The sequence below is a fragment of the Rhodanobacter denitrificans genome, assembly GCF_003335105.1.
Classification (GTDB): Bacteria; Pseudomonadota; Gammaproteobacteria; order Xanthomonadales; family Rhodanobacteraceae; genus Rhodanobacter; species Rhodanobacter denitrificans_A.
Map to the genome: position 1 here is coordinate 110,050 of NZ_QFWQ01000007.1, position 56,904 is coordinate 166,953.

The following is a 56,904-nucleotide window of genomic DNA, read 5'->3' on the forward strand; positions in this document are numbered from 1 at the left end:
GGAACGCCTCCTGCGCCACCGCCACGTGCAAGGGCGCCGACGCGCCCTTCTCGGCCGCCCTCGGGAGGGCGCCCTGGATGGATTGCTTGATCATGACCCGCTTCCGTGAATTCGCTGATGCCTGCCGCCGGGGCGAGTCCGCGGAATCAATCCGCCAACCGCATCGACGCTGGTGCGCCTGGCCGCGCATGCGGCCGGAACGGTTCCGCGCCTGGCGGAGGCCATCCCTTGCATGACGTCACGGCAGCCATCAGCGACTGGATACCAGCGCGAGATGGACGGATGATGGCAGCGCGTCGCCGCGGGCCCGGGTTGTCGCCGATGCACGGCCGCCGGCGTCGGCGCGGCGGTGCAGTTCGATCACATTGCTGCCGGCCGGGCGGTCCAGCGGGGCGGGCACGGTGATGGTGTAGGTAACGCGCACGGCCTCGCGACGGCCGGCCAGAAGCCGGCGCAGCATGCGCAGCAAAACGGAATCGCGAAGGAGCTTCATGGCCCATCTCCTCGTTACGGCGCCCGCGGCGCCGGAGGAGGTGGGCCGGTCTTCCCTAGTCGAGGAAAGCGCCGGCCGACCGCAGGCGGTCGCCGCAGATCATCAGCTTGTTATGCAATGCCGGCATCCGATGCTCGCGGATGTCGACGTTGCGACTAGGGTAAACGTCCATATGCCTTGGTTAGTCAGGACAGGAAGCCCGCCGATGCAGACGCGCCGGTGGGCGCGGGCATTGTCGTGCTGCGTTGCCGCAGTGTCAATCCCGGCAAGCGCTCCACACGAACGAAAGTTGTTGCGCAGGCGGCCAGCATGCTCAGCTCAGCCCAGCACCGCCGACGGGACCGCCGGCTGCAGCAGCGGCGATACCAGCCAGTGGTCGACCAGCAGGAACGCAAACAACGCCATCAGGTACACGATGGAATAGTTGAACACCTTCATCGCGTACAGCTCGTCCGGCGGGTTCAGCAGGCGTACCGCGTAATACAGGAACGCGCCGCCCAGCACCGCGGCGCCGCCCAGGTAGACCAGCCCGCTCATTCCGGTCAGCGCCGGCAGCAGGGTCACCAGCACCAGCAGCACGGTGTAGAACAGGATGTGCCAGCGGGTGAACACCACGCCGTGGGTCACCGGCAGCATCGGCACCTGGGCGCGCGAGTAGTCGTCGCGGCGGAAGATCGCCAGCGCCCAGAAGTGCGGCGGCGTCCACACGAAGATGATCAGGCACAGCTGCAGCGCGTACGGGTGCAGCGAGCCGGTGACCGCGGTCCAGCCCAGCACCGGCGGGATCGCGCCGGCCAGGCCGCCGATCACAATGTTCTGCGGCGAGGCGCGCTTGAGGAACGCGGTGTAGATCACCGCGTAGCCGATCAGCCCGGCGAACGTCAGCACCGCGGTCAGCGTGTTGACCAGCAGCACCAGCACCAGCATCGAGGCAAGGCCCAGCGCCAGCGCGAACACGAACACCTGGCGCGGGTTGAGGTGCCCGGTGGCGAGCGGCCGATGCGCCGTGCGCACCATCAGCTTGTCGATGCGCTGGTCGATCAACTGGTTGAACGCGGCGGCCGAGGACGACGCCAGCCAGATGCCCAGCGTGCCGAACACCAGCGCCTGCCAGTGCGGCAGCCCGGGCACGGCGAGGAACATGCCGATCACCGCGCAGAACACCAGCAGGGCGACGATGCGCGGCTTGGTCAGTTGCAGGTATTCGTGGAAAGCACTCATCGTCAGTGTCGTCCGGGCGGCAGGTAAATCGATTCGTCATGCCGCCGCTGCGTGCGCGCCAGCGTGGCCAGCAGGGTGCACAGCAGCAGCGCGGCCATGCCATTGTGCGCGGTCGCCACCGCCAGCGGCAGGCCGAAGTACACGTTGCTGATGCCCAGCAGCACCTGGCCCGCCAGCGCCAGCGCGATCGCCAGGCCGTAGCCGACCAGGCCGCGCCGGGCGGCCCTGGTGGCCAGCCAGCCGAGGTAGCAGAACACCACCAGCGCACCGAGCCGGTGCGCGATCTGGATCGCGCTGCGCGCGGCCATGTCCAGCACGCCGCCTTCGTAGTTCACGCCGATCCCGCGCCACAGCACGAAGCCCTCGCGGAAATCCGTCGGCGGCGCCCACTGGCCGAGGCACTGGGGGAACGAGCCCGGACCGTAGCCGCAGGCCAGCGCCGCGTAGTTCGCCGAGGTCCAGCCACCGAGCGCGATCTGGCACAGCAGGAGCACGATGCTGATCGCCACCAGCCGGCGCAGGTCGGCAAGGCCATCGTCCGGCGCGGCCACGCCGGCGAAGCGCAGCGCGGCATATGCCAGCAGCGCGAAGGTGGTCATGCCGCCGAGCAGATGGCCCATCACCACGACGGGCTTGAGCAGCAGCGTTACCGTCCACATGCCGAGCATCGCCTGGAAGATGATCACCGCCAGCGCCAGCACGCATATCTTCCAGGCGCCGGGCCGCGGCAACCGGATCGCGGCGAGCAGCGGCAGCGCGATCGCGCATGCCGCCAGCAGCGACGACCACAGATGTTCGCCGCGCATGTACAGACCCACGCCTAGCGCGGCGAACACGGCGCCGCCGAGCATCGCCAGCAGCGCATCGCGACGCCTCCAGCTCGCCAGCAGCGCCAGCAGCAGCACGAGCACGCCGAGCGTGCCGGCGAGGAAGCGATGCACCTGCTCGCGCCAGGCCTTGTGCGCCTCGTACGGACGATCCGGGAAGGCCGCGTCGGCGTGCGCGACCGCCTGCGCATGCTGCGGCCAGGTCACCTGGCCGTAGCAGGTCGGCCAGTCCGGGCAGGACAGGCCGGCATTCGACAGCCGCACGAAGGCGCCGAACATCACCAGCCCGAACGCGAACACCGCCGCGAACAGCGCCAGCCAGCGCAGGGTTTTCAAGGAGCGTGCCGACATCACCTGATCACCTTCACCATGTCCCGCAACAGGCCGGGCACTTCGAAGCCCGCCGGGTACAGCGACAGCGCGGTGCCGTTGGATTCCACCAGCACGGCGCTGACGCTGTCCGGCGTCGCCGGCACGTAGGCGGCCAGCTTGCCATCGATGTCGCGGCCGAGCTTCCAGTAGGTCTGCATCGCGGCGCGCCGGCCCGGATCCGCCGGCGGCGTGCCGAGGTAGAGCAGGCGCAGGCGCGACTGGTTGCGGTTGAGCATGACGCGCGCCTTGGCGATGCCGGTCAGCGTCTCGAAGCATTGCGCGGCGCAGTCCGGACCGGCCAGTGCGATCAGGGTGAAGCGCGGTTCGCTGTCGCGCCACGGCCACGACGTGCCGTCGCCCAGTCGCACCTGCAACTGCTCGGCGACGAAGTTGCGCTGCGGCAGGATCGGGTGGCCGTTGCCCTTCACGCCCGGCTGCCAGCCGCTCCAGCTGAGCAGGCCGGCGACGAGCATCGGCGCGGCGAACACCAGCGCGACCAGCAGCAGGAACATTCGGCTTTTGCGCACGGCGGCGGGGTCAGCGGCTTTCATCGGACTTGGTCGACCTCAGGGGAATCAGGGCTTGCGCGGTGGGCGCTTGCGATGCACGACCAGCAGGATCACCACCGCGGCGAGCGCGAAGGTGAACCACTGGAACGCATAGGCGCGATGCCGTGCCGGCGGCATCGCGGAGAAATCGAGGGTATGCACGCGCACGTAGATCGAGGCCGGATCGGGATCCAGCGCCAGCAACCGCGGATACAGCGGGCGGCCGAGGTCGTGCGCGATCTCCACCGGATCCAGGAAGATGCTGTTCTTCGGCCACTGTGTCTGCCGCGCCAGCGCATTGCCGCCCATCTCGAAGCCGGGCGGCGGCGGCGGCACGTACACGCCCTGCAGGCTCACCTCGCCGCCGGGCAGCGGCGGCAGCTGCGGCGTCTTGCCGTTGCCGTTGCCGGGCAGGAAGCCCAGGTCGACCAGCAGCAGCCGTGTCTGGCCGTCGACCGCCAGCGGCACGAATGCCTCCACGCCACCGAAACTGTCGTGCTTCGGGTTGTCCAGCAGATACAGCCGGTCGGCCAGGTAACGGCCACGCACGCGCACCCGCGGAAAGCCGTCCGGCGGCGGCGTTTCGGCGACCCTGGCGAAGTCCTGCAACGGCGCGTCCGCCGATGCGGCATACCGCCGCAGAAGTGCTTCCTTGAAGTCGGCGCGATGCAGCTGCCAGACGCCCAAACGCACGAACAGCAAGGCTCCGGCCGCTGTCAGCAGCAACGCCCACCAGGAGGGACGGCGAAACCCGCTCACGCCGGGCGCCTGCCGGCGGCCGCTATACTGGCCCTGTCGAACTGGATCGGATCAATCACGTGGAAACCATCTATAAAATCGCGCTGGTGGTGGTGCTGCTGGTGGTGATCTTCAGCCTCGGCCAGGCGCTGTACTTCATGATGACCGACAAGGACGACGACCGCCGCACGGTGTGGGCGCTGACCCGCCGCATCGGCCTGTCGCTGCTGCTCATCGCCATGGTCGCATTCGGCATCTGGATGGGCTGGCTGCACCCGCACGACGTCGGTCAGTGATTGTAGCGGTTGCGCCGGCAACGCGCTCCCTCGGGGGGGGCGACCGCCAAGCCCAACGGCCGCTGCGCCGGAATCAACAAAAAACCCGCCATCGGCGGGTTTTTTGTTGGCCTTCGCGTGAGGGAGCCTGCGCTCTTGTGAAGAGTCCGGCCATGGATGGCCGGTTTGGCTCTTCGCGAGAGGACCTCGCGTCAAAGAATGTAAACGAACATGAACAGGCCAAGCCACACCACGTCGACGAAGTGCCAGTACCAGGCCACCGCCTCGAAGCCGAAGTGGTGTTCCTTGTTGAAGTGGCCCTTCAGCACGCGCAGCCAGATCACCGCCAGCATGATCGTGCCCAGCGTCACGTGCAGGCCGTGGAAACCGGTGAGCAGGAAGAAGGTCGAGCCGTAGACGCCGCTGTGCAGGGTGAGGTTCAGCTCCTTGTACGCCTCCATGTACTCGTGTGCCTGGAAGTACAGGAAGGTGGCGCCCAGCAGCACGGTCAGACCGAGGAACAGCAGGATCCTGCCGCGGTGGCCCGCGCGCAGCGCATGGTGCGCGATCGTCACGGTAACGCTGGAGGTGAGCAGGATCAGCGTGTTCAGCAGCGGCAGCCCCCACGCCGGCACGGTGCGGAACGCGCCGCCGGCCTGCTCCGGACCGTTGCCGCCGTTGGCGCCCCAGGCCGCGGTGTAATCGCTCCACAGGAATTCGTGGGTCAGCACGCCGTGGCCGTGGCCGCCGAGCCATGGCACCGAGAACATGCGGATGTAGAACAGCGCGCCGAAGAACGCGCCGAAGAACATCACCTCGGAGAAGATGAACCACATCATGCCCATGCGGAACGAGGTGTCCACCTGGTGGTTGTAGTTGCCGCCCAGCGACTCGTTGATCACCGAGCGGAACCAGCCGAAGAACATGCCCAGCACGCCGATCACGCCGACGGTCAGCACGGTCTTGCCGAAGCCGGCGTCACCGGGCTCGGCGTTCAGCCAGTGCGCGGCACCGAACACGGTGATGAACATGACCACCGCGGCCACGAAAGGCCAGGTGCTCCTGGCTGGAACGAAGTAAGCGTCGTGCTGCTGACCCATGGTGAGACCCCGTGGATTTCTCTTGATGACTTTTGCCCCGTCGTGCCGCCCGGGGAACTGCAGGCCGGTCGTCGAGCCGGACCGGTCGGAAAAACGTGTGGCGCCCGCGATACCTCTATTTCATCAGCATGATCTGCAGGAACGACAGCAGGAAGAACGCCAGCACGATCGACACCAGCACCGTCACGGTGCGCCGCACGCCCTTGCGGCGGTCTTCGCCGTCGTCGGCGGCAGGATGGTTCGCGGTGTGCTGGGTCATTCCGGTTCGGTCCGTTGCGATGCCCCGGCCGGTGTGGCCGGGGCGTCGCGGTCAGGTTCAGTCGTTCACGTGGCCGTGTGCCAACTCGTCGTCGTTGATCACCGGCGGCACCTCGAAGGTATGGTGCGGCGCCGGCGACGGCACCGTCCACTCCAGGCCCTTGGCACCTTCCCACACGCGGTCGGTGGCCTTCTTTTTCGAGAAGAACGCGCAGTGGATCACCACGCCGACGAAGATCAGCTGGGTGGCGCCGAACAGGAAGCCGCCGATCGAGCTGATCATGTTGAAGTTGGCGAACGCCACGTTGTAGTCGGGAATGCGTCGCGGCATGCCGGCCAGGCCCAGGAAGTGCTGCGGGAAGAACAGCACGTTGACCCAGATCACGCTGTTCCAGAAATGCACCTTGCCCCAGAACTCGCTGTACATGTTGCCGGTCCACTTGGGCAGCCAGTAATACGCAGCCGCGATGATCGCGAACAGCGCGCCGGTCACCAGCACGTAGTGGAAATGCGCCACCACGAAATAGGTGTCGTGATACTGGAAGTCGGCCGGCACCAGCGCCAGCATCAGGCCGGAGAAGCCGCCGATGGTGAACAGGATGATGAAGGCGAGCGCGAACAGCATCGGCGTCTCGAACGTCATCGAGCCGCCCCACATGGTGGCGACCCAGTTGAAGACCTTCACGCCGGTCGGCACCGAGATCAGCATGGTGGCGTACATGAAGAAGATTTCGGCGCCCAGCGGCAGGCCCACCGCGAACATGTGGTGCGCCCACACGATGAACGACAGGAACGCGATGCAGGCGATCGCGAACACCATCGCCTTGTAGCCGAAGATCGGCTTGCGCGCGAAGGTCGGCACGATCTCCGAGATGATCCCGAACGCCGGCAGGATCATGATGTACACCTCGGGGTGGCCGAAGAACCAGAAGATGTGCTGGTACAGCACCGGGTCGCCGCCGCCGCCCGGGTTGAAGAAGTTGGTGCCGAAGTACTTGTCGGTGAGCAGCATGGTCACCGCGCCGGCCAGCACCGGCATCACGGCGATCAGCAGGAAGGCGGTGATCAGCCAGCTCCACACGAACACCGGCATCTTCAGCAGGTCCATGCCCGGCGCGCGCATGTTGAGGATGGTGGCGATGATGTTGATCGCGCCCATGATCGAGCTGATGCCCATCAGGTGGATGGCGAACACCACGTAGGCCAGCGAATCGCTCTGCAGCGACAGCGGCGGATACATGGTCCAGCCGCCGGCCGGGCCGCCGCCAGGCAGAAACAAGGTGGACAGCATCAGCAGGAAGGCGAACGGCAGGATCCAGAACGACAGGTTGTTCATTCGCGGCAACGCCATGTCCGGCGCGCCGACCATCAGCGGGATCATCCAGTTACCCAGGCCGACGAAGGCCGGCATGATCGCGCCGAAGATCATCACCAGCGCATGCATGGTGGTCAGCTGGTTGAAGAAGTACGGCTGCATCAGCTGCATGCCGGGCTTGAACAACTCGGCGCGGATCAACATCGCAAAGCTGCCGCCGATGAAGAACATCGTCAGCGAGAAGATCAGGTAAAGCGTGCCGATGTCCTTGTGGTTGGTGGACATGCACCAGCGCTGGAAGAAACTTTTCGGCGCGCCGTGGTGATCGTCGTGCTGATCATGGGTGGCTGCGTAGGACATGGCCTTGCACCTCTAACCTGGAATATTGAATGCGACTGCGGGAAATAACGGGTGCCGGGCGGTGCTCAGCCCTGCTTGGCCACGGCGGGGGCGGCGACCTGCGCGGTTTGCGGCGCCGCAGCCGGCGCGGCGGAATGCGCCTCCTGCTCGGCCAGCCACTTGGCGAAATCCGCCTTGGACTTCACCACCACCACGATCGGCATGAAGCCGTGATCCTGCCCGCACAGCTCGGCGCACTGGCCGCGGTAGGTGCCAGGCGCGGTGAAGTTGGCCCACGCCGCGTTGATGATCCCGGGGATCGCGTCGATCTTCCAGCCGGTTGCCGGCACCCACCAGGAATGGATCACGTCGCCGCTGGTGATCACGAAGCGGATCTTGGTGTCGACCGGCACCACCAGCGGCTTGTCGACGTTCAGCAGGTAGGTGCTTTCGTCGCCGACCTTGACCGCGAACGGGTCCAGGCCGGAACCGAGCTGGCGGGTCTGGTCGCTCTGCGAGTCGAGCTTGGACATGAAGCCGACCTTGTCGATCGACTTGCCCATGTAGTCGACGTAGTCGTAGCGCCACTTCCACTGGTAACCGGTGACCTTGACGGTCATCTGCGAACCGGTGGTGTCGGCCCAGCTGGTGAGGCCGCCGGTGGCCAGGTAGGCCAGGGTAATCAGGATCAGCACCGGGATGGTCGTCCAGATCACCTCCACCGTGGTGTTGTGCGACCACTTCTCGGCGACCGCGCCGCGCGACTTGCGGAAGCGGAACATCGCCACGAACATCGCGCCGAACACCAGCACGCCGATCACGGTGCACACGCCGAGCGCAATGTTGTTGAGGTGGTACGGCACCTGCGACCAGGTACTCGCGCCGCGCGCCATGTTCAGCTGCCACGGACCGGGGGCGGCCAGGGCCACGCTGCCGAACGATGCAAGGGCGAGGGCCGCCGCTGCCGTGAATGATCGCCTGATGCCGCCAGATGTCATGTCTTGCACCTTTGTTGAACCTACTTGCGTGGCTGCCCGTTGAAATCGGCCAGCAACACCATGAGTTTCTTCGACAGCTCGATGCGTTCCTGATCCGCCAGGAAAGCGCCGATCTCCAGCTCGCGCCCGTGCGACGACAACAGCAGGCGCCGACGCCCGTCGCCCGGCTCCAGCAGCACGCGCACCCAGTACGACTGGAAGCGCATGCGGCGGCGACCTGGCAGGGATCGCACCTCCAGCGACACGGCGTCGAGGGTGATGCGCTCACTGCGGTCGCCGGCCCGCCAGGCCACGCTCAAGGCGACGGCCACGGCGGCGGATTCGACCAGGGCAAACAGCGGAGCGAACACATTCCCCTGCCATGCACCCAAGCCGGCCGTTACCAGCACCAGGGCCACCAGAACCACGATCAAGCGACGCAGACCGCGCCGGCTGAGCATGCGATTGGGCTTGAGCCACATCGTCACGCAGGGCAAGCCGGCGGTAGCTGGTCGAAGCACGATCATGGGGACCCGGCGTGCCTGGAACACTGGAATGATAGGCCGCGGCGAGGCGGTGGGCAAGAATGTCGCACCCCGATGATCTGGATCAGGCTTGCGCGCCGCCCCGGATGCTAGCCCGGCGGGGCTCGCGCAGCGCCACGATCCGCTCGCTTCCGCGGCGGCCGGCGTACAATCCGCGCCTCCCCTCCGCCACCGCGGATCCTCGTGACCTGCCCGTGACCCAGCCCATCCTCAGCCCCGAACTCCCCGTCGACAACACCCCCGCACGCGCGCGCATCACTGCCGCCTGGCTGCGCGACGAAACCGAAGCCGTCAACGACCTGCTCGCCCAGGCCACCCTGCCGCCCGTCGAACGCGAACAGGTGATCGACCTCGCCGCCGGCCTGGTCGCCCGCGTGCGCACCCGCGCGAAAGACCAGAGCGCGGTCGAATCCTTCATGCGCCAATACGACCTGTCCTCCGAGGAAGGCGTGCTGCTGATGTGCGTGGCCGAGGCGCTGCTGCGCATCCCGGACAAGGCCACCGCCGACAAGCTGATCCGCGACAAGCTGGGCGACGCCGACTGGAAGAAGCACCTGGGCCAGAGCGAGTCGCTGTTCGTCAACGCCTCAACCTGGGGCCTGATGCTCACCGGCCGCCTGGTGAACCTGGCCGAAGAGACGCGCCACGACTTCACCGGCGCGCTGAAGCGGCTGATCGGCCGCGCCGGCGAACCGGCGATCCGCCTCGCGGTGCGCCAGGCAATGCGCATCATGGGCCACCAGTTCGTGATGGGGCAGACCATCGACGAGGCGCTGGACCGCTGCGCGAAGAAGGAATACGCGGTCTACCGCTACTCCTACGACATGCTGGGCGAGTCCGCGCTCACCGCCGAAACCGCCGAGCGCTACCAGGAGGACTACCGCCGCGCGATCGCCGCGCTCGGTGCGCGCGGCCCATTTGCCAACCATACCGATGCCCCATCGATCTCGGTGAAGCTGTCCGCGCTGCACCCGCGCTACGAGGTGGCCAAGCGTGAGCTGGCCCGGCGCCAGCTCACCGAGAAACTGCTGGAACTGTCGCAGCTGGCGATGAAGCATGGCATCGCGCTGTCGGTCGACGCCGAGGAGGCCGACCGCCTCGAACTGTCGCTGGACATCATCGGCGACGTCTTCGCGCACCCCTCGCTGGCGGGCTGGAACGGCCTCGGCATCGTGGTGCAGGCGTACTCCAAGCGCACCCCGTTCGTGATCGACTGGCTGATCGAGACCGCGCGCAGCAGCGGCCGGCGCTGGTATGCGCGCCTGGTCAAGGGCGCCTACTGGGATGCCGAGATCAAGCGCGCGCAGGAGCAGGGACTGGCCGGCTATCCGGTGTACACGCGCAAGCCGAACACCGACGTGTCCTACCTCGCCTGCGCGCGCAAATTGTTCGATGCCGGCAGCGAGCTGATCTACCCGCAGTTCGCCACCCACAATGCGCACACCATCGCCGCCGTGCACCACCTCGCGCACGGCCGGCCGTTCGAGTATCAGCGCCTGCACGGCATGGGCACCGACCTGTACGCGGAGGTGATCGGCAAGGACAACCTGGACGTACCGTGCCGTGTCTATGCGCCGGTCGGCACGCACGAAGACCTGCTGCCGTACCTGGTGCGTCGCCTGCTCGAGAACGGCGCCAACACGAGCTTCGTCAACCGCGTGGTGGACGAGACGCTGCCGGTGCGCGAGCTGGTCGCCGATCCGTGCGAGACGGTGCGCCGCTTCGCCTCCATTCCGCATCCGCGCATCCCGCTGCCGGTGAACCTCTACGGCGAGAATGCCGTGCTGGCGCAGCATTCGAATTTTGTATCCAGGAAGAATTCCATGGGCGTCAATTTCTCCAACGACAACGAACTGAAAGCGATGGCCGACACGGTCAACGCGAACGCCGGCCCGTGGACCGCCGGCCCGTTGGTGCCGGGTGCGACGGCCAACGGCCCGACCGTGCAGGTGACCAATCCCGCCGATCGCCGCCAGACCGTCGGCAGCTATGTCAGCGCCGACAGCGCCATCGTCGACAAGGCGCTGGCCAACGCGGTCGCCGCCCAGCCCGGCTGGGATCGCCTGCCCGCGGCCAGCCGCGCCGCGATCCTCGAACACGCCGCCGAACTGCTCGAGACGCGCCGCGGCGAGTTCATCGCGCTGTGCGTGCGCGAGGCCGGCAAGAGCCTGCCCGACGCGATCGCCGAGATCCGCGAGGCGGCCGATTTCCTGCGCTACTACGCCACCATGGCGCGCCGCCTGTTCGGCCAGCCCGAGCAGTTGCCCGGCCCCACCGGCGAGAGCAACCAGCTGTTCCTCAACGGCCGTGGCGTTTTCGTCTGCATCAGCCCGTGGAACTTCCCGCTGGCGATCTTCCTGGGCCAGGTCAGCGCCGCGCTGGCCGCCGGCAACAGCGTGATCGCCAAGCCGGCCGAGCAGACCTCGCTGATCGGCCACGCCGCGGTGAAACTGCTGCACGAGGCCGGCGTGCCGGTCGACGTGCTGCAGTACCTGCCCGGCGATGGCGCCACCGTGGGCGCGGCGCTGACGAAGGACCCGCGCGTATCCGGCGTCGCCTTCACCGGTTCCACCGAAACCGCCTGGGCGATCAACCGTGCGCTGGCCGCGCGCAACGCGCCGATCGCCGCGCTGATCGCCGAGACCGGCGGCCAGAACGCGATGATCGCCGACTCCTCCGCCCTGCCCGAGCAGATCGTCAAGGATGTGATCGCCTCCGCGTTCCAGTCCGCCGGCCAGCGCTGCTCGGCCGCACGCGTGCTGTTCGTGCAGGAGGACATCGCCGACAAGGTCACCGCGATGCTGGCCGGCGCGATGGGCGAGCTGAAGGTGGGCGACCCGGGCCAGCTCTCCACCGACGTGGGCCCGGTGATCGACGAGGACGCCAGGCGCATCCTGGTCGATCACGCCGCGCGCATGGACACCGAGGCGAAGAAGATCGGCGGGGTCGCGCTCGACCCGGCGACCACCGCGCACGGCACCTTCTTTGCCCCGTGCGCCTACGAGATCGGTTCGCTGGCCACGCTGACCCGCGAGGTGTTCGGCCCGGTGCTGCACATCATCCGCTGGAAGGGCAGCGAGCTGGCCCAGGTGGTCGAGCAGATCAACGCCACCGGCTACGGCCTCACCCTGGGCGTGCACAGCCGCATCAACGACACCGTCGACTACATCAGCAGCCACGCCCGCGTCGGCAACTGCTACGTCAACCGCAACCAGATCGGCGCGGTGGTCGGCGTGCAGCCGTTCGGCGGCGAGAACCTGTCCGGCACCGGTCCCAAGGCCGGCGGCCCGCACTACCTGCTGCGCTTCGCCGGCGAGCGCACGCTCACCATCAACACCACCGCCGCCGGCGGCAATGCCTCGCTGCTGACGATCGGCGAGTGATCCCCCGCCGCAGCGGCTCGTGCCATCGAGCTGCTGCGGCGACGGTGTTCCGGTTCGGCATGCGGGGCACCGCCGGGGATTGAAGCCGGCGCCGCCGCATGGGCCGGCCAGGTTCCGCGCCAAGCGCCTTGCATGCCATGCGCGGCTCCGCCAGTCTCGGTTCTGTACCCGAACGCAGAGCGCGCACGATCATGACCGACCTCGACGATCTCGCTATCACCCTGCAGCACGTGCGCGGCGCGCAACTGCGCGACCCGATGCCGACCTGGCCGACCCGCGCAGAACGCCTGCGCAAGCTGGAAACGATGCTGCTCGAACAGCGTGCGGCGTTCGCCGCGGCGATCGACGCCGATTTCGGGCAGCGTCCGGTCGAGGAGACCGACCTGCTGGAGGTCTTTCCCAGCCTGTCGGCGGTGCGCCATGCGCTCGGCCACGGCCGACGCTGGATGAAGCCGCGGCGGCGCCTCGCCGGCCTGCTGTTCCTGCCTGCGCGCACCGAGCTGCGGCCGCAGCCGCGGGGCGTGGTCGGCATCATCGTGCCGTGGAACTACCCGCTGTATCTGGCGGTCGGCCCGCTGGTCGACGCGCTGGTCGCCGGCAACCGCGTGATGCTGAAGATGAGCGAATACACGCCACGCTTCTCTGCGCTGTTCGCCGAGCAGGTGGCAAAGTATTTCCCCTCCGGCGAAGTGCTGGTCGTGACCGGCGACGCCGGAGTGGCGCAGGCGTTCTCCGCCCTGCCGTTCGACCATCTGCTGTTCACCGGTTCCACCGCCGTGGGCCATCACGTGATGCGCGCGGCCGCGGCCAACCTCACCCCGGTGACGCTGGAGCTGGGCGGCAAGTCGCCGGCGATCATCGGCCCCGGCGCGCGCTTCGGGCAGGCGGTGGAACGCATCATGTTCGGCAAGCTGGTCAACGCCGGACAGACCTGCATCGCGCCGGACTACGTGCTGCTGCCGCGCGCGCGCGTGGCGGAATTCGTCGAACTGGCGGGCCGGGTGATGGCCCGGATGTATCCGCGCCTGGGCGCGAACACGCAGTACGCCAGCATCGCCTCCGACCGCCAGTACCAGCGTCTGGCCGGCCTGCGCGACGATGCCGCGGCCGCAGGCGCGCAGGTGCATGCACTCGGTGAAACGGCGGAGGATCCGGCACGCCGGCTGCTTCCCCCGCAATTGCTGACCGGCGTCGACGACGGCATGGCGGTGATGCGCGAGGAGATCTTCGGCCCGCTGCTGCCGCTGCTGCCGTACGACTCGCTGGACGATGCCATCGCCCATGTCGCCGCGCGCCCGCATCCGCTGGCGCTGTACCTGTTCGAGAACGACCAGGCCCGCATTGACCAGGTGCTGGCGCGCACCCATGCCGGCGGCGTCAGCCTCAACGACACGCTGTACCACATCGCCCAGCACGATCTGCCATTTGGCGGTGTCGGCGCGTCCGGCATGGGTGGCTATCACGGCGAGGCCGGCTTCCGCACCTTCTCGCACCTGAAACCGGTATTCCGCCAGGCGCGCTGGAACGGTGCCGGCCTGCTCAACCCGCCCTACGGCGCGCGCTTCCGGCGCCTGCTCGCCCTGCTGCTGCGCCGCGGTTGAAATCCTTCGCACAAAAAAACCTCCCCGCCGGGGCGGGGAGGTTTCACTTGCACGGTTACGGCATGTCGGGGGTCAGAACTTGTACGTCGCCGACAGGCCGAGCAGGTTGCCGTAGTCGTCGAAGTTGCCGGTGACCACGTCGCCGGTGGAGCTTGTGCTGTTGATGTGCGCCTGGTTCACGAAGATGTGCGCATACGAAGCGTTGATCTCGAAGCGGTCGCTCGCCTTGTAGCCGATGCCCACCGTCGCCAGCTTGCGGGTGGAGTCCGGCACGCGCACGTCACGCACCGAGTTGTAGGTCGGCGTGGTGTCGACCGCGATGCCCGCGCGCAGCGTGACCTTGTCGTTGAGGTAGTAGTCACCGCCGATCGAGGCGTAGACCGTGTTGCGCCAGTTGAACGTCTCGGCGGTGTCGGGCTGGCCGGGGTTGCCGTACTTGACGCGCAGTTCCTTGAACACGTCCCACTTGGTGTAGGCGAAATCGATGCCCAGGCCGAACTTCTCCGCCTGATGCCAGTAGCTCGCGCTGATCACGGCCGGCGTGGTGAAGCCGGCGGTGCCGGTGGTGTGCGAGAACGGCGGGATCGAGCCGGCCAGCGCCGGATTGGCGAGCAGCAGGTCGTAGCCCGGCGTGGTGTTGAAGTTGCCGGTGCCCTCGAGGCGATGGCTGATCTTGGAGCGGTAATTCAGCGCCAGCTTGTCGTTCGGCGTGAGCTTCCAGAAGGCGCCGACCTGGTAGCCATAGGCCCAGTCGTCACCCTTGACACGGGCATAGCCGTCCACGCCCTGCGGCGTCACCGCCGCCACGCCGGCCGCGGCGGCCTGGCCCTGCTGCACGGCCTGCTGGATCATGGCGGCCGCAGTGGCCGGCGGGATCTGGCCGGCGGCAGCCGCGGCCTGGATCTGCGCAACGCCGGCCGCGGTCTGTGCGGCGATGCCCTGCTGGATGCCCAGGCCCACGGCGTTGAAGTTTATCGCGCTGGTCAGCTCGGCCGAAGTGCGCTGCGCGATAGCGCTCACGCCCAGGGCAAACGTGTCGGTCACGTCGTACGACGCCGAGAGGGTGGCATCCAGCGACTGGAACTTGGACTTGATGCCGTTGTAGCGGCCCACCCAGTCGCGGTCGTACTCGGTCTGGAAGCCGAACGGGACCGAGAAGCCGAGGCCCAGGTGCACCTTGTCCGAGACCTTGCTGGAAATAAACAGCGCCGGCACCGGCAGGGTGGTGCCGGCGTCGCCGCCATTGCCGCCGGAGATCGGACGGCCCAGCACGTCGTGCGCGCTGCCGTTGAACTTGGCACTGAAATTGATGGCGGTGACGTCGGCCTGGAGATAGGTGCCGTCCAGCTCGGTCATCGCCGCAGGATTGTTCGCCACCACCGAGGCATCGCCGCCGGCGGTCGCCGAGCCGGCGTAGGCGCGGCCCATGCTCTTGGTGCTGTTTTCCTTGAGCTGGAAAGCGCTGGCGTCGGCGCTTGCAGGGGCAACCAGTGCACCAACGACCGCAATGCTCAGCGCGGCGAGCGCCAATGGACGGGTTGCGCCCGAAAGAGAACGGAAAGACGTGTGCATCGCATGCTCCTGCATGTTGTTGTGGTGCGACTTGTATGGTTATCGGATGGCTGCAGGTAGGGCGCATTGATTCATACGCGCGTTTGAACTACCTGCGCGGAACTTAGCCCTCTTGCACAAGGTGTTGCAAGTGCGGTCGCAACAAAATACTAACGCGGCCATTGCATCTGGATGGGCAGACTGGGACCGGCGGCGAGGGGGCTGCTACCCTCTCGCGCCGGCGGTCGCCGCCACCATCACCCCACTGCCCAGCGAGCCGCACCATGCAATGTTTCGTCTATGCCAGCGTGCGCAAGGCCGACAGCTACCTGTGGCTGGCGCAGCGCGACGCGTTCGACCTGCTGCCCGAACCGCTGGTCCTGTTGCTGGGCGAATTGCGCTTCGTGATGGAGGTGCAGCTGGACGAGCAGCGCAAACTGCCGGTCGAGGATGCCATCCAGGTGCTCGAGCACCTGCACTCTCAGGGCTGGCACTTGCAGCTGCCGCCGCAGGAGACCCTCGCCAGCGCCAACCACCCCGCGTATACCCATTCACCGCGGGACGATCGGGACGATTGAATCGCGCGCCGTGCCGCCGCATGCGGTGCAGCGGGACCAAGTCGAGCGTTAACACTTGGTTACCGCCTGCATCTCCAACGATTTCTATACTGTCCCCATGAACCAGCCCAAATCGCGCCGCCGCCCGCCCCTCCTGCACGCTCTCGCCTGGTTCGTACCGGGATTGATCGCGGTCGCCGCCGCCGGGCTGGCCAGCCATCCGCTGACCCTGATCCCGCTGCTGCTGGCTAATGCGCTGACCATGGCCGCGATCTGCCATGCGATCGGCTTCGATCCCGAGCCGAGCTTTGGCCGCACCGTGCTGCGCCGGGGCGCCGCCCACCTGGTGATGTTCACCGGCTACACCGTGCTGGTGTTCGTGCTGGTGGCGTGGCCGATGCTGCAGCTGACCCATGGGGCCAGCCTCAGCGCGGCACTGATGCTGGCCGCGGCGCTGGTGCTGGCGCTGGTGGCATTGTGGCGGCTGTGGCCGGCGTTCGGGCTGGTGTTCGTCTGGGACGACGCCTATCCCAGCCAGCGCGACGGTTCATGGATCTTCACTGCCACCTTGCGCAGCATCGCGTTCGGTCGCCATCTGTCGCGCGAGGAGCGCTTCTTCAGCCACTTCCTGCCGGCCGCGTTCGCGCTGCTGGTGCTGGCCTTCGGCGCGATCGCACTGACCGGGCTGTACGGCGTGCTGCCGCCGGAGCCGCGCATCGCCGCGCTGGCGATCTACGGCGTGGTGCTGCTGCCGCTGGGCTGCCTGGTGATCGCCAACCGCACGCTGCGCGCGCTGCTGTGCGAGCGCCACCAGCCACGCCGGCGCGGCGATCTCGACGGACGCGCCGCGCCCGCACCGCGCCCGGTACTCAGCGAGCAGGAACGTGCCGCCGGCACGCCGGCGCAGGCCGCTGCGCTGCTGGCCGCGATCCGTGGCGGTGACATCGAGCGCGCGCTGGCGCTGGTCGAGGCCGGCGCCGACCCCGATACCGCGCCGCTCGCCGACGATCGCGACCAGCGCCCGGCACTGATGCTGGCCGCGCTGCTGCCCGATACCCGCCTGCTGCGTGCGCTGATCGCCAAGGGCGCCGACGTGAACCGTGCCAGCGGCGGCATCACCGCGCTGCTGGCCGCCACCCGCGACAGCTGGCACGGCCGCGCCGAAGCGGTGCTGACCCTGCTCGCCAACGGCGCGAGCCCGCTGGTCACCGACGCCGAGGGCAATACCCCGCTGCACGGCGCCGTGCTCAGCGCCGATGCCGGCGTGGCGGCGATGCTGCTGGACGCGGCCGCGCCGATCGATGCGCTGAACAAGGCCGGCGTCAGCCCGCTGGCCACCGCCTGCCACGCCGCCAACTGGCCGCTGGTGAAATTCCTGCTCGAGCGCGGCGCCAAGCCGGCGCCGGCCGGCGGCGAGCCGGCGCTGGTCGCCGCTGCCGGCATCGCCGACGACGACGCCGAGGGAATCAGGCTGTTGCTCAAGCAGCGCGCCGCGGTCAATGCAGTGGATGCACGCAAGCGCAGCGCGCTGCTCGCCGCCGCCGCCGAGGGCCATGAACAGATCGCCCGCGTGCTGTGCGCCGCCGGCGCCGACGTCAACCTGGCCGACCGCCACGGCGGCACCGCGCTGATGGAAGCCGCGCGTGCCGGCGCCGGCGGCATCATGCAGTTGCTGGCCGAGGCGAAGGCCGACGCCAGCGCACGCGACAGCCATGGCCGCGACGCGCTGACCCTGGCCTGCCAGTCCCCGCACGCCCACGTCGAGACGGTGCGCGCGCTGCTCGCGCTGGGTGCCGACCCCAGGGCCACCGGCGGCGACGGCCGCAGCTCGCTCGACCACGCCGCCGCCGCGGGTCGCTGGGACCTGGTCGCCATGCTCGATCCCGACACGCCGCTGCCGGCCAGCCTCAGCCACGACGTGCTGGCCGAAGGCAACGACACGCCAGCCCACCTGCTCGATGCGCTGCGCTTCGGCCATTGGGCGATCGTCTCGGGCTTCGCCGAACGCGTGCGCGAATGGCCCCAGCCGCAACTGGCGAAACTTTACCTGGAGCTGGCCGCGCCCGGTCTGGCCACCGCCCGCCGCTGGCTGCTCGACCACGGCCTCGACGGCGAAGCACGGCTGGAGGCGCCGCGCACCGACGACGCCGACACCGGCGACGCACCGGTGCTGCCGCCGCCAGGCCAGCGCCTGTTCGACGCCCTGCTGCCGGCATTGCCGGATGCGACCGAGGCACTGGAAGATCTGTTGCAGGCCGGCGCCAGCCCGGCCGGCGCGGGCCTGCTGGCGGGGGCGCTGGCGCAATTGGGCGGTTCGGCGCAGGGCACCGCCCTGCCGCTGCAACTGCTTGAGCGCGGCGCCGATCCGTTTGGCCCGGATCCGCGCGGGCGCACCCCGCTGCAGCTCGCCGCGGCCCACGCCCAACCCGCATTGCTGCAGGCCCTGCTGGCGTGCGGCTGCGACCCGAACACGCGCGACCGCGACGGCCGCACGCCGCTGTTCGCCGCGCTGGAACATGGCGCGCAGGCGCTGCCGCTGGTGCGCGCACTGATCGCCCACGGTGCCAACCCCGAAGCCGTCGACGCGAACGGTGAGACGCCGCTGGGCCTGGCGCTGGAGCACCCGCCGGTGGAACGCTGGCTGGACTGGCGCGACTGGCCGCGGCCGCACCGCCCGTTGCGCGCCACCGACCTGCCGGCCGCCGCCGCCGCCGGCGCGCCCGCTTCGGTACGGCGCCTGCTGGAGCTGGGCTTCGCCGTGGACACCCGCGACGAACAAGGCGCCTCGGCCCTGCTGCGCGCGTGCGGCGCCGGGCACCGCGAGGTCGCCGCCTGCCTGCTCGACGCCAGCGCCGACCCCTCGCTGGCCGCGCACAGTGGCGTGACGCCGTTGGCCGCCGCCGTTGCCGCCCGGCGCGAAGCACTGGTGGCGCTGCTGCTGCAGCACCAGGTGGCCGTCGACCAGCGCCTGCCGAACGAAGCCACCGCACTGATGGTGGCCGCCGCGATGGGCTACCCGGAAATCGCCGAGCAGCTGCTGGACGCCGGCGCCGACGTCAACGCGGTCGACGGCACCGGCCGCAGCGCATTGCACGCCGCCGCACAGTTCGGCTTCGAGCACAACGACAGCCTGCGCGCGCGCCGCCTGTTCGACAGCCTGCTCAAGCACGGCGCGGACATCAACCACGCCGACAGCGAGGGCAAGACTCCGCTGCTGCTGCTGCTGGGCGCGCAGCTGCGCCCCGGCAGCGCCTGCGACGCCACGCATATCGGCGCACTGGTACCGCCGCTGCTTGAGGCCGGCGCCAGGGTCGGCCACGCCGACCAGCGCGGTGTCACCGCGCTGCACGCCTGCGCGATGCACGCGCTGCTGCCGCCGGCGCGCGTGCTGCTGTCGCGTGGCGCCGACCGCGCCGCGGTGGATGCGTTCGGCCGCACCGCCGCCGAGGTGGCGCGGCAGCTGGGCTATGTCGACATCGCGCACGAGCTCGCCACGCGCAGCACCGCGATCCCCAGCGTACGGCAGACCCTGCGTCAGCCGGCACAGCCGGCCGAATAGGCTTCCGCTCCGGCATCGTCTTCCACCGCGGCGGCCATCGCCGCGGCCTGGCGCCAGCGCAGCGAGCGCCAGGCGTCCAGCACCTGCGTCGTGGCGATCTCGTCCACGCGCCGCACTGCCGGCAGGCCGCCCAGCACCATCACGTCGCTGCCCGCGCCGCTGCGCGGGGTCCACAGCCGCGGCGAGCGGGAGCCCATCAGCACCACCAGCGGGCAGCCCATGGCCGCGGCCAGGTGCCCCGGCCCGGTATCCACCGAGACCATGCTGTGCGCCGTGTCGAGCAGGGCCTTCAGGCGGCCGAGCGGCAGGGCGGCGGCGGCGATCCGGGGTCGCTCCCGGCCCACGGTCGACATCAGCGCATCGAGGTAACCGGCCTCGGCCGGCGAGCCGCAAAACAGCACCTGCGCATGCGGCAGCTGGCGGCTGATGGCATGCGCCAGGGCCGCCCAGCACTGCGCCGGCCACGACTTGTCGTCATCCCCGGCGGCACGCACCCCGTTCCAGCGCATCGTGCGCTTGTTGGCCGGTTGCAGCAGCACCAGCGGGCGACCGGCGAAGCCGCGCCCGCGCAGCCAGGCCTCGGCATCGGTGCGCTCGGCCGCGCTGGCCCGCAGCCGCGGCGCGGCCGGCACCGGCGACGCCAGTGGCGCACAAGTCGCGCGGAATGCCGGCGGCGTGGTGTCGCCGAAACGCAGCAGCATGTCCACCCAGTGCTCGTCCGCGATCGATGGCATGTCCTCGATGAACGTGCAGTGCTCGGGGCTCACCCCGGCCAGCGCCAGCATCGGGCGCACCTTGGTCCGCGTGCGTTCCAGCGGCTCGCTGATGTAAAGCGGCGCCCCGCGCAGGCGCCGCAACGCGAGTGCCGCGCGCCAGCGCCGCGGACGCAGCCACAGCGGCCCGTACTGCGAATCCAGCGGAATGCACCCGGCCACTTCCGGCGCCGCCGAGTACAGTGCCGGAGGCCAGTCGCCCAGCGCCAGCAGCCGGCACGGCTGGCCGTAGCGCAGGTGGAGCTTGTGCAGCAGCGGCTGCAGCAGGACGGTGTCGCCGAGCCGGCCGAAGCGGATCACCACGGGGCCGGCTGCAGGTCGGTTATCGAAAGGCATGTTGCTGGGCAACGCCGGAGCTGGCGGCCGGTTGACACACGTCCGCCGCCTTTACGCGGCGGCGCGGACAATCCCGCTCAGTCGCCGTCGGCCAGCGGCACCCCGGCGTCGCGCTGGCGCTCGCGTTCCGCGCTGCGCTCGGCATCCGCCTCGAACAGCCGCTGCAGGTCGATCATCGCCTCGCGGGTGCTCTGGATCAGCTTGGTCTCGTCGTCGTAGACCAGCGCCTGCTTCTTCAGCAGGTCCTCGTCGTAGCGGCGGAAGCGTTCGACCCGGTCGGCGGCCAGCTCGTGCGGCAGGCCCAGCGCCTCCAGCGTCTTGCGGGTCATCTTGAGGCTGGAGTGGAACGTCTCGCGGACCGGCTCCTCCACGCCCATGTCCATCAGCCGGAACACATGCTGGCGGTTGCGGGCGCGGGCGATGATCTTCAGGTGCGGGTACTGCCGCCGCACCAGCCGGGCGGTGCGCACGTTCGCCTCCGGGTCGTCGGTGGCCAGCACGAACACCTCGGCCTTGTCGGCCTGGGCTGCGCGCAGCAGTTCCGGCCGCGCCGGATCGCCGAAGAACAGGTTGACGCTGCCGAAGCGGCGCGACTGGTCCACCTGGTCGGCCGAATGCTCCAACGCCACGAACGGGATGTTCTGTGCGCGCAGCACGCGGGCGATGATCTGGCCGACCCGGCCGAAGCCGGCAATGATCACCCGCGGCGTGTCGGCCTCGATCGTGTCGAACTCGCGCACCGGCTTCTTCGGCTTCACGTTCAGCGCCTTCGCCGCCAGCACCACCAGCAGCGGGGTCAGCGCCATGGTGAGGGTGAGCGCCAGCACCAGCACGTCATGCTGCGCCGTCGCGACCAGGCGCTGGTCGGCCGCCTGCTTGAGCACCACGAAAGCGAACTCGCCGCCGCACGCCAGCAGTACCACCAGGCGCAGCGTGTCCGAACGGTTGAGCCCGCCCAGCAGCCGCCCCAGCGGCCACAGCAGGAGGCTCTTCAGCAGCAGCAGCGCCGCCACCAGCCCCAGCAGCAGGGCCGGTCGGTGCAGCAGCAGCGAGATGTCCATCGACATGCCGACGCTGATGAAGAACAGCCCCAGCAGCAGGCCCTTGAACGGCTCGATGTTGGATTCGATCTCGTGCCGGTATTCCGAATCGGCCAGCAGCACGCCGGCGAGGAACGCGCCCAGCGTGGCGGAAACCCCGGCCATCTCCATCAGCAGGGCCACGCCCATCACCACCAGCAGCGCGGTGGCGGTGAACACCTCCACCGAGTCCGCGCGCGCCACGAAGCGGAACACCGGCCGCAACAGGTAGCGGCCGCCGACCACCACCGCCACGATCACGCCGACCGTGCGCAGCAGCGCGGGCAGGTCGAAACTCTGCGCCCCCGCCGACGACGCCAGCAGCGGCACCGCGGCGATCAGCGGGATCGCCGCCAGGTCCTGGAACAGCAGGATCGCGAACACCTGGCGACCGTAGGCCGAACCGGCTTCCTTGCGCTCGGCCAGGATCTGCAGGCCGAACGCGGTGGACGACAGCGCCAGGCTGCCGCCGACGACCGCCGCGCCCTTGCCGGACAGGCCGAACAGGAAATACGCCGCCGCGCCGATCGCCACGCTGCAGCTGAGCACCTGCAGCAGGCCCATGCCGAACACCGCGCGGCGCATCACCCACAGGCGCTGCGGCGACAACTCCATGCCGATCACGAACAGCATCAGCACCACGCCGAACCCGGAGATTGCGGCGACGCCCTCGGTATCGCTGACCAGGCCCAGCAGCTGCGGGCCGATCGCCACGCCGGCGATCAGGTAGCCGAGCACCGCGCCGAGCCGGAAACGCTTGGTCAGCGGCACCGCGATCACCGTGGCGAGCAGGAACACCACGGCGGTCTGCAGGAAATGATGGCTGTCCACGCGCAGGCGGCTCCGGTCGGTCTTGCCGCGATTATTCCACGCGGCCGGCGGCCGTGCGGACTACGTCTCTCACTCGACAGGCCAGCGGCCCAGGCGCTGGATGGAGGGCCTGAATGGACCGGTGTGGCGGGCGCGTGCCCACCTTCTGTCAGTTCCTGGGTACGATCGATGGCTGAGCATGAATGGGCCCCGCATGGGCGACGTTTCATCCGCAACTTGCCCACAGAACAACACGAGCCCCCGATTGCTTCTAGCGAAGACGTCCGGAGGCAATTAGGGCCGCCAAGGGGTCAGGCAACCTGGTCGATGCCGAGGCCTCTGGCGCGGGCTGGCCTTCCGCAAGCATTGTTTGCATAGGTATGACTCCGGCCCAGACCGGAACATGGGATTCGTCAGCGTCGGATGGAGGACCCGTACGAGCCTTAACAGTCGCTTCCTCAATATCCATCCAAAGCACCGACGTCGCCCTAAGTTCTTTCTCCATTACCGGTCGCAGCGTATCCCACCGCCCTGGGAAGAGACCTTCCATGAAGTCACGGAGTGCTTCAGCCCGGTCGTCGAGATCCTCCATCACGTTGGCCGTGCCAAACATCATCGCCGAACGATAGTTGACGGCATGATTCAGGGCTGACCGTGCCAAAACGTAGCCATCGACCAAACTGCAAGTTACACAGGCTGGCGCTCCATCTACTTGCTTGAGGAAGCGACTCCCTATCGATCCGTGCCAGTAGATGCGATTGTCTTTTCTCCAGTGCATGGTCGGCGTCACAAAGGGCGCCCCGTCGATGACATAACCGATGTGGCAGAGCGGGGAAGCGTCCACGACGGCATAGACGTCGGAACGCAGGTAACTACCAAGATGAGGTTCCCGTCTTATTCTGCTTCGATCAGTCCTTGGAAAATTAATGTCGCAATCCGTCGACAGTTTAGACATATGCAGCCGTTTCCTCTTAAAAGGCTCGTATAGGACCGTGAGCTATGCAAAGCACCGATAATCTCTCCGAGAATTTTGGGCACCGGTGATGTTCGGCTCACCACCCGTATTTCAGGCAGCCTCTCCTTTCTTGACCCTTCCAGCCCAGCTCGAGGTGGGCAGGAACGCCCTCTTCGGGTCGGAGACGGGCGTCGCCTGCTGACGTTTTCGATCGGCGAGCTGGCCAGTGAGAATCGGTCGCCGTGGTCAGCGATGGCGGGTCTCTTGATCCCTAAGTTCCGGTGCACGCGTTTACCGACGCCGAGTGGCTGCGCTTCTTCGACACCTACTGCCTACATAGAAACCACGAAAAAGGCCGACATAATCGGCCTTTTTCGCACCATAAGTTGTGCAAAATCTCATTACTTCTTCGGCGCGTCCTTCAGCCCGCGGTTCTCCAGCATCGGCTCGATCTGCGGATCCTGGCCGCGCCAGTCGCGGTACATCTTCGCCAGTTCCTCGGTGTTGCCGCGCGAGAGCACCATCGCGCGGAAGCGGTCGCCGTTTTCGCGGGTCAGGCCGCCGTGTTCCTTGAAGCCGATGAAGGCGTCGTCGGCCAGCATCTGCGTCCACAGGTAGGCGTAGTAGCCGGCCGCGTAGCCGTTGCCCCAGATGTGCTGGAAGTAGCTGGAGCGGTAGCGGGGCGGCACATAGGACAGGTCGATGCCGTCCTTCTTCAGTGCGGCGGACTCGAACTGGTCGGCATCCTGCAGCGGCGCGTCGGCGCCGAGCATGTGCCAGTTCATGTCCAGCAGGGCGGCGGCGACCAGCTCGGTCATGTCGTAGCCCTTGTTGAACTTGCCGGCCTTCTTCACCTTGTCGACCAGCGCCTGCGGCATCGGCTCACCGGTCTTGTAGTTCTTCGCGTAATGGGCGAACACCTTCGGGTCGGTGGCCCAGTGCTCATTGAACTGCGACGGGAACTCTACGAAGTCGCGCGCAGTGGCGGTGCCGGACAGGGTCGGGTACTGCTCGTCGGCGAAGATGCCGTGCAACGCATGGCCGAACTCGTGGAACATGGTGACCACGTCGTCGAACGACAGCAGCGCGGGCTGGCCCGCGGCCGGCTTGCTGAAGTTGGCCACGTTGTAGATCACCGGCTTGGTGCCGAGCAGCTTCGACTGCGCGACCAGGTTGTCCATCCAAGCGCCGCCGTTCTTGTTGTCGCGCTTGAAGTAGTCGCAGTAGAACAGCGCCAGCGAGCTGCCGTCCTTGTCGAACACCTCGAACACGCGCACGTCCGGCTGGTACACCGGGATGTCGTGGCGCTCCTTGAAGGTCAGCCCGTACAACTGGTTGGCGGCGTAGAACACGCCGTTCTGCAGCACGTTGTCGAGCTCGAAATACGGTTTGATCTGGCTCTCGTCGAGGTCGTATTTCGCCTTGCGCACCTGCTCGGCGTAGAAGTTCCAGTCCCACGGCTCGAGCTTGAAACCGCCATGCTGCTTGTCGATCAGCGCCTGGATGTCGCCCGCCTCGACCCGCGCGCGGGCAGTGACCGCGGGCACCAGGTCCTGCATGAACTTCAGTGCCGTCTCCGGCGTCTTCGCCATCTGGTCGTCGAGCTTCCACGCGGCGTAGTCGGGATAACCGAGCAGCCTGGCCTGCTCGGCGCGGATCTGCGCCAGCCGCTCGATGGTCTTGCGGGTGTCGTTGGCGTCGCCCTTTTCGGCACGGTTCCACGACGCCTCGAACAGCGCCTTGCGGGTGTCGCGGTCGGCAAGGTCCTGCAACTCGGGTTGCTGGGTGGTGTTCTGCAGGGTCAGCACGTACTTGCCGTCCTGCTTGCGGTCCTTGCCGGCCTGCCCGGCGGCGGCCAGCTCGGCATCGGACAGGCCGGCGAGCCTCGCCTTGTCAGTGATCACCGGCGCGGCGTCCCGGGTGGCGGCCAGCAACTTGTTGGTGAACGCGGTGCTCAGCGTGGACTCTTCCTTGTTGAGGTCCTTCAGCTTCACCTTGTCGGCGTCGGACAGCTTGGCGCCGGCATGCACGAAGTTCTTGTAGACCACCTCGACCAGCCGGGCGGACTCCGGATCGAGCTTGAGCGTATCGCGCTGGTTGTAGATCGCCTCGACGCGCTGGAACAGCTTGCCGTTGAGGTAGATCGCATCCCGGTGCGCGGCCAGCTTCGGCGCCTCGTCTTCCTGCACCTTCTGCAGCGCGTCGTCGGTGTTGGCGCCGGTGACCGCGCCGAATACCGCCATCACGCGGTTCAGCATGGCGCCGGATTTCTCCATTGCCACGAAGGTGTTCTCGAACGTGGGCGCCGCCGGGTCGTCGGCGGTCTTCCCGATCTCGACCAGTTGCTGCCGCATGCCCTCCTCGATCGCCGGCTGGTAGTCGGCATCCTTGATCCGGTCGAACGGCGGCGCCTGGAACGGCAGCGTGCTGGCGCTGTAGAACGGGTTGCTGGTCATCGTGGGGGCAGCCGGGGCGGTACTGCCGGCGCCGGCCACCGAGGCGGCCGGGGCGGGCGGGTTGGCGGCTCCGTTCGGCTGCTGCGAGCAGGCGGCCAGAGCCATCGTGGTGGCGATCACAATCGTGCGCAAACGGAACATCGGAGATCCCTGGGTGACATGCCCTTCGCCGGGCACGGAAAGTCGTGGCTGCCGACTGTACCGACAGCGCGGACACTTTCCAAACCGTGCGCAGTCCGGCGGGTCAGGCGGCGCGCAGGTCGCGCAGCTGCCACGCCGCACCGATCAGCAGGTACAGCCGGTGGCGCACCACGGTCATCGGCAGGTCGGTGACCAGGTCCACGTCGGTGCGCAGGTCGGCGACCCGGGCGTGCACCTGCGCCGCCGGATCGGTGGCGCCGAGGCTGCCGTCCACCGCATCGGGATCGGGCTGCGCCGCGCGCCAGCGCTGGAACAGGGTGTCGTCGCGCAACGCCTGCTGCAGCGTTGCCGCGAAGTCGTCCGGGCCAGCGCCGTCGTAGGCAAAACGCGGGTCTTCGCCGCGCGCATGGCCAAGGTCGGCGATCGAGAGGTAGTAGTGGTTGCGGGCCATGGCGTCTCCGGCGTTCGGGCGGGCGGTCATCCAAGCACGCCGGACGTGAAGTTCAGTCCAACGCCGCCACCGCGGCGCGCAGGCAGCCGGCCGCCAGCGCCGGCGCCACGCCGTGCGGCAGCACGCCCAGGCACGGCGCCGGCAGCAGTTCGCGCAGGGTGTCCAGATTCTCCCCGGGTGCGTCCATCGCCGGGTCGATGCCGTTGCCGATCCAGCCGAGCAGGCGGCAGCCGTCGGCCACGATCGTGCGCGCGCTCAGCAGGGCGTGGTTGAGACAGCCCAGCCGCAGCCCGACCACCAGGATCACCGGCAGCTGCCATTGTTTCGCGATGTCGGAAGCGAACAATCCCGGCGCCAACGGCACCAGCCAGCCGCCGACACCTTCGACCACCACCGTGTGGTGCGTCGCCTGCAGCCGCTCGAACGCCTCGCGCAGCGGCGCCAGCGTGATCGCCACGCCGTCGTGCGCCGCCGCCAGGTGCGGCGACAGCGGATCGCGCAACGCCACCGGGTTGACCAGCGCGTACGGCAGGCCCGCGTCGCCGCCTGCCGCCTGCAGCGCCAGCGCGTCGTCGTTGCGCAGGCCGGCGGGCGTTTCCGTGCAGCCGCTGGCCACCGGCTTCATCCCGCAGACGTCGTGGCCGGCCGCGCGCAAGGCGTGCAGCAGGGTGCACGCCGCGTGGGTCTTGCCGATGCCGGTATCGGTGCCGGCGATGAACACCGCCGCCGTCATGGCGGTGCAAACCGCGCCGTAGCGGCGCCATGGCATGGTCCGGTCAAGCTCACGTGGCGTCTCCCTGTCGATGGCTGCGCGCATAATACGGGCTTTGCCGCCGGACCCGCCGCATGTTCGAACTGAAAGCCCATACCCATGCCAGCAAGCACGACCACTACGACGACCTGGTGCGGCAGGCGCGCGGCATCCTCGCCGGCGAGCGCGACCTGATCGCGAACGCGGCGAACTTCGGTGCGCTGGTCTACCACAGCCTGCCGCAGGTGAACTGGGCCGGCTTCTACCTGTACGACGGCACCGAGCTGGTGGTCGGCCCGTTCCAGGGCAAGCCGGCGTGCATCCGCATCGCGCTCGGCCGCGGCGTCTGCGGCACCGCGGCGCAGACGCGGCAGACCCAGCTGGTGCGCGACGTCAACGCGTTCGCCGGGCATATCGCCTGCGACGCGGCCTCGCAGTCGGAGATCGTGGTGCCGCTGGTGAAGCCCGACGGCAGCCTGCTCGGCGTGTGGGACGTCGACAGCCCGGTGACCGACCGTTTCGACGAGGACGACCGCGCCGGGATGGAAGCGCTGTGCGCGGTGTTCATGGCGTCGGTTGCCGGCTGACCGAACCGGCGCAGCGCTTCAGCGCTCGCGCGGCTGCTGCAGCAGCGCCATCACCGCCTGCCGCGCCTCCTCCACGCCGGTGCCGGCGGACGAGGAAAAAACCTGGGCCGTGGCGTGCAGGCCGTCGGCGGCGAACTGCTTGCGCAAGGCGGCCAGCGCCTGGGCGGCCTGGCCGCGGGAAAGCTTGTCGGCCTTGGTCAGCAGCAGGTGGCAGGGCAAGTGGGTGGCGAAGCAGAACTCCAGCATCATCCGGTCGAACTCCTTCAGCGGATGGCGGATGTCCACGATCAGCACCAGCCCGCGCAGGCTGCGCCGCTGGTGCAGGTAGGCGTCGATCTCCTGTTTCCAGTGCTCGCGCATCTCCTGCGGCACCTTGGCGTAACCGTAGCCGGGCAGGTCGACCAGGCGCGGGACCGCCGCGGGCTGGCCGTCGACCGCCACCGGCGGTCGCTCCTGCGCATCCTGCGCCCGCGACACTGGTACATCCTTGTACGGCGGTCGCTCCTGCGCATCCTGCGCCCGCGACACTGGTACATCCTTGTACGGCGGCAGGCGGAACACGACCATCTGCTGGGTACGGCCCGGCGTCTTGGAGGTGCGCGCCAGCCCCTTGTGCCCGGTCAGCGCGTTCAGCGCGCTGGACTTGCCGGCGTTGGAGCGGCCCGCAAACGCCACTTCGGCGCCCTGGTCGGCGGGAAGCTGGCTGATGCGGTGCGCGGCGAGCACGAATTGCGCGCCTTGAAGGGGATTCGGCATGGGGATGGTTTGACCAAGCGATGGTGGCGCAGGGATAATTCTGCGGTTTCTGCCTGCTGCGGGCCTCGCGGCCGCAAACGCCGGCAGTGTCTGCAAGTCTCTCGGGAGTCAAGTGTATGAGTTTTCGGTCTGCTGGTTTTCGGCCCGCCGTTCTCGGGTCCGCCATCGCCCTCGCGTTCGCGCTGTCCAGCGCCGCGCTGATGGCCCAAGAAAGCCAGCCGAACACCGCCGCGCCGGCTGCCGCCAGCACCGCGGCGGCGGCCCCGGCCGCCTCGGCGACCGCAGCCCCGGCCAGCGCCCCGGTCAAGCCGGGCGACGCCACCGCCGGGCAGGCCAAGGCCGCCGTCTGCGGCGCCTGCCACGGCATGGACGGCAACTCCAGTGACGCGCAATACCCGAAGCTGGCCGGCCAGAGCGAGCAGTACATCGTGCACCAGCTGACCAGCTTCAAGGCCGGCAAGCGGCAGAACCCGATCATGATGGGCATGGCCGCGCCGCTGTCCGAGCAGGACATGCACGACGTCGGCGCCTATTTCGCCAGCAAGACCCCGCTGCCCGGCGTGGCCGACCAGGCGCTGGTCGAGCGCGGCCAGACCTTGTTTCGCCAGGGCGACGCCACGCGCGGCATCCCCGCCTGCATGGCCTGCCACAGCATCGACGGCAGCGGCAACCCGGGCGCCGCCTATCCGCATCTGGCCAGCCAGCACGCGCAGTACATCCAGGCCACGCTGAAGGCCTGGCACGACGGCACCAGCTGGGGCGACGACGCCCGCGCGCAGATCATGCCGGCGATCGCCAAGCAGCTGACCACCGACGACATCGCCGCCCTGGCCAGCTACGTCGAAGGCCTGCACAGCGCCGGAACCCAGCCGGCCGCCACGCCCTGACCGACCCAGCGCCGACCCTCGTGTCGGCGCTGCCGTCTCATGCACCACCGTACGAGGTTTGCCATGCTGAAGCGCCTGCCGTTCCTGTGTGCCGCCCTGCTCGCGCTCGCCGCCTGCAGCCATGACAGCAACTCCGGCGGCGCGCCGCAGGCCACCGCTGCGGCGGCCACCGGCAGCAGCGCAACCACGCCTGCCGCCGGCACGAGCACCACCACGCCCGCAAGCGCGCCAGCCGCGTCCGGCAGCGCCGCTCCGGCGACCGCCGGCACGGCAGCGGCGGCGCCGGCCACCACGGCGGCCGCCGCACCAGCTCCGGCCGCAACACCGTTCGTCGACAACGGCACCTGGGTCGAGGGCAAGCACTACTTCCGGATCGATCCGGCACAGCCGACCAGCCACCCGGGCAAGATCGAGGTGACCGAGGTGTTCTCCTATGGCTGCCCCGCCTGCAACAGCTTCCACTCCACCGTCGACCGGATCGCCAAGGGCTTGCCGTCGGGCGCGGTGATGAACTACCTGGCCGCCTCGTTCCGGCCGGATGAGAACTGGCCGCTGTACCAGCGTGCGTTCTACGCGGCGCAGGCGCTGGGCGTCGTCGACAAGACCCACGACGCGATGTACGACGCGGTGTGGAAGAGCGGCGAGCTGTCCACCTACAACCTCAAGTCCAGCGGACTGAAGCCGCATGCGGCGTGGCCCACGATCGAGGACGTCGCCAAGTTCTACGCCAAGTACGGCGTCGACCCGAAGGAGTTCGTCGCCGTCGCCAACTCGTTCACCGTCAACACCCAGATGAAGCGCGCCGATGATCTGATGAAGGCCTATGGCGTGGACAGCACGCCGACCATGATCGTCAACGGCAAGTACCGCTTCACCGCCAGCTCCGCCGGCGGCTACCCGCAGGCAATCGAACTGACCCAGTGGCTGGTGGCGAAGGAAGCGGCCGGCAAGTAGGCTGGGCCGTCCTCCCCCGAAGAGAAGCTCCATGTCCAAACGATTCGCCCGCCTGCGCGTACTCACCTTGCTTGGCGGCCTGCTGCTGGCCAGCGCCTGCACCGCGCAATCCGGCACGCCGGCGCCGTACACCGAAGGCAATGAATACGTCACCCTGCCCACGCCGCAGCGCTACAGCGCCGAGGGCAAGGTGGAAGTGGTCGAGGTGTTTTCCTACGGCTGCATCCACTGCGCGCAGTTCGCGCCGGCCGCCGAGAAGCTGCGCAAGCAGCTGCCGGCGGGCGCGGTATTCAAGCTGCTGCCGGCGCCGTTCAACGCCGAGTGGACGCCGTATGCACGCGCCTACTACGCGGCCAGGCAACTCGGCGCGGTCGAACGTACCCACCTGGCGCTGTTCAATGCCAAGTTCGCCGAGCACTATCCCATCAACTCGCTGGACGAACTGGCCGACTTCTATGCCCGCGAAGGGGTCAACCGCGCCGAGTTCATGCGCATCGCCACCTCGCCCGAGGTCACCGCGAAGCTGAAGGACGACCTGGCGCTGATCCAGCACTGGCAGGTCGACGGCACCCCGACCATCGTGGTCAACGGCAAGTACCGCGTGGCCACGGTGCATTCGTTCGACGAGATGATCGCGGTGACGCAGTGGCTGGTCCAGCGCGAGCTCGCGCACAAATAAGCGCCGGTTGCGCGGCGGCTGGCGTGCCGTTCACGTCCGCCGGAGCATGCTGGCCGCCGCGTCCGGCCCGAGTCCGCGAGCGCCCCCTCCCCGTGCAGTATGTTGCGATGACCCGTGCCGCCACTTCCCCCGCCGTGCCTGCCGAGCGCCGCCTGCGCCTGCTGAGCTGCAACATCCTGGCCGGCGCCAGCGTGCAGCGTTACCGCCAGTACGTCACCCGCAGCATCAGCGCGGTATTGCCCGGCCGCAGCAAGATGGACAACCTCGACCGGCTGGCCGAGGTGCTGGCGCAGTTCGACGTGATCGGCCTGCAGGAGGCCGACGCCGGCAGCCTGCGCTCGGGCTTCCTCAACCAGACCCGCTACCTCGCCGAGACCGCCGGCCTGCCGTTCTGGAGCCACCAGCCGAACCGCGCGATGGCCAGGCTGGCGCACTCGGCGAACGGCCTGATCAGCCGGCTGGAGCCGCACGCGGTGCTGGACTACCCGCTGCCCAGCCGCATCCCCGGCCGCGGCGCGTTGCTGGCCCAGTTCGGCCAGGGCGAACACGCGCTGGCGGTGATGATCGCGCACCTGTCGCTGAGCGCGCCGGCGCGCGCGCGCCAGCTCGGCTTCATCGCCGAACTGCTGCAGGACTTCCCCCACGCCGTGCTGATGGGCGACCTCAACACCGAGCCGGACAGCGCGGAGATGCGCCAGCTGTTCGCCAAGTCCACCTTGCAGCCGCCGGCACAGGCCACGCCGACCTTCCCCAGTTGGAAGCCGCGGCGCGCGCTGGATCACATCCTCACCTCGCCGGCGGTCCACCTGGAAAAGACCTGGGCGCTGCCGCAGGCGTTTTCCGACCACCTGCCGCTGGCGGCGGAGATCCGCCTGCCGGCCCACGTCGGCGGCAACCCCGTGCCGGGCCGGCGCCAATGAGTGCGCGAGGATGGCAGAAGGCGCTGCCGTGGCTGGCACTGCTGGCGGTGGCGCTGCTGGCCACCTGGCTGCGCTACGGCGTGGTCGAATCCAGCGCGACGGGGCAACTGTGCAGCGGCGGCGGCCCGTGGTGGTGCCGCTGGCGACAGTGGCTGGTGCTGGGCTTCCTCAACGACGCCTACGGCATCGCGGCGCTTGCCGCGACGGCGCTGGCGCTGCTGCACCGTCGCGCCTGGCCTGCGTGGCTGGCCGCCGCGCTGGGCGTGTTCGCGCTGCAGCTGTACTGCGTCGAGAGCGGCGCGCTGGCGCTACTGGCCGGCTGCCTGTGCCTGCTGCGCCGACAGGCCACGCGCGCGGCGCCATTCGAGCAGCACCGGCAGGGCCAGCAGCAGGTTCAGGCCCAGCCATAGCCAGGCCGCCGGCGTGAGGCCGGCCTCCTGCCACAACACGACCAGCGCCAGCGGCGCCAGCCACACGGCGAGGAAGCGTTCTTCCAGCCATGGCATCCTCGTCGTGCGCCGGTCGCCCAGCCAGCCGAGCAGCGCGTAGCCGGCGCAGGGCAGCCAGAACAGGCCCAGCGGGAAATCCCGGTAGCGTCCGTCGACCGCCAGCAGCAAGCCGTAATACGCCAGCGCGAACAGCCAGCCCGCCCGTAGCCAGCGCGGCGGCGCGGCGGGTGCCGGATCGCCGTGCAGCCGTGCGGCAATCCAGCGCGCCAGCCGCAGTGCGGTGAGCAGGGCCAGCGCGCAAGCCGCCAGCGACAGCGCCCACTCCCAGCCGTCGCGGCAGGCGTACAGCATCTGCCGGCCTTGCCATGCCAGCGCGCAACCGCTGGCCATGCCGGCCAGCGTCGACGCGATCCGGCGGCGCCGGCCGCCGGCCAGCGCGAACAGCACACCACCGGCCGCGCCGGCGAGCCAGCCGAGCCACCAGCGCGGCTCCTCGGTCACCGGCCCCTGCATCGCGAACTTCGGCCGGGCCTGCGCGTCGAAGATGCCCCAGTAACCGCCGGCGGTGCCTTCCTGCGCACGTTTCCACGGCTGGTCGAACGCCTCGATCACGTTGTACGGCATGTGCACGGTGGCCGCGTAGCGCAGGAACTCGCGCAGGTAGCGCGCCTCGTTGACCACGCTGGCGCTGGCGGCCTGGCGCGGCCGCCCCGCGCTGGGCCAGCCGGTCTCGCCGATCATCACGCGGCGGTCGGGAAACGCCTGCTGCACCTTCGCGTACACCGCCGCTACATGCTGCACCGCGCCTTCGGGTGGCACCGGCTGGTCTTCCCAATACGGCAGGATATGGATGGTGAGGTAGTCGACCGAGCCGGCCAGCTCGGGATGGCGCAGCCAGAACTCCCACACGTCGGCATAGGTCACCGGCACGCTGACCGCCGCGCGCACCCGGCGCAGGTAGCCGATCAGCGCCTGCGGCGGCAGATCGCCGCGCAGCAGCACCTCGTTGCCCACGATCAGCCCGCGCACCACCTGCGGGTAGCGGTTGGCGGTGGCGACGCCCAGCGCGACCTGCTGCTCGTTCGACTTCGCATCGCCGCCCAGCCAGATCCCCAGCAGTACCTGCATGCCATAGCGCCCCGCGATCTCGGGCACCGCGCTGAGGCCCTGCCCCTGCGAGTACGTGCGCACGCAGTCGAAGCGCTGCGACAGCGCGCGCAGGTCCGCATCGATGCGTTCGGGACTGATGTAGGCGCGCGCATCCAGCGGCGTCTCGCCAGCCTGGCGGAACGGCGCGTACGAGACGCAGGCGATCCGCGCCGACGGCGCATCCGGCAGCGGCACCGGGCGGCCGATCGCCCACCACCAGCTCGCCCCGGCCAAGGTCGCCAGCAGCAGCGCCAGCCACGCCGGCCAGACGCGACGAAAGACAGGCGGAGCTGCTGGTGACATGCCGATTCCGTGGATGCTGGAAGCCAAACGCCGCAGCTTACCAGCGCCAGTCACTGGCACGCGTGCCGGGGTCCCCGGGAAGGATCCACGTCCCGTGGATTTTTCAGGGACGAGGCAGGGCCGGCCGAGAGCCTGTTTTTAAAAGACTCTCGGCACATTGCGACGAGCGGTTCAGGCGCATCGACTACACTGCCTGCGATCCACCGCAGGAGCCCCCATGTCCGTTTCCCTTCCGCCGCGGCGCCTCCTGCTCGCCTGGCTGCTGGTCGCCGGCTGGCTGCTGACGAGCGCACTGGCGCAAGCCGCCGAGCCCACCGACGCCCAGCGCGCCGCCTTCAAGCGGGCCTATGCCACCGCGCAGCAGGGAGGTGACGGTTGGCGCAGCCTGGCCGCCGGCCTGCGCGACTATCCGCTGTATCCGTACCTGCAGGCCGCGGCCTTGCAGCACGACATCCAGCAGGCCGATCGCGCCAGCGTGGAGGCGTATCTGCGGCAATATCCCGACTGGATTCCCGCCGCCGACCTGCGCCGCGCGTTCCTGCTGGAACTAGCGCGCCGGCAGGACTGGAGCAACTTCCTCGCGCTGTACCAGCCCGGCCTCGGCGACACGCTGGGCTGCGACGCGCTGCAGGCGCGGTTGGCCGGTGGCGCCAGGCTGGATTTCGAGCGCGACCTGGCCGAGCTCTGGACCCGGCCGGGCCTGCCTAGCGCCTGCGACCCGGTGCTTCGCGCCGCGCACGACCAGGGCCTGCTCACCGACGCGCGGGTGTGGACGCGGATCGATCGTGCCGTCGACGCCGGCCAGGCCGGCACCATTGCCGGTCTGGCCGACTGGCTGGACGAACCCGGCCGGCGCAGCGCGCAACAACTGGCGCTGGCGCTGCGCGATCCGGCCGCCGCGCTGGCCGCCGCTGCCGGCTGGCCCGACCAGCCACGCCAGCGCGAGGCTGCCGCGCTGGCCCTGGCACGGCTGGCCCGGCGCCAGGTCGACGGCGCCGATACCGCGTGGCAGCAGTTGCGCTCACACTTCACCTTCAACGAGACACAGCGCAACCGGATCCTGCGCACGCTGGCGCTGTTCCATGCCACCGATTTCGACGACGGCGCGCTGGAACGGCTGATCGCGCTGCCCGCTGCCGCGCAGTCCGAAGGCACCCGCGAATGGCGGGTGCGGGTGGCGCTGGCCCGGCAGAACTGGAGCGCCGTGCTGGCCGCCATCGACGCGATGCCCGCCGAGCAGCAGCAGGACGGCGAGTGGCGCTACTTCCGCGCGCGCGCGCTGGCCGCGCTGGGCCATGACGACGAGGCACGCCGGCTGTTCGAGGCCCAGGCCGGGCAGGCCACCTTCTTCGGCTTCCTCTCCGCCGACCGGCTCGACCAGCCGTACGCGATCTGCCCGCTGACCCTCGCCGACAGCCCCCAGCGCGAACAGGCACTGCTGGCCAACCCCGGCGTGCTGCGCGCGTTCGAGCTGTACGCGGTGGGCCTGCCGAAGCTGGCCCGGCGCGAATGGGCGCGCGCGCTGCAGGACGCCGACCCGGCCACCCAGCGCGTCGCCGCGGTGCTGGCCAACCGCCGAGGCTGGTACGACCGCGCGGTGTTCGTCCTGAACAGCGGCGAGGCGTTGCGGCTGTACGACCTGCGCTTCCCCCTGGCCAGCCAGGACGGCCTGGTGCCGCAGGCCGAACATGCCGGTGTCGAGCCGGCCTGGGCCTACGGCATCCTGCGCGCGGAAAGCGCCTGGGCGAGCGATGCGCAATCGGGCGCCGACGCGCGCGGCCTGATGCAGCTGGTGCCGGCCACCGCCGCGCTGGTGGCCAAGCGCAACGGCCTCGACTGGGGCGGCGGCGACACGCTGTACGACCCGGCCACCAACATCGCGCTGGGCACGCGCTACCTGGCGCAGATGGCCGCGCGCTTCAACGGCTCGCCTTGGCTGGCCAGCGCCGCCTACAACGCCGGGCCGAACAAGGTCGATCAGTGGCTGGCCGCGCGCGGCACGCTGGCGCCGGACCTGTTCGTCGCCACCATTCCGTACAAGGAAACGCGCGAGTACGTGGCACGGGTGATGGCGTTCAGCGTGATCTACGATTGGCGCCTGAACGGCGGCCCGGTGGTAGCGCTGGCCGAGCGCATGGGCGCGATCGGCCAGCCGTACGCCCTTCCGACCGCCGCGACGGCGCGCCGCCCGGTCGACTGCCCGCCGGTTGCCGCGCCAGCGACGGCGGCAAGTGCGGCAGCCGCCACGCCCTGAGAGGTTGTGAGTTTTTCAACCTCGAAGCCCGGCCATGGCGAGGGCATGGCGAGGGCATGGATGCCCGAGTGGAGGCAACGCAGGAGCAGTTGCCCGATGCCCGAGTGGAGGCAACGCAGGAGCGGTTGCCCGATGGCCGGACGCGGATCGGGCACGCCAGTGCCAGATTCGCGTGAGCGAGTCCGGACAAATCCGCTTGGAGCGGATTTGAACAGCCGCAGGCTGGCCAGCAGGGTGCATGCTATGGACGGCATGCATACATGTGCCGGACTCGCGACGGAAGAAAACCACAGGAAATGGTTTTCTTCACAAGCCCTGAGTGCTGCAGGAGAGCCTTCGCATGAGCGCACGGCAACTCGTCATCCTCGGCGGCACCGGTTTCGTCGGCAGCTACCTGGTGCCGCGACTGGCCGCCGACGGCCACCGCATCGTGCTGCTCAGCCGCAACCGCGAGCAGCATCGCGAGCTCGGTGTGTTGCCCGGGGTGAGCGTGCGCAGCGCCGACGTCTACGACGACGACGTGCTGCGCCGGCATCTCGCCGGCGCCGACGCGGCGATCAACCTAGTCGGCATCCTCAACCCGCGCGGCCGGCACAGCTTCGAGCGCGCGCACGTGGAATTCGCCCGCCGGCTGATCGCCGCCTGCCACGCCAGCGGCGTGGGCCGGCTGCACCAGATGAGCTCGCTGAAGGCCGGCCAAGGCCTGTCGCAGTACCTGAAGACCCGCGGCGAGGCCGAGGCGCTGGTCAAGTCCTCCGGACTGGCGTGGACGATCTACCAGCCCAGCGTGATCTTCGGCCGCGGCGACGGCCTGGTCAGTCGCTTCGCCGGCCTGCTGCGGCGCATGCCGGCACTGCCGCTGGCGCGCGCGCAGGCGCGCATGGCGCCCACCCACGCGGGCGACGTGGCCGAGGCGATCGCCCGCTGCGTCGGCCACGAGAAGCTGGGCGTGCGGCGCAGCTTCGAGCTGTACGGCCCCGAGGTGCTCACGCTGGGCGAGATCGTGCGTGCGATCCGTGCCGCCGCCGGCCTGCGCACGCCGATCATCGCCCTGCCCGACAGCCTCGGACGCCTGCAGGCGCGGTTCGCCGAGCTGCTGCCCGGCAAGCCCTTTTCGCTGGACAACTTCCACTCGCTGCGCACCGACTCGGTCGGCAAGGTGGACGGTTACGCCGCGCTGGGCATCCTGCCGCAGGCGCTGACGCCGTGGTTGCCGGTGCTGCTCCACGAGCCGCCGCGGCAACAGCGGCTGGCCGCGCAGCGCGCGCGGTGGCGCTGAACCTCAGGCGCCGCCCAGCAACTTCCGCAGGTGGTCCAGCTCGTTGCCGTACAGAGCCCCGCGCGCCACGTCCGCACGCACGCCGCGCTCGCTCCGCAGGCTGGCCACGCAGGCCGGATCGTCGTCCAGCCCGCAGAACGCCAGCACCCCGCGCAGCTGCTCCTCCGGCCCGGCCAGCAGCGACTCGCTGGCCAATTCATGCACGCGCCCGGGATACAGCTTCTCCCAATGACGCATCATGCGATCGTAGTCGTGCCAGTAGCCGGCGAGGTCGTCCAGCGCGTAACTGAACTCGTTGCCGCTGGCGAACAGCTGGCTGTAGCAGTCGAAACAGGTCTCCAGCGCGTCGCGCCGCACGTTCACCACGCGCGCCTGCGGCAGCATCGTCATGGCCGCACCGAGCATCCGCCAGTTCGGCAGGCAGGCATCGAACAGCCACGGCTTGCCGCTGCGGCCGGACGCGCTGCGTGCCAGGTAGTCGCGGCCCAGCCGCGCCCAGTCGTCCGGCGTCTGCGTGCCCGCGCGCCGTACGCCCGCCGGACCGCGGCGCAACGACTCGGCCTCGATCACCCGCTGCAGATGGGGTTGGTCGTCGCCGGCGGCCTGCGGATGCGCGGCAAGCGAACGCGCCACCAGCGCCGCGCCGGAACACGGCAGGCCCACCACGAACACCACCTGCCCTTCCGGCAATGCCTCCCGCGCGCCGTTCAGCGGCCTGGCGAAGGCCGCCAGCACGGCCTCGATATGGGCGTGCTCCACGCCCGCGTTCCACTGCAGCTGCCGGCGCACCTGCGCGTTGGCCTTGCGCAGCACGCGGAACGCCTCGTGGAATTCGCACTGGTCCTCCAGCGCCCGTGACAGCACGAAGCCCAGCGCGGTGCGCACCGCGGGCATCGGCAATGCGGTCTGCAGCACCTGCCGCAGCCGGGCGACATCGTCCGCGCCAAAGCGCTCGCCCGCCAGGTTGCACAGGCCGGTCCATGCCTCCGCGCTGGCCGGCCGGCGTTGCAGCACATCGCGGTAATTCGCCGCCGCCTGCGCCGCTGCGCCGACGCCGGCCTGCGCTTCGGCCAGCACCAGACGCGCGACAGGGTGATCCGGATCGTGGTCGAGTACCCGATGCAACGCGGTGATTGCGCCGGCCGGCCGGCCCAACGCAAGCAGCATCTGGCCGTAGTTGAACCAGCCGGGCGCGAAATCCGGCGCCAGCCCGCAGGCACGTCGCAGCGCGGCCAGCGCGGCTTCCGGCTCGCCCATCGACTGCAACGCAATGCCCAGGTTCATCTGCGCCAGCGCGTCGTTGGGATTCTGCGCCACCGCCTGTCGCAGGTTCGCCACCGCCGGCACATGCTCGCCTCGCAACTGCTGCACCACGCCCAGCAGCCGCCGCGCCTCCGCACAAGCCGGCTCCCGCCCGAGCAGCTCCGCCAGCAACGCCTCGGCCTGCTCCGGTTGCCGGCGGTCGATCGCGTCCACCGCTTCGTCGAGCTGCCGCACCAGTTCCGCCGACAGGCCCGCGGCACGATCCCGCAACAGCGGATGAGCCTGTTTATCCACCATGCCCGGGAGCCCCCTGTGGCCACCTTTCACTTCATGGCGCCAGCTTACGTGAGGGGGAAGGCGGCATAAAGCCACGCGGCGCACGGGCCGGAACACGGACTCCGCCGGCGGCCTCGAAAATGGTTAGGCTTCCGCCCACCACGGTCTTTCCCGACGCTTCCCTTTGCCGTGGCGCGTTTCGAAGCCGAAGCTGCCGGAGTCGATCCCATGTGGCATGGAATCCGTGCGTATGTCCTGGGCAGCGGTGCGATCGCCGTGCTGGCATGGGCCTGCATGGGCGCGAGCGCGGTCACCGCAGTGGGCGGGACGGTGCGGCTGTCGCCCGCCGGGCCCGGGCCGCAGCGCGCCGGCGCGCCGGCCACGAGTCCCTACCGAGGGGCAGTGGTGCAGCTGCGCAACGCCGGTGGCCGCGTCGTGGCCCACGCGGCCACCGACGAGCAAGGGCAGTTCATGGTGGCCGTGCCGGCGGGCACGTACGAGGTGCGGGTCGATGTCGGGCACGCCGCGTGGCCGCGCTGCGAAACGGTCGAGGCCACGGTCCGCGCGAACCGGATCGCCCGCGTGGCCATCGTCTGCGATTCCGGGATGCGCTAGGCGGCCTTCGCCCTGTGGCGCGCGGCATCGCACAGCGCCGGATCTGGGGCGCGACGCAGCCTCGTGGCAGAATCCCCGCATGCATATCTACCTGGTCGGCGGCGCGGTCCGCGACAAGCTGTTGAACCGCCCCGTGGTCGACCATGACCATGTGGTGGTCGGCGCGTTGCCGGAGCAGTTGCTGGCGCTGGGCTATACCCCGGTGGGCAAGGACTTCCCGGTGTTCCTGCACCCCGAAACCGGCGAGGAATACGCGCTGGCGCGCACCGAGCGCAAGAGCGGGCGCGGCTACCACGGCTTCGTGTTCCAGGCCGACCCGACGATCACGCTGGAACAGGACCTGGCCCGGCGCGACCTCACCATCAACGCGATCGCCGAGGACGAGCACGGCGCGCTGACCGATCCGTTCGGCGGCCGGCGCGATATCGAGGCGCGCATGCTGCGCCACGTGTCGCCCGCGTTCGTCGAGGATCCGGTGCGGGTGCTGCGGGTGGCGCGCTTCGCCGCCCGCTTCGCGCCGCTGGGTTTCAGCGTGGCCGACGAGACGATGGCGCTGATGCGGCGGATGGTGGCGGACGGCGAGATCGACCACCTGGTGCCGGAGCGCGTGTGGGCGGAGATGCGCAAGGCGCTGGGCGAGGCGCAGCCGTCGGCCTTCCTGCGCGTGCTGCGCGCGTGCGGTGCGCTGGCGGTGCTGCTGCCCGAGGTGGACACGCTGTACGGCGTGCCGCAGCGCGCGGAGTTCCACCCGGAGATCGACACCGGCGTGCATGTGGAGATGGTGCTGGACGCCGCGGCACGGCTGGCGCCGGGCGACGACGTGGTGGGCTTCTGTGCCCTGACCCACGACCTCGGCAAGGCCCTGACGCCGGCCGGCGAGTTGCCGCGCCACATCGGCCACGAGCATCGCGGGGTGGCGCCGCTGCGCGCGCTGGCGGCGCGGCTGAAGGTGCCGAACGAGCATGCCGCGCTGGCCGAGCTGGTCTGTCGCGAGCATCTGAACGCGCACCGCGCGTTCGAGCTGAAGCCGGCCACGGTGCTGAAGCTGCTGCTGGTGCTGGACGCGCTGCGCCGGCCGGCCCGGCTGGAAGCCTTCCTCGCCGCCTGCGCGGCCGACAAGCGCGGCCGGCTCGGCCATGGCGACGACGACTACCCGCAGGCGGCGTACCTGCGCGCCGCGCGTGCGGCGGCCGCGGCGGTGGACGCCGGCGGCTTCGTCGGGCAAGGCCTGACCGGCCCGGCGATCGGCCAGGCGATGGAGCGGGCTCGCCTCGAGGCGATCGCCGCGCTGCGGGCCAATCCTGCGCCAGGCTGATCCACGGTATAAAGGCCGGATATCCATGCCCGCCGGGCATGCATCACCCTCATGTTCTCAGCTGGAGTTGCCTGTGCCGCGTGCCTTCACCCCGACCTCGCCCCTGCGTCAGCGCTTCCGCCCGTTGTGGTGGCTGGCCGTCGTTTTCCTGGTCGTCTCGCTGGCCACCCGCGTGGTGCTGCTGGCGATGTCCGGCAGCGAGGTGCCGCATACGCCGCTGAACCTGCTGTACGCGTTCGGCGTGGGCCTGGGCTACGACCTGGTCACCTTCGTCTATGTGGCGTGGCCGATGGTGCTGTTCCTGTGGCTGGTGCCGACGCGGCACGCCACCGTGTCCGGGCTGGCTCGATGGCTGGCGTGGCTGCTGCTGCTGGCGCTGGTCTACGCATTGTGCCTGGGCGCGCTGTACCTGCATTACCGCGCGCACCTGGGCATGACCTGGCCACTGGTGCTGCCGTTCCTGCTGGTGCTGCCGCTGCCGGGCTTCGCCTATGCCTCGCGCACGGGCCAGTGGGTGCTGTACGGGCTGGCCCTGCTGCTGCTGTACGGGCTGCTGTTCGTGGCGGCGTCCGAGCTGGTGTTCTGGAACGAGTTCAGCGTGCGCTTCAACTTCATCGCGGTGGACTATCTCGTCTACACCAACGAGGTGATCGGCAACATTCGCGAGTCCTACCCGATCGGGCGCTGGCTGGCGCTGCTGGCGGTGGGTACGCTGGTGCTGTTCGCGGTCGGCCGGCGCGCCCTGCGCGTGCGCGACGACGGCAGCCGCTTCTGGCAGCGCGGCAAGGTGGCCTTGCTGTGGCTGCTGCTGACGGCGGTTTCGACGGCCGCGGTGAACGGCAGCATGAAGGACCGCACCGGCAACAACTACGTCAACGAGCTGGCCGGCAACGGCATCTACCAGTTCTTCAATGCGTTCCGCAGCAGCCACCTCGACTACGCGAAGTTCTACCGCACGCTGCCGGACGACGAGGCGTTCCGCCGCGTGCGCGAGATGCTGAAGACGCCCGAGGCGACCTACGTCAGCGACGATCCGCGTGACCTCACCCGCGCGATCCGCCGGCTCGGCCCGGAGAAGCACCTCAACGTGGTGCTGATCAGCGTGGAGAGCCTGTCCGGCGACTACCTGGGCACGTTCGGCAACCGGGACCACATCACGCCGTACCTCGACGCACTGGTCGGCCAGAGCCTGTTCTTCGACAACCTCTACGCGAACGGCACGCGCACCGTGCGCGGGCTGGAGGCGCTGTCGCTGTCGGTTCCGCCCACGCCCGGCGATTCGCTGCTGAAGGAACAGGGCAACGAGAACCTGTTCTCGCTGGCCACCGTGTTCAACGACCGCGGCTACCAGTCGGACTTCGTCTACGGCGGCTACGGCGAGTTCGACAACATGAACTATTTCTTCAGCCACAACGGCTATCGCGCGGTGGACCGGCGCGATATCCCGAAGACCGCCGCGATCCACAGCGAGAACGTGTGGGGCGTGGCCGACGAGGACCTGTACACGCTGGCGCTGGGCCAGATGGACCGGGTCCATGCCGAAGGCAAGCCGTTCTTCCTGCATATCATGACCACCTCCAACCACCGGCCATACACCTTCCCCGCCGGCCGCGTGCAGCAGGCCAACGGCACCCGCCTGGGCGCGGTGGCGTATACCGACTGGGCGATCGGCGACTTCATCCGGCGCGCGCGCGAAAAGTCGTATTTCGACGACACCGTGTTCGTGATCACCGCCGACCACTGCGCCTCCAGCGCGGGCAAGACCAGCGTGCCGGTGAACCGCTACCACGTGCCGCTGTGGATCTACGCGCCGAAGCACGTCCCGCCGCAGCGGGTGGCGCGGTTGATGGGCCAGGTCGACATCGCGCCGACCCTGCTCGGCCTGCTCAACTTCAGCTACCGCTCGCGCTTCTTCGGCTACGACCTGTTCCAGCTCGAGCCCGGGCGCGAACGCGCATTTCCGGCCACCTACGAGAAGCTCGGCTACCTGCACCGCGACGTGCTCACCGTACTGGAGCCGCAGCGCAAGCTGGAGCAGATGAAGCCGGACTACGCCAGCGGCGACGCCACCCCGATCGTGCCGCAGGACGAAGAACAGATCGACCAGGCGGTGGCCTACTACCAGGTTGCCAGCGAGCTGTTTAGGCGCGGCCAGCTGGTGCGCCGGCCGGAGGATTCGACGCGGGTGCCGCCGTTGCCGGCGGAGGCCGCCACTGCACCCGCACCGGCCGGTTCGGTGCCTGCACCCGCCGGTTCGGTGCCGGCGCCGGCCAGCTCGGCGGCGGCGCCCGCCGCGGCTGGCTCAGTCCCGCTGCCGGCGCACTGAGTGCGCTTCCACGCTCGCCAGCACGCTGGCGAGCGGTGTGCGCAGCAGGAGCAGTGCGACCAGGATGCCGACGCCATCGGCCAGCACGTCCAGCGCATCGGCGTCGCGCGGCGGATCCAGCCACTGCGCGAATTCGATGAAGACGCCGAACGCCAGGCAACCCAGCGCCGCCCAGACGCGCGGGCGGCGCGCACGGTAGACGTTGCCCCACCAACCCATCAGGCAGCAGAAAGTGGTCGCGTGCAGCAGCTTGTCGCCATAGGGGAACGCCAGCGTGATCGCCGGATCCGGGGTCAGCGCCATCCACAGCGTCCACAGCATGATCAGCGCGCCGAGCCCCACCCACCAGGCATGCCAGTGCAGCCGCACCAGCGGTTCCGCTGGCACGCGTATGCTCAAAGCCGCCCGCCCTGGTCGGCGGCCAGCAGTTCGGCCGGCAGCGGCAGTGCATCGAGGCCGCGCGCCAGCAGCATGGCCTGGAAGCGTTCGCCCATCTGCTCGGGCAGCATCAGCCGCTTCGCCTGCTGCGCCAGCCGGTAGCGGCCGTGCTCGTCGGCGACCTTCGCCTGGGCATCCTCGAACACCTGCTGCAGGCCCGCGCCGATCAGGAACTGCGCTTGCGGCAGGTAACCGGCCACGCCGAAGCCGGCACTGTTGCCGGCCTCCGCCAGCGCGGTGAAATCGACCGACGTGGTGAGGTCGTTCAGGCCCGGCAGGTACAGCGGATCGTTGTGCGCGTGATGGCGGTAGTGCGCCATCAGGGTGCCGTCGTCGCGCTCAGGCAGGTAGTACTCGCGGCGCACGTAGCCGTAGTCGACGAACAGCAGCAGCCCCGCCGTCAGCGCACCGGCCACCGCCTGGATCCAGTACGGCAGCTGCGGCAGGAGCTCCGAGCGGTAGCCGTCGACGAACTCGACGCCGAGGTCGCGCTCGACGTGGCGCACCGCACCGGCCACCAGCGCGTCGGCCGGGCGGTCGACGCGGGTCAGCCGGCCTTCGCCGTCCAGCGCCACGTACTCCTCGTACACCTCGCCCTGGCGCATGGCGAAGCGGGTGGCCGGCAGCGCGTCGATCACCTCGTTGGCGAACAGCACGCCGCGCCAGTCCTGTTCGGGCGGACGATCCAGCCATTGCACGCGGGCGTGGAGTCCGGGCGGCAGGTTCGCGGCGAGCCGCTCGCGCTGGCGTTCGCGCAGGTCGGCGCTGGGTTCCAGGATCAGGTACTGCCGCGGCAGCGCGCCGCCGGCCGCCAGCGCCTTCAGCGCCGCCTCGGCGAACGCACCGCTGCCACCGCCCAGTTCGAGGAAGTCCGCCTCGTCGCCCAGCATCGCCAGCACCGGCTGCACCGCGTTCACCACGCAGCCGGCGAACAGGTCGCCCAGTTCCGGCGCGGTGACGAAGTCGCCGGCCGCGCCGAACTTGGTGCGGCCGGCGCTGTAGTAGCCCAGCCCCGGCGCGTACAGGCAGCGCTCCATGTACTGCGAGAACGGCATCGGCCCGTGCGAGACGATCTGCTCGCGCAGCAGCTGCAGCAGGCGGTCGGAATGGGCGCGCTCGTCGGCACCGGGTTCGGGGAGGCGGTTAGGCATGCGGGCGGCCCTGGAATTCAGGGCCGCAAGGATAGCGGATGCCGCGGAGCCTCCGCGTGACGGCGCCCCGACGCCGCGCTCAGAAATCCTTCTGCAGGCTGAGGAACACGCCGCGGCGCGGGCCGAACTGCGGTGCGCCGACGCCGATGCCGCTGCCGTCGCGCAGCTCATACGTGCGATCGAGCACGTTGAGCAGGGCCAGCTGGGTGTGCAGCTTGCCGAAACGGTCGAAGGCGAAGTCGTGCGAGACATTGAAATTGAGCTGGAAGTACGCCGGCAGCGAGGCGCCGTTCGGCACCGAGCCGTCCTTGCGCAGGCCGCTGCCGAACAGATAGTCGGCGCCGACCCGGGTGCTGTCGTCCAGCGCGTAGCTGATGCCGCCGGACGAGGTGAGCTTCTGGTCGTGGTCAAGGAAGATCCAGTGGTTGTTGACCCAGGCCAGGTCGTCCGGCGCGAAGTTGTACTGGCTGGTGATGATGCGCCGGCCGATCGCCTTGCCGAGCGATGCGTTGAAGTAGGCGGACAGCGGCCCCTGCGCGTAATTGGCAGTGAACTCCAGGCCCTTCACCCGGCCCGCGGCGTAGTTGAAGGTGGAGTAGACCAGGGCGGAGCCGAACTGGCCTTCGTCCTGCAGGCGCTGCACCTTGCGGTAGTAGGCGTCCACGCCGACGGTCCAGGCCGAGCCGATGCTCTGCGAGACGCCGGCGTCGAAGTAGTCCGAGCGCTCGGCCAGCGGCGTGTTGTTGCCGCTGTCCGCCACTGCGTTGGTGGTGCCGTCGAACTTGGCGATGTTGCTGCTGGCGATCATCTCGGTCGCCGGCGGGGTGAAGTAGCGCGAATAGCCGGCGTGCACGGTGGTGCTGCCGGTGGCCTGCCAGACCAGGCCCAGGCGCGGGCTCAGCTGGCTCTCGCTGCGCACCAGCTGGTAGCGGTCGCCGCGCAGACCGTAGTTCAGCGTCCAATTCTCGCCGAGGCTCCACTCGTCCTGCACATAGGCCGACCAGGTCCTGGCGACCAGACGACTGTTGTCGAGGATGTTGATCGGCGTGGTGCTGGTCGGGTTGCCGCCGGCGTCGGCCGGGAATACCCACGCGTCGTTGCCGCTGACCGCACGCTCGAAGCTGCCGTAGATGCCATAGCGCAGCGTGTGGCGGTTACCCAGCGGCGTAGCGAAGTCGGCCTGCAGGGTGCTGGCGCGGTTGCTGCGGCTGACGGCGGAGGCCACGCCGTTGAACATCAGCTCGCCGATCCGGTCCGGCGTGTAGGCGAGGCGGCTGTAACGCTGGCCCACCGACACCTGGTAGCCGGTCGCGCCCAGCTTGCCCTGCAACGCCAGCACGCCGAAGCGGGTGTTCTCGCGCTGGTGGCCGTCGAGATCGGCGGAGTTGAAATCCACCATGTCGAGGTAACCGAACTGCGGCATATAGCCTGGCCGGTTGGGGATCTGGAAGCGGTTGTTGGCAACGCCGAACAGGAAGCTCAGGCGGGTGTCGTTGTCGATCAGGTAGCTGATGTCGCCGAAGCCCTTCGCCTGGTTGGTGTGGTCGTGGATCGGCTTCTTGCTCGGCGTGGGATTCTCGATGCCGACGTCGTTCTCCATGTAGTTGCCGGTAAGGAACCAGCTCCAGCGGTCGTTGCTGCCCCACACCGACGCATTCGGGTTGAGCGTGGCGTTGCTGCCGCCAGTGATGCCCACGCTGCCGCCGTTGCCGAGGTCATGGCCGCTCTTCGTGGTGATGTCGACCACCGCCGCCGTGCGCAGGCCGTACTGCGCCGGCAGCGCGCCGTCGAGCAGCTTCACGGTGTCGATCGTGCGCGCGTCCAGGCTTTGGCCGAAGCCGCCGATCGACTCGGGGATGATCACGCCGTTGATGCGGTACTGCAGGTTCGCGTGGTCGCCGCGCACGTGCAAACCACCGTAGGAGTCCTGCACCACGCCCGGCGCCTGCAGCAGTACCTGGTTCATCGGCGTGGACGCGCCCAGCGGCAGTTGCGCGATCGCCTGGTGGTCGATCACGTACTGGCTGCTGCCGGTATCCGGCGACAACGCGTTGCGCGCCTGGTCCAGCGCGGCCGAGACCGAGACCGCACCCAGCTCCTGCACTTTGGCCGGCTGTTTGTTGCGACTGCCACCGTCGGTCGGATCGTCCCCGTTCGCAGTCATCGCGGGGGCAGCGGCCTTCGTCGCCGGCGGCGCATCGGTGGCATGGACGGTGGTCGTGCCCAGGGCAACGGCGAGGCTCAGGGCAAGCAGGGAAGGATTCATCGGCAATTCCGGCAGGGGTGAATGAGGATGCTTATTTTGTAATGTTATAACATTGCCGAAAGAATTTCCGTTCCGCCTGCGCCACAAGTCATGCCTGCCCGCGAAACCGTTGATCCCTGCTTCATACAACGCCCCTAGACTGCTGGGACGCTTGCCGCAGGCAGCGACATCCCATGGAGCCACGCATGACCCAGCGCAGCCGGCAGGTACCCGCCGTCATCGCACCGGCCGGGCACGGCCGGATTGCCGAGGCGATCCTGGATTTCGTCAGCCACGTGCCGGACAGCACGGTCGCCGACAGCACGGACCCCGCCGGCGCGGCGCGTCGGCTGGCGCGCCGCGCCGCCCGGCGCGCCGCGCTCACCGCCGGCTCGCTGGCGCTGCCGCCCGGTCCGCTGGGCTGGCTGACCCTGCTGCCGGAGTTGCTCGCGATCTGGAAGATTCAGGCGCAGATGGTCAGCGACATCGCCGCGGCCTACGGCCGCCACGCCACGTTGGGCCGCGAACAGATGCTGTGGTGCCTGTTCCGCCACACTACGGCGCAGGCGTTCCGCGACCTGGTGGTGCGCATGGGCGACCGGCTGGTCTTCCGGCAGGCGTCGTACGGCGTGGTCGAGCGCATCGCCAAACAGGTCGGCATCAAGCTCACCCGGCGCACGCTGGGCAGCGGGGTCTCGCGCTGGCTGCCGGTGATCGGCGCGCTCGGCGTCGGCGCCTATGCGCACTACGACACCGGACAGGTCGCCCGCACCGCGATCGCGATGTTCGAGGGCGAGTTCACGTTCGAGGACGCCGGCGCGGCGAGCAGGGCCGACGGACGCGTCGCGCGCCAGTCGCCGGCCGACTGAGCGCGGGGATGACGCGCTGTCGCCTTTGCGGCAAGCTGGGATCTGCCTAGCCGCCGGAGCTGCATGATGTCGCCACGCCATGATCGCCCCGTCGCCCTGATCACCGGCGCCGGCCGGCGCGTCGGCGCCGTCACCGCGCGCACGCTGCACGCGGCCGGCTACGACCTGGCGCTGCACTACCGCCACTCCGCCGACGCCGCCCGCGCGCTGGCTGACGAACTGGAACGACAGCGCGGCGGCAGCACTTTGCTGCTGCAGGCCGAACTGGCCGAACTGGCGACGTTGCCGGCGCTGGTCGAACGGTTGCTGGCGCATTACGGCCGGCTCGACGCGCTGGTCAACAACGCCTCGGCGTTCTTCCCCACGCCGCTGGGCACGGCGACGCCGCCGCAGTGGGACAGCCTGTTCGCCTCCAACGCGCAGGCGCCGTTCTTCCTCAGCCAGGCGGCGATCCCGGCACTGCGCCAGGCGCGCGGCGGCATCGTCAACATGATCGACATCTACGCCGAGCGGCCGCTGGCGGAACACGCCGTGTACTGCATGGCGAAGGCCGCGCTGGCCGCGATGACCCGCTCGCTGGCGCTGGAGCTGGCCCCGGACATACGCGTCAACGGCGTGGCACCCGGCGCAGTGCTGTGGCCCAGCGACGGCAAGCCGTATGCCGATCAGCAGGCGATGCTGGCGCGCACGCCGCTGCAGCGCGCCGGCACGCCGGAGGACGTGGCCGGCGCAGTGCTGTGGCTGCTGCGCGATGCGCCGTTCGTCACCGGGCAGATCATCCGGGTGGACGGCGGACGCACCTTGTCGGTGTGAGTGGGTGCGGAGGGCTTCACCCCCCACCCCAGCCCTGCCTGCGACCGAAGGAAGTCCCTTCAGCTGCAGGCAGGGGAGGAGTTCACGCTGTCACTTCTTCTTCGGCGCGAAGGCCTGCTGCAGCAGCGCCTGGTCGAAGCCGACGCTGGCCTCGCCTGCTTCCGCGTAACGGTACAGCGCGGCCGAGTAGATGCCCTGCAGCGAGGCCTGGATCAGGCCGAGCAGGGTCAGCCCCAGCACCACCACGACCGCCGCCAGCACGATCGCCGCGGCCGACTGCAGCGCGACCGCGCCGCCGATCAGCACGGCACCGAACAGCACCGCCAGCAGCATCAGCAGGCCGAACACCACGCCGATGCCGCCGTTGCCGATCAGGTTCTCGCCCCAGCTGCGCTTCAGCAGCTCCACGCTGCGCTTCACCGCATCGACCGGACCGGTGCCTTCGCTGGCCAGCACCGGCACCACCAGGAAGGTGGCCACGGTCCAGGCCAGCCCGATGAAGCCGACCACCAGCCGGCCGATCAGGCCAAGCCGCTCCTGGATCATCCGCAGCAACAGGCCGACGGTGGCGGCGATCAGCGCGTAGCCGAGGATCTGCGGCAGCCTCGCGCGGGCCAGCGCGAAGCCTTCGCCTACGCTGGCCGGCTCGCCGCGCAGGCGCATCAGCGCCACGCCGGTCAACGCGGTCTGGAAGAAGATGATCACGAAGTACTGCACCAGGTAGAAACAGAACAGCAGCAGGTAGGTACCTGCCGTCATGCCCTGCTCGAAGCGCTGGCCGGCGTCCACGTGGCCGACCATCATCAAGGCCGCCGGGATCAGGAAACTGGCCGCCACCACCAACGTGCACAGACCCGACAGCAGCGGAAACACCAGCAACGACTTGTCCGAACGCAACACCGCCGCGCTCGCCTTCAGCAACGCCCAACTACGTGCAAATTTACCGGCCATGCGTGTCTCCCCCCTTCGTCCGTGGATCGTGAGTGGCTCTTTCTAGCACCCGCCGCAGCCATGCGACAGTGCGCTTCGCTCAATCCGGCAGTGCCTCGACCTGCAACGGCTCGCGCTGCTGCGGGAATGCCGCCCACAGCTCGGCCATGCTCCGCCCGCTGACCGGATGCCGGAACGCCGGCGCGATGTCCGCGATCGGCCGCAGCACGAACGCGTGCTGCAATTCCCTGCGCGGGATCTGCAGGTGGCCGGGACCGTCGAGCACCAGGGCGTCGTAGAACACGATGTCGATGTCCAGCGTGCGGTCCGCATAGCGCGGCACGTCGCGGCGGCGGCCATGGCGGTCCTCCAGCGCATGCAGCCAGTCGTTCAGCGCCTCGGGCGACAGCTCGGTATCCAGCCCGACCGCGAGGTTGACGAAGTCCGCGCCATCGAAACCCACCGAGCGGCTGCGATACGCCGGCGAGACGTCGATCCCGCCGAAACGCCCGCGCAACGCGCCGATCGCCGCCGGCAGGTGTTGCTGCGGTTCGAGGTTGGAGCCCAGGCTCAGGTAGACCCGCGCCATTAGTGCGTGCGCGCGCCGCGTTCGATGCACACGCCGACGGCTTTCGCGCCGCGCACCGCGCCGGGCTTGGACAGCTTCAGGCGCACCCAGACCACGCCAAACTCCTCGCGGATGATCGCCGCGCAGCGCTCGGCCAGCGTCTCGACCAGGCCGAAGCTGGACGCGCCGACGTAATCGATCAGCCGCTTGGATACGTCCTTGTAGTTCAGCGTGTGCGCAATATCGTCGCTGGCCGCCGGCACGGTGTTGTCGAATGCCATCTCGATGTCGAACGCCAGCGTCTGCCGCACGCGGCGCTCCCAGTCGTAGATGCCGATGACGGCGTCGATGCGCAGGTCTTCGATGAAAACGATGTCCATGGCGGCGATTCGTGGGGCGACGGCCATACAGGGTCCGCGAGCTGGCGGCCGGATGCAAGCCCGTGCCACGCCGGCCGCCATGCGATCATGCGCATATGACCGCCTTCAGCACGCTCCCGCTCAAACCCGCCCTGCTCGCCAGCGTCGACACGCTCGGCTACGCCGAGATGACCCCGGTGCAGGCGCAAAGCCTGCCGCCGATGCTGCAAGGGCGCGACGTGATCGCGCAGGCGCAGACCGGCAGCGGCAAGACCGCCGCGTTCGGGCTGAGCCTGCTGCAGATGCTGGACGCGGACACGATCCGGCTGCAGGCGCTGGTGCTGTGCCCCACCCGCGAACTGGCCGACCAGGTCAGCAAGGCGATCCGCAAGCTGGCCGCGAACATCCCGAACGTGAAGCTCCTGACCCTGTGCGGCGGCATGCCACTGGGGCCGCAGCTCGCCTCGCTCACCCACGATCCGCACATCGTGGTGGGCACGCCCGGCCGCGTGCAGGAACACCTGAAGCGCGGCAGCCTGCACGGCGGCGGCATCAAGGTGCTGGTGCTGGACGAGGCCGACCGCATGCTCGACATGGGTTTCAGCGAGGCGATCGACGACATCATCGGGCGCATCGCGAAGCACCATCAGACCCTGCTGTTCTCCGCGACGTATCCGGACGAGATCCGCGCGGTGAGCCAGCATGTGCAGAAGGACCCGGTCGAGATCACGGTGGAAGCGCCGGCCGAGCAAAGATCAGCGATCGAGCAGCAGTTCATCGAGGTGGAGCCGGCGCAGAAGCCCGATGCGCTGGCGCAGCTGCTCGCCGGCGAACGCGGCCAGCACGCGCTGGTGTTCTGCAACATGCGCCGCGACGTCGACGCGGTGGCGCAGGAACTGGACCGTCGCGGCTACTCCGCGCTGGCCCTGCACGGCGACATGGAACAGCGCGACCGCGACGAAGTGCTGGTGCGCTTCGCCAACCACAGCTGCGCGGTGCTGGTGGCCACCGACGTGGCCGCGCGCGGGCTGGACATCGCCGCGCTGCCGCTGGTGCTGAGCTACGACGTCGCGCACGACCCGGACACCCACACCCACCGCATCGGCCGCACCGGTCGCGCCGGCGAATCCGGCCTGGCGATCACGCTGTGCACGCCGCGCGAGCGGCCGAAGGCGGCGAACATCGAGGAACTCTGCGGCGAGCCGCTGCCGTGGCGTGCGCTGAAAGTCGCGCCACCGCGCGGCAAGACCCTGCACCTGGCGCCGATGAAGACGCTGGTGATCGACGCCGGCCGCCAGGACAAGCTGCGCCCCGGCGACATCCTCGGCGCGCTCACCGGCGACGCCGGGCTGGAGGCGAAGGACATCGGCAAGATCGACGTGTTCGCCACCCGTGCCTACGTGGCGATCAGCCGTGCGCTGGCGAACAAGGCGCTGGAACGCCTGCGCGCGGGCAAGATCAAGGGCCGCAACTTCCGCGTGCGTCCGCTAGGCTAGGCTTCCGCCACTCACCCGGAAGCCATCCGATGCTGCGCCGGTTCACCTGCCTCCTCGCCCTGCTCGCCTGCGCCGCCGCGCACGCCGTCGACATCCCGGTCTACGGCTACCGGGTCGTGCACGCCTACCCGCACGACACCGGCGCGTATACCGAAGGCCTGTTCTACAAGGACGGCTATCTCTACGAAAGCACCGGCGAGAAGGGCTCGTCGACGGTGCGCAAGGTGGCGCTGCGCAGCGGCGAGACAGTGCAGCGGCACAACCTGCCGGCGCGCTACTTCGGCGAAGGCATCATCGACTGGAAGGACCGCCTGGTGCAGCTCACCTGGCAGAGCGGTACCGGCTTCGTCTACGACCTGGCCAGCTTCGAGCTGCGCCACACCTTCCGTTACGAAGGCGAGGGCTGGGCGCTGACCCGCGACGACACGCACCTGTACATGAGCGACGGCACGCCGGTGCTGCGCGTGCTCGATCCGGAAACGCTTGAGGTGGTTCGCCGCATCCACGTCACCGCCGACGGCGCGCCGGTGACCAACCTCAACGAACTGGAATGGGTGGACGGCGAGATCTACGCGAACGTGTGGCTCACCGACCGCATCGCGCGGATCGACCCGACCAGCGGCCATGTGGTGGGCTGGATCGACCTCGGCGGGCTATTCGACAACAGCCAGCTGCCGAATCCCGGCGACGACGTGCTCAACGGGATCGCCTGGGACGCGAAACACAGGCGCCTGTTCGTCACCGGCAAGTGCTGGCCGAAGCTGTTCGAGATCCAACTGGTGAAGCGTCCGGCACGCTGAGCCCGGGCAGCGTCACAGCGCATCGAGGTAGGCGGACAACGTCTGCACCTCCTCGTCGCCCAGCGTGGCGGCCACGCCCTGCATCACCTTCGCATTGCTGCTGCCGGCACGCGCGCCATTCTTGAAGTCGCCCAGTTCCTTGGTCACGTACAGGCTGGACTGGCCACGCAGACGCGGGTAGGTCGCCCATGGCGGTTGTGGCGCGCTGCTCCAATGTGGCTGCGGACCCAGCCCACCCGGACCATGGCAACCCTGGCACGGTGGAATGCCCTTGGCGGGATCGCCGGCGAGGTACAGCTGCGCGCCGCGCGAGGCGGTATCGGCGTGGCCGGTCGGCTTCGGCGCCAGCGTGGCGTAGTAGCTGGCCAGATCGCGCATGTCGGCGTCGCCCAGCGTGGCGGCCTGGCCAGTCATCACCGGGTCGCTGCGCTGGCCGTCGCGGAAGGCCTTCAGCTGCACGTAGAGGTAGGTGGCCGATTGCCCGGCCAGGTTCGGGAAGTTCGGTGCGATCGCCACGCCCTGCGCGCCATGGCAGGCCGCGCATACCGCGGCCTTGCCCGCGCCGGCCTGGGCGTCGCCGCTGACCGGCTGCATGCGGCGCAGGTCCGCCACCGTGGCGGGCGGTGACGTACCGGCGGCGGTGCCTGCCGCCCGCTGCTGCGCGGTGACGCCGGTGGCGACGCCCGCGCCGAGCAGGAACATCAACAGGAGGCTGGTGCGATTCGTCATCCCGGCGCCCCTCACAGTTTCAGGTTCAGCATCACGCCGACCAGGCTGACGCTGTAGTGCAGCTGGCCGCCCTTGTCGGTATAAAGCCGGTGGTCGTAGCTGAGCGTGTTGTCGAAGCCGGCGTAGTGCCAGTCGCTGAAGGCGCCGGTCTGGTAGCGGCCGAACACGCGCACGCCGACGCTGCGGTTGACGGCGAAGTTCAGGCCGAGGTCGAGTGTGTTGGTGCGGTACTTGTTGTCGGGGAAGCCCGTCGCGGCGGCGGCCACCGCGGCCGGAACGCGGTTGGCCAGCGCACCGATGGTGGCGTAGCTGTAGCCGACGTGGCCGAACGAACCGTTGTAGTCGTAGCGCAAGTCGGCGCGCACGCGGCCGAAATCGTGGCTGAGGCTGAAGCCGCCGTTGCGGTTGCTCTCGCGGTCGAGCTCCCACCACTGGTTCGCGAACGGGTACAGCGGGCCGCCGAGGTTGGGGTCGGTCTGGCCGGGCGTACCCAGCGCCTTGCCGTTGTCCGGACCGTCCGCGTCGTTGACGTTGGCGATGCCCAGACGCGAGCTTTCCGCGCCGAGGTAGGCGTTCACCGTGGTGGCCGGCGTCGGCTGCCAGTCCCACTGCAGGGTGGCGCCGGTGGTGCGTGTGTTCTGCCGCCCGATCAGTGCGTCGTACTGGTCGCGGTTGCCGTAGAAGGTGGCCGAAAGCGTGGCCGACTCGCCCCACGGGTAGGTGATGATCGCGCGCGCCTTGCTCTCGGTGCGGTCGGACAGGTCGTACTTGCGCATGTCGGCGACGGTATGCGCGGCGATACCGTTGACCGGCTCGACGAAGCCGGGCAGTGATTCGGAGAAGAACTGCACATACGGATCGTAGTTGTACCTGTCGCCGTCGCGCTTCGCGTATTCCCAGCTCAGCCGCACGGTGGCGCCGCCGAACACGCCACGGCTGACCCAGTCGAACTTGATGCGCTGGTCGTCCACGCGCCTGCGCTCGCGGTACTTCGGCCAGTTGTGGTCGAAGGTGTAGGTGACGCCGAGCGAGCTCTTGCGGCCGAACTGCCAGTCGCCGCCCAGCTCGAAGAGGGTGTCGGTATAGCCGAACGGGTTGTTGCGCACGGTGACCATGTACGAGCGGTACAGCGGGTTGTTCGGGTCGAAGATGCCGGTCTCGCCCGGCACCACGCTGCCCTGCGAGCCGTTCTCGGAGATATAGCCGTACTGGCCGGTGAGCGGGTTGTAGGCGAGGTAGCGGGTCTTGTCGTCCTCGCGGTACCAGCGCAGCCCGGCGTGCCAGCCGAACGCCGGCGTGGGGTGGAAGGTGACGCGGGCGTCGATGAGGCCGGTGTCGATGCGCGCGTTCGCGTTCTTCCGCGACAGCGCGTCGGTGGTGTTCCAGTTGGCGCACTGGAAGGTGTAGTCCACCGGCGGCGCGATGAAGATGCCGCCCACTCCGGTGCAGGTGGTGGGCGCCAGCAGCGCATCGTTCTGGCGCATCGTGCCCCACGCACCGGACACGCTGAACTGGCCGTTCCACTTCAGCTCGCGCGACAGGTCCAGCCGCACGTTGTGGTAGTCGTTGTCGGGCTCCAGCGAGAACTGGCCGTCCTTGATGTCGGCCACCTGCGGCGTGCCGGCCACGTTGTACAGCGCGAACGGGCTCTCGAAGTTCAGGTGGTCCTTGTGGTTGCGGAAGAACGAGCCGTTGTAGGTGGCCAGGAAATGCCACACCTTGCCGACATTGCGCAGGCTGAGGTTGACGTCGGTGGTGCGGAAGTCGATCGGCCGCACCGTTTCCAGCACACCGCCGTTGTCGGGGAACGGGAAGTTGAAGAACATCGAGCCGCCCCACAGGCGGGTGCCGCTGCGCTTCTCGTTGGTGATCGAGGCCGAGCCGATCCAGTCACGGTACAGCACGCCCTCGTAGCCCAGCCCCGCGCGCGTGCGGGTGAGGCCAATGCTGCGCCGTGGCGCGGCGGCCGACGCCGCGGCCACCTGCGCCGGCGTGCTGGCGCCGGCCACCAGCGGCGCCGGCAGGGTCAGGTCGGTGCTGCCGACGCCGTTCCAGATCGGGTACGCATTGGTCGACACGGTATGCGGCATGTCGCGGTAGAAGCCCTCGACCCGGTAGCTGCCGTAGCGGCCGGCGAGCAGGCGGTAGAACTGGTCGTCGCCGCTGAGGCGGCTGCCGCGCAGCTCGACGTACTGGCCGGTCCGGTGGTTGTGGAAATCGAGCGCGAACAGGCCGAGCACGGCGCCGCTTTTCCAATCGTCGTACTGGCGGAAGTATTCCGCGTTGCGCTCACCGCCCACATGCAGGTAGCCGAATTCCAGCAGCCCGCTGTAGGTCCAGTCACCCGAACCCAGCGGCTTGCCCGCATCTACCCTCGGCGGGTACGGGTACAGCACGCCCGTGGGCGTGCGCAGCATGCCGGGGTGCAGCCAGGACATGCCGTCGGGATCGGCCGGATGCAGCATCGGCGTCCAGCCGCGCAGGTCCAGTCCGTTGCCGTACTGCATGTCGCCCACGCGCATGGTGCCGCTGGTGTCGCCGGCCATCGCGCACTGCATGCCGAACAGGCCGGCCAGCAGCCCCAGCGCCAGGGCTTTCGGCGTCGTGCGATTTCCTTTCTGCGCAAGCATCGTCGGCCTCCGTCACTTGTGGAACTTCGGTCCGGAAGGGTTGTTGGAACCGTGGATGTTGGCGTGGCAGCTGAGGCAGCCGCGGCCCATCAGGCGCTCGTCCGGGAACGGTCCGGTGCCGAGGTTGGCCGCGCTCTGCAGGTCGTTCGGATGGCGCGTCATGGTGTGGCATTGCTGGCACAGCATCGGGATCGGCGCGACCAGCAGGGTCTGCTGGTTGGAGCCGTGCACGTCGTGGCAGTTGAGGCAGTTCTGCCGCACCGGCGCGTGTTCGAACAGGAACGGCCCGCGTTTCTCGGCATGGCAGGTGTAGCAGGTCTCGTTGACGGTGTCGGTCTTCAGCAGCGGCCTGGTGATCGAGCCGTGCGGGTTGTGGCAGTCGGTGCAGGCCATCTGCCCTTCCGGCAGCGGCATGTGCGAGCGGCGGTTGAACTTGGCGCGGATGTCCTGGTG

General features: G+C 69.2%; 50 protein-coding genes (2 of these 50 cut by a window edge). 20 read left to right on the forward strand and 30 right to left on the reverse strand.

The genetic code is table 11. The features are described from left to right. From mgtA to DEO45_RS12380, 6 genes are all read right to left on the reverse strand, one after another. Positions 1–94, reverse strand: partial view of a magnesium-translocating P-type ATPase gene (gene mgtA / locus DEO45_RS12355; RefSeq protein WP_114344108.1) — the 5' end (the start) only. Its footprint begins 2,555 nt before the window's first position; the window shows 94 of its 2,649 coding nt (coding positions 1–94); the start codon lies at positions 92–94; its stop codon lies beyond the left edge, outside the window. A gap of 156 nt (positions 95–250) precedes the next feature. Next, a complete protein-coding gene (locus tag DEO45_RS12360; RefSeq protein ID WP_114344110.1) occupies positions 251–493 on the reverse strand; it encodes a hypothetical protein in 243 nt (80 codons plus the stop codon). A 318-nt stretch (positions 494–811) separates the two neighbouring features. Beyond that, complete coding sequence (cyoE, locus tag DEO45_RS12365) at positions 812–1,714, reverse strand: heme o synthase (protein WP_114344112.1); 903 nt, start codon at positions 1,712–1,714, stop codon at positions 812–814. Between the two features lie 2 nt (positions 1,715–1,716). After that, positions 1,717–2,892 carry a COX15/CtaA family protein gene (locus DEO45_RS12370; RefSeq protein WP_114344114.1) on the reverse strand — a complete coding sequence of 392 codons (1,176 nt, stop codon included), beginning with the start codon at positions 2,890–2,892 and terminating at the stop codon, positions 1,717–1,719. Continuing rightward, entirely contained in the window at positions 2,892–3,464 is a 573-nt protein-coding gene (locus DEO45_RS12375) for a hypothetical protein (protein ID WP_114344116.1), read from the reverse strand. The genes DEO45_RS12370 and DEO45_RS12375 overlap by 1 nt, the downstream gene beginning before the upstream one ends. 24 nt (positions 3,465–3,488) lie before the next feature. Then, positions 3,489–4,220, reverse strand: coding sequence for an SURF1 family protein (locus DEO45_RS12380; RefSeq protein WP_114344119.1), 732 nt, complete (start codon positions 4,218–4,220; stop codon positions 3,489–3,491). Between the two features lie 59 nt (positions 4,221–4,279). Between DEO45_RS12380 and DEO45_RS12385 the strand changes: the two genes are divergently transcribed. Then, on the forward strand, positions 4,280–4,495 hold the full coding sequence (locus DEO45_RS12385; RefSeq protein ID WP_114344121.1) for a twin transmembrane helix small protein: 216 nt from the start codon (positions 4,280–4,282) through the stop codon (positions 4,493–4,495). 191 nt (positions 4,496–4,686) lie between these two features. On the opposite strand, the gene DEO45_RS12390 is transcribed toward DEO45_RS12385, so the two are convergent. The 5 genes from DEO45_RS12390 to DEO45_RS12405 all read right to left on the reverse strand — a co-directional run bounded on the left by DEO45_RS12390 (position 4,687) and on the right by DEO45_RS12405 (position 8,945). Further along, positions 4,687–5,574: a cytochrome c oxidase subunit 3 gene (locus tag DEO45_RS12390; protein ID WP_114344124.1), complete on the reverse strand. Its 888-nt coding sequence runs from the start codon at positions 5,572–5,574 to the stop codon at positions 4,687–4,689. A gap of 115 nt (positions 5,575–5,689) precedes the next feature. Next, positions 5,690–5,833, reverse strand: coding sequence for a hypothetical protein (locus DEO45_RS16615; protein WP_189339743.1), 144 nt, complete (start codon positions 5,831–5,833; stop codon positions 5,690–5,692). A 57-nt stretch (positions 5,834–5,890) separates the two neighbouring features. After that, the gene (ctaD, locus tag DEO45_RS12395) at positions 5,891–7,507 is read right to left on the reverse strand and encodes a cytochrome c oxidase subunit I (RefSeq protein ID WP_114344126.1); all 1,617 of its coding nucleotides are present in this window, start codon (positions 7,505–7,507) and stop codon (positions 5,891–5,893) included. A gap of 65 nt (positions 7,508–7,572) precedes the next feature. Beyond that, positions 7,573–8,484: a cytochrome c oxidase subunit II gene (gene coxB, locus DEO45_RS12400; RefSeq protein WP_114344128.1), complete on the reverse strand. Its 912-nt coding sequence runs from the start codon at positions 8,482–8,484 to the stop codon at positions 7,573–7,575. A gap of 20 nt (positions 8,485–8,504) precedes the next feature. After that, positions 8,505–8,945 carry a DUF2244 domain-containing protein gene (locus DEO45_RS12405; RefSeq protein WP_114344131.1) on the reverse strand — a complete coding sequence of 147 codons (441 nt, stop codon included), beginning with the start codon at positions 8,943–8,945 and terminating at the stop codon, positions 8,505–8,507. Positions 8,946–9,202: 257 nt separating this feature from the next. On the opposite strand from DEO45_RS12405, the gene putA reads away from it, so the two are divergent. Both putA and DEO45_RS12415 read left to right on the forward strand, forming a co-directional pair. Next, positions 9,203–12,391, forward strand: coding sequence for a bifunctional proline dehydrogenase/L-glutamate gamma-semialdehyde dehydrogenase PutA (gene putA, locus DEO45_RS12410; RefSeq protein WP_114344133.1), 3,189 nt, complete (start codon positions 9,203–9,205; stop codon positions 12,389–12,391). A gap of 191 nt (positions 12,392–12,582) precedes the next feature. Beyond that, complete coding sequence (locus DEO45_RS12415) at positions 12,583–13,992, forward strand: coniferyl aldehyde dehydrogenase (protein ID WP_114344135.1); 1,410 nt, start codon at positions 12,583–12,585, stop codon at positions 13,990–13,992. A 72-nt stretch (positions 13,993–14,064) separates the two neighbouring features. Here DEO45_RS12415 and DEO45_RS12420 read toward each other — a convergent pair whose 3' ends face one another. Further along, the gene (locus DEO45_RS12420; protein ID WP_114344403.1) at positions 14,065–15,564 is read right to left on the reverse strand and encodes an OmpP1/FadL family transporter; all 1,500 of its coding nucleotides are present in this window, start codon (positions 15,562–15,564) and stop codon (positions 14,065–14,067) included. 263 nt (positions 15,565–15,827) lie between these two features. Between DEO45_RS12420 and DEO45_RS12425 the strand changes: the two genes are divergently transcribed. Then, the gene (locus tag DEO45_RS12425; protein ID WP_114344137.1) at positions 15,828–16,121 is read left to right on the forward strand and encodes a YcgL domain-containing protein; all 294 of its coding nucleotides are present in this window, start codon (positions 15,828–15,830) and stop codon (positions 16,119–16,121) included. Positions 16,122–16,218: 97 nt separating this feature from the next. Next, positions 16,219–19,659 (forward strand): ankyrin repeat domain-containing protein, encoded by a 3,441-nt coding sequence (locus tag DEO45_RS12430; protein ID WP_114344139.1) that lies wholly within the window; start codon positions 16,219–16,221, stop codon positions 19,657–19,659. Here the strand turns inward: DEO45_RS12430 and DEO45_RS12435 are convergent. The 6 genes from DEO45_RS12435 to bioD form a co-directional block, all read right to left on the reverse strand. Beyond that, complete coding sequence (locus DEO45_RS12435; RefSeq protein ID WP_223250862.1) at positions 19,635–20,735, reverse strand: glycosyltransferase family 9 protein; 1,101 nt, start codon at positions 20,733–20,735, stop codon at positions 19,635–19,637. The two genes, DEO45_RS12430 and DEO45_RS12435, sit on opposite strands and share 25 nt — an antisense overlap. Before the next feature lie 110 nt (positions 20,736–20,845). Beyond that, positions 20,846–22,678, reverse strand: a complete 1,833-nt coding sequence (locus tag DEO45_RS12440) for a monovalent cation:proton antiporter-2 (CPA2) family protein (protein ID WP_114344143.1) — start codon at positions 22,676–22,678, stop codon at positions 20,846–20,848. 250 nt (positions 22,679–22,928) lie between these two features. Further along, positions 22,929–23,612, reverse strand: a complete 684-nt coding sequence (locus DEO45_RS12445; RefSeq protein ID WP_114344145.1) for a pyridoxamine 5'-phosphate oxidase family protein — start codon at positions 23,610–23,612, stop codon at positions 22,929–22,931. A gap of 401 nt (positions 23,613–24,013) precedes the next feature. Next, the gene (dcp, locus tag DEO45_RS12450) at positions 24,014–26,209 is read right to left on the reverse strand and encodes a peptidyl-dipeptidase Dcp (protein ID WP_114344148.1); all 2,196 of its coding nucleotides are present in this window, start codon (positions 26,207–26,209) and stop codon (positions 24,014–24,016) included. Between the two features lie 103 nt (positions 26,210–26,312). Further along, a complete protein-coding gene (locus DEO45_RS12455; RefSeq protein ID WP_114344406.1) occupies positions 26,313–26,660 on the reverse strand; it encodes a hypothetical protein in 348 nt (115 codons plus the stop codon). A gap of 52 nt (positions 26,661–26,712) precedes the next feature. Continuing rightward, entirely contained in the window at positions 26,713–27,393 is a 681-nt protein-coding gene (gene bioD / locus DEO45_RS12460; protein ID WP_114344408.1) for a dethiobiotin synthase, read from the reverse strand. Positions 27,394–27,506: 113 nt separating this feature from the next. Between bioD and DEO45_RS12465 the strand changes: the two genes are divergently transcribed. Beyond that, the gene (locus DEO45_RS12465; RefSeq protein WP_114344150.1) at positions 27,507–27,998 is read left to right on the forward strand and encodes a GAF domain-containing protein; all 492 of its coding nucleotides are present in this window, start codon (positions 27,507–27,509) and stop codon (positions 27,996–27,998) included. Between the two features lie 18 nt (positions 27,999–28,016). Here DEO45_RS12465 and yihA read toward each other — a convergent pair whose 3' ends face one another. After that, positions 28,017–28,754 carry a ribosome biogenesis GTP-binding protein YihA/YsxC gene (gene yihA, locus DEO45_RS12470; RefSeq protein ID WP_114344152.1) on the reverse strand — a complete coding sequence of 246 codons (738 nt, stop codon included), beginning with the start codon at positions 28,752–28,754 and terminating at the stop codon, positions 28,017–28,019. 116 nt (positions 28,755–28,870) lie between these two features. Between yihA and DEO45_RS12475 the strand changes: the two genes are divergently transcribed. The 5 genes from DEO45_RS12475 to DEO45_RS12495 all read left to right on the forward strand — a co-directional run bounded on the left by DEO45_RS12475 (position 28,871) and on the right by DEO45_RS12495 (position 32,604). After that, positions 28,871–29,641 carry a c-type cytochrome gene (locus DEO45_RS12475; RefSeq protein WP_114344154.1) on the forward strand — a complete coding sequence of 257 codons (771 nt, stop codon included), beginning with the start codon at positions 28,871–28,873 and terminating at the stop codon, positions 29,639–29,641. A 63-nt stretch (positions 29,642–29,704) separates the two neighbouring features. After that, positions 29,705–30,595 (forward strand): thiol:disulfide interchange protein DsbA/DsbL, encoded by an 891-nt coding sequence (locus DEO45_RS12480; RefSeq protein WP_114344156.1) that lies wholly within the window; start codon positions 29,705–29,707, stop codon positions 30,593–30,595. 31 nt (positions 30,596–30,626) lie between these two features. Further along, on the forward strand, positions 30,627–31,274 hold the full coding sequence (locus DEO45_RS12485) for a thiol:disulfide interchange protein DsbA/DsbL (protein WP_114344158.1): 648 nt from the start codon (positions 30,627–30,629) through the stop codon (positions 31,272–31,274). Positions 31,275–31,381: 107 nt separating this feature from the next. Further along, on the forward strand, positions 31,382–32,194 hold the full coding sequence (locus tag DEO45_RS12490) for an endonuclease/exonuclease/phosphatase family protein (protein WP_114344160.1): 813 nt from the start codon (positions 31,382–31,384) through the stop codon (positions 32,192–32,194). Next, the gene (locus tag DEO45_RS12495) at positions 32,191–32,604 is read left to right on the forward strand and encodes a hypothetical protein (RefSeq protein ID WP_114344162.1); all 414 of its coding nucleotides are present in this window, start codon (positions 32,191–32,193) and stop codon (positions 32,602–32,604) included. Before DEO45_RS12490 ends, DEO45_RS12495 begins: the two co-directional genes overlap by 4 nt. Here DEO45_RS12495 and DEO45_RS12500 read toward each other — a convergent pair. Beyond that, entirely contained in the window at positions 32,503–34,095 is a 1,593-nt protein-coding gene (locus tag DEO45_RS12500) for a glycoside hydrolase family 17 (protein WP_114344164.1), read from the reverse strand. The two genes, DEO45_RS12495 and DEO45_RS12500, sit on opposite strands and share 102 nt — an antisense overlap. 217 nt (positions 34,096–34,312) lie before the next feature. On the opposite strand from DEO45_RS12500, the gene DEO45_RS12505 reads away from it, so the two are divergent. Beyond that, complete coding sequence (locus DEO45_RS12505; RefSeq protein ID WP_114344166.1) at positions 34,313–36,349, forward strand: transglycosylase SLT domain-containing protein; 2,037 nt, start codon at positions 34,313–34,315, stop codon at positions 36,347–36,349. A 340-nt stretch (positions 36,350–36,689) separates the two neighbouring features. Continuing rightward, complete coding sequence (locus tag DEO45_RS12510) at positions 36,690–37,628, forward strand: complex I NDUFA9 subunit family protein (protein ID WP_114344169.1); 939 nt, start codon at positions 36,690–36,692, stop codon at positions 37,626–37,628. 3 nt (positions 37,629–37,631) lie between these two features. Here DEO45_RS12510 and DEO45_RS12515 read toward each other — a convergent pair whose 3' ends face one another. Beyond that, complete coding sequence (locus DEO45_RS12515) at positions 37,632–39,188, reverse strand: tetratricopeptide repeat-containing sulfotransferase family protein (RefSeq protein ID WP_114344171.1); 1,557 nt, start codon at positions 39,186–39,188, stop codon at positions 37,632–37,634. A 207-nt stretch (positions 39,189–39,395) separates the two neighbouring features. Between DEO45_RS12515 and DEO45_RS12520 the strand changes: the two genes are divergently transcribed. From DEO45_RS12520 to DEO45_RS12530, 3 genes are all read left to right on the forward strand, one after another. Next, complete coding sequence (locus tag DEO45_RS12520) at positions 39,396–39,782, forward strand: carboxypeptidase-like regulatory domain-containing protein (RefSeq protein WP_114344173.1); 387 nt, start codon at positions 39,396–39,398, stop codon at positions 39,780–39,782. A 79-nt stretch (positions 39,783–39,861) separates the two neighbouring features. Then, positions 39,862–41,097 carry a multifunctional CCA addition/repair protein gene (locus DEO45_RS12525; protein WP_114344175.1) on the forward strand — a complete coding sequence of 412 codons (1,236 nt, stop codon included), beginning with the start codon at positions 39,862–39,864 and terminating at the stop codon, positions 41,095–41,097. A gap of 73 nt (positions 41,098–41,170) precedes the next feature. Then, positions 41,171–43,423 (forward strand): LTA synthase family protein, encoded by a 2,253-nt coding sequence (locus DEO45_RS12530; RefSeq protein WP_223250864.1) that lies wholly within the window; start codon positions 41,171–41,173, stop codon positions 43,421–43,423. Here DEO45_RS12530 and DEO45_RS12535 read toward each other — a convergent pair. The 3 genes from DEO45_RS12535 to DEO45_RS12545 form a co-directional block, all read right to left on the reverse strand. After that, positions 43,400–43,810, reverse strand: coding sequence for a VanZ family protein (locus DEO45_RS12535; protein ID WP_114344179.1), 411 nt, complete (start codon positions 43,808–43,810; stop codon positions 43,400–43,402). The two genes, DEO45_RS12530 and DEO45_RS12535, sit on opposite strands and share 24 nt — an antisense overlap. An 8-nt stretch (positions 43,811–43,818) precedes the next feature. Beyond that, entirely contained in the window at positions 43,819–45,012 is a 1,194-nt protein-coding gene (locus tag DEO45_RS12540; RefSeq protein WP_114344181.1) for a class I SAM-dependent methyltransferase, read from the reverse strand. A gap of 79 nt (positions 45,013–45,091) precedes the next feature. Then, a complete protein-coding gene (locus DEO45_RS12545; protein WP_114344183.1) occupies positions 45,092–47,278 on the reverse strand; it encodes a TonB-dependent receptor in 2,187 nt (728 codons plus the stop codon). A gap of 185 nt (positions 47,279–47,463) precedes the next feature. Here DEO45_RS12545 and DEO45_RS12550 point away from each other — a divergent pair, with 185 nt between their 5' ends. Then, complete coding sequence (locus tag DEO45_RS12550) at positions 47,464–48,126, forward strand: hypothetical protein (RefSeq protein ID WP_223250865.1); 663 nt, start codon at positions 47,464–47,466, stop codon at positions 48,124–48,126. A gap of 66 nt (positions 48,127–48,192) precedes the next feature. After that, the gene (locus tag DEO45_RS12555) at positions 48,193–48,939 is read left to right on the forward strand and encodes a pteridine reductase (protein WP_114344409.1); all 747 of its coding nucleotides are present in this window, start codon (positions 48,193–48,195) and stop codon (positions 48,937–48,939) included. Positions 48,940–49,029: 90 nt separating this feature from the next. Here DEO45_RS12555 and DEO45_RS12560 read toward each other — a convergent pair whose 3' ends face one another. From DEO45_RS12560 to folB, 3 genes are all read right to left on the reverse strand, one after another. Beyond that, entirely contained in the window at positions 49,030–49,890 is an 861-nt protein-coding gene (locus DEO45_RS12560; RefSeq protein ID WP_114344185.1) for a DUF6159 family protein, read from the reverse strand. Between the two features lie 79 nt (positions 49,891–49,969). Then, positions 49,970–50,458 (reverse strand): 2-amino-4-hydroxy-6-hydroxymethyldihydropteridine diphosphokinase, encoded by a 489-nt coding sequence (folK, locus tag DEO45_RS12565; protein ID WP_114344187.1) that lies wholly within the window; start codon positions 50,456–50,458, stop codon positions 49,970–49,972. After that, entirely contained in the window at positions 50,458–50,817 is a 360-nt protein-coding gene (gene folB / locus DEO45_RS12570) for a dihydroneopterin aldolase (protein ID WP_114344190.1), read from the reverse strand. Before folB ends, folK begins: the two co-directional genes overlap by 1 nt. 95 nt (positions 50,818–50,912) lie before the next feature. Between folB and dbpA the strand changes: the two genes are divergently transcribed. Further along, entirely contained in the window at positions 50,913–52,292 is a 1,380-nt protein-coding gene (gene dbpA, locus DEO45_RS12575; RefSeq protein WP_114344193.1) for an ATP-dependent RNA helicase DbpA, read from the forward strand. Positions 52,293–52,321: 29 nt separating this feature from the next. Beyond that, a complete protein-coding gene (locus DEO45_RS12580; protein ID WP_114344195.1) occupies positions 52,322–53,092 on the forward strand; it encodes a glutaminyl-peptide cyclotransferase in 771 nt (256 codons plus the stop codon). A gap of 12 nt (positions 53,093–53,104) precedes the next feature. Here the strand turns inward: DEO45_RS12580 and DEO45_RS12585 are convergent, their stop codons facing one another. The 3 genes in view from DEO45_RS12585 to DEO45_RS12595 are tightly spaced (at most 12 nt apart) and all read right to left on the reverse strand, a layout consistent with a single transcriptional unit that may run on beyond the window. Next, positions 53,105–53,821 (reverse strand): c-type cytochrome, encoded by a 717-nt coding sequence (locus tag DEO45_RS12585; protein ID WP_114344198.1) that lies wholly within the window; start codon positions 53,819–53,821, stop codon positions 53,105–53,107. An 11-nt stretch (positions 53,822–53,832) separates the two neighbouring features. Beyond that, positions 53,833–56,451, reverse strand: coding sequence for an MtrB/PioB family outer membrane beta-barrel protein (locus tag DEO45_RS12590; RefSeq protein ID WP_114344200.1), 2,619 nt, complete (start codon positions 56,449–56,451; stop codon positions 53,833–53,835). Between the two features lie 12 nt (positions 56,452–56,463). Continuing rightward, a protein-coding gene (locus tag DEO45_RS12595; protein WP_114344202.1) for a DmsE family decaheme c-type cytochrome crosses the window boundary here: on the reverse strand, positions 56,464–56,904 show its 3' end. It continues 693 nt past the right edge of the window; only the last 441 of its 1,134 coding nucleotides appear in the window; its start codon lies off the right edge, out of view — the gene reads right to left on this strand; the stop codon is at positions 56,464–56,466.

Bases quoted from the DNA above. Each gene is read 5' to 3' on its own strand.
- DEO45_RS12360 (WP_114344110.1), bottom strand. From the start codon at position 493: ATGAAGCTCCTTCGCGATTCCGTTTTGCTGCGCATGCTGCGCCGGCTT.
- cyoE (WP_114344112.1), bottom strand. From the start codon at position 1,714: ATGAGTGCTTTCCACGAATACCTGCAACTGACCAAGCCGCGCATCGTC.
- DEO45_RS12370 (WP_114344114.1), bottom strand. From the start codon at position 2,892: ATGTCGGCACGCTCCTTGAAAACCCTGCGCTGGCTGGCGCTGTTCGCG.
- DEO45_RS12375 (WP_114344116.1), bottom strand. From the start codon at position 3,464: ATGAAAGCCGCTGACCCCGCCGCCGTGCGCAAAAGCCGAATGTTCCTG.
- DEO45_RS12390 (WP_114344124.1), bottom strand. From the start codon at position 5,574: ATGGGTCAGCAGCACGACGCTTACTTCGTTCCAGCCAGGAGCACCTGG.
- DEO45_RS16615 (WP_189339743.1), bottom strand. From the start codon at position 5,833: ATGACCCAGCACACCGCGAACCATCCTGCCGCCGACGACGGCGAAGAC.
- ctaD (WP_114344126.1), bottom strand. From the start codon at position 7,507: ATGTCCTACGCAGCCACCCATGATCAGCACGACGATCACCACGGCGCG.
- coxB (WP_114344128.1), bottom strand. From the start codon at position 8,484: ATGACATCTGGCGGCATCAGGCGATCATTCACGGCAGCGGCGGCCCTC.
- DEO45_RS12405 (WP_114344131.1), bottom strand. From the start codon at position 8,945: ATGTGGCTCAAGCCCAATCGCATGCTCAGCCGGCGCGGTCTGCGTCGC.
- DEO45_RS12415 (WP_114344135.1), top strand. From the start codon at position 12,583: ATGACCGACCTCGACGATCTCGCTATCACCCTGCAGCACGTGCGCGGC.
- DEO45_RS12420 (WP_114344403.1), bottom strand. From the start codon at position 15,564: ATGCACACGTCTTTCCGTTCTCTTTCGGGCGCAACCCGTCCATTGGCG.
- DEO45_RS12425 (WP_114344137.1), top strand. From the start codon at position 15,828: ATGCAATGTTTCGTCTATGCCAGCGTGCGCAAGGCCGACAGCTACCTG.
- DEO45_RS12430 (WP_114344139.1), top strand. From the start codon at position 16,219: ATGAACCAGCCCAAATCGCGCCGCCGCCCGCCCCTCCTGCACGCTCTC.
- DEO45_RS12445 (WP_114344145.1), bottom strand. From the start codon at position 23,612: ATGTCTAAACTGTCGACGGATTGCGACATTAATTTTCCAAGGACTGAT.
- dcp (WP_114344148.1), bottom strand. From the start codon at position 26,209: ATGTTCCGTTTGCGCACGATTGTGATCGCCACCACGATGGCTCTGGCC.
- DEO45_RS12455 (WP_114344406.1), bottom strand. From the start codon at position 26,660: ATGGCCCGCAACCACTACTACCTCTCGATCGCCGACCTTGGCCATGCG.
- bioD (WP_114344408.1), bottom strand. From the start codon at position 27,393: ATGACGGCGGCGGTGTTCATCGCCGGCACCGATACCGGCATCGGCAAG.
- DEO45_RS12465 (WP_114344150.1), top strand. From the start codon at position 27,507: ATGTTCGAACTGAAAGCCCATACCCATGCCAGCAAGCACGACCACTAC.
- yihA (WP_114344152.1), bottom strand. From the start codon at position 28,754: ATGCCGAATCCCCTTCAAGGCGCGCAATTCGTGCTCGCCGCGCACCGC.
- DEO45_RS12475 (WP_114344154.1), top strand. From the start codon at position 28,871: ATGAGTTTTCGGTCTGCTGGTTTTCGGCCCGCCGTTCTCGGGTCCGCC.
- DEO45_RS12480 (WP_114344156.1), top strand. From the start codon at position 29,705: ATGCTGAAGCGCCTGCCGTTCCTGTGTGCCGCCCTGCTCGCGCTCGCC.
- DEO45_RS12485 (WP_114344158.1), top strand. From the start codon at position 30,627: ATGTCCAAACGATTCGCCCGCCTGCGCGTACTCACCTTGCTTGGCGGC.
- DEO45_RS12490 (WP_114344160.1), top strand. From the start codon at position 31,382: ATGACCCGTGCCGCCACTTCCCCCGCCGTGCCTGCCGAGCGCCGCCTG.
- DEO45_RS12495 (WP_114344162.1), top strand. From the start codon at position 32,191: ATGAGTGCGCGAGGATGGCAGAAGGCGCTGCCGTGGCTGGCACTGCTG.
- DEO45_RS12500 (WP_114344164.1), bottom strand. From the start codon at position 34,095: ATGTCACCAGCAGCTCCGCCTGTCTTTCGTCGCGTCTGGCCGGCGTGG.
- DEO45_RS12505 (WP_114344166.1), top strand. From the start codon at position 34,313: ATGTCCGTTTCCCTTCCGCCGCGGCGCCTCCTGCTCGCCTGGCTGCTG.
- DEO45_RS12510 (WP_114344169.1), top strand. From the start codon at position 36,690: ATGAGCGCACGGCAACTCGTCATCCTCGGCGGCACCGGTTTCGTCGGC.
- DEO45_RS12515 (WP_114344171.1), bottom strand. From the start codon at position 39,188: ATGGTGGATAAACAGGCTCATCCGCTGTTGCGGGATCGTGCCGCGGGC.
- DEO45_RS12520 (WP_114344173.1), top strand. From the start codon at position 39,396: ATGTGGCATGGAATCCGTGCGTATGTCCTGGGCAGCGGTGCGATCGCC.
- DEO45_RS12525 (WP_114344175.1), top strand. From the start codon at position 39,862: ATGCATATCTACCTGGTCGGCGGCGCGGTCCGCGACAAGCTGTTGAAC.
- DEO45_RS12540 (WP_114344181.1), bottom strand. From the start codon at position 45,012: ATGCCTAACCGCCTCCCCGAACCCGGTGCCGACGAGCGCGCCCATTCC.
- DEO45_RS12545 (WP_114344183.1), bottom strand. From the start codon at position 47,278: ATGAATCCTTCCCTGCTTGCCCTGAGCCTCGCCGTTGCCCTGGGCACG.
- DEO45_RS12550 (WP_223250865.1), top strand. From the start codon at position 47,464: ATGACCCAGCGCAGCCGGCAGGTACCCGCCGTCATCGCACCGGCCGGG.
- DEO45_RS12555 (WP_114344409.1), top strand. From the start codon at position 48,193: ATGTCGCCACGCCATGATCGCCCCGTCGCCCTGATCACCGGCGCCGGC.
- DEO45_RS12560 (WP_114344185.1), bottom strand. From the start codon at position 49,890: ATGGCCGGTAAATTTGCACGTAGTTGGGCGTTGCTGAAGGCGAGCGCG.
- folK (WP_114344187.1), bottom strand. From the start codon at position 50,458: ATGGCGCGGGTCTACCTGAGCCTGGGCTCCAACCTCGAACCGCAGCAA.
- folB (WP_114344190.1), bottom strand. From the start codon at position 50,817: ATGGACATCGTTTTCATCGAAGACCTGCGCATCGACGCCGTCATCGGC.
- dbpA (WP_114344193.1), top strand. From the start codon at position 50,913: ATGACCGCCTTCAGCACGCTCCCGCTCAAACCCGCCCTGCTCGCCAGC.
- DEO45_RS12580 (WP_114344195.1), top strand. From the start codon at position 52,322: ATGCTGCGCCGGTTCACCTGCCTCCTCGCCCTGCTCGCCTGCGCCGCC.
- DEO45_RS12585 (WP_114344198.1), bottom strand. From the start codon at position 53,821: ATGACGAATCGCACCAGCCTCCTGTTGATGTTCCTGCTCGGCGCGGGC.
- DEO45_RS12590 (WP_114344200.1), bottom strand. From the start codon at position 56,451: ATGCTTGCGCAGAAAGGAAATCGCACGACGCCGAAAGCCCTGGCGCTG.